The organism is Pseudodesulfovibrio thermohalotolerans, from assembly GCF_021353295.2.
GTDB classification, from domain to species: Bacteria; Desulfobacterota; Desulfovibrionia; order Desulfovibrionales; family Desulfovibrionaceae; genus Pseudodesulfovibrio; species Pseudodesulfovibrio thermohalotolerans.
In genome coordinates, this window is the sequence record NZ_CP120635.1 from 1,192,995 (window position 1) to 1,248,146 (window position 55,152).

The following is a 55,152-nucleotide window of genomic DNA, read 5'->3' on the forward strand; positions in this document are numbered from 1 at the left end:
TTCGCGAGGAGGTAATCATATGGATATCAATACGTTCACTCGTAAAACACAGGAAGCCGTCTCCGAGGCCCAGAATTTGGCCATTCGGAACGGGCACCAGCAGATAGACTGCGAACATCTCATGCACGCCCTGGTGGCGCAGGAGAACGGCCTTGCGGGCCAGATCCTGCGCAAGCTCGGCGTGGCCCCGGATGCCTATCTCGGGGCTATCGACGCCGAGATCTCCAGAATGCCGTCCGTGACGGGTTCGGGCGCGCGCCCGGATCAGATCGTGGTCACGCCGCGTATGCAGAAGACCCTTGTGGCCGCCGACGACATGCGCAAGCGCATGAAGGACGAGTATGTCTCCGTGGAGCACGTGTTCGTGGTCCTCATGGACGAGCCGTCCAGCACCGGCGTGGGCAAGGTCAACAAGCAGTTCGGCCTGGACAAGAACAAGGTCCTGACCGCTCTTGAGGAAGTGCGCGGCAAGCAGCGCGTGACCTCGGACAATCCCGAGGCCACCTATGAATCGCTCAAGAAGTACGGCCGTGATTTGGTGGAGGAGGCCCGTTCGGGCAAGCTCGACCCGGTCATCGGCCGCGACAGCGAGATTCGCCGCGTTATCCGCATTCTTTCCCGCCGGACCAAGAACAACCCGGTGCTCATCGGCGAGGCCGGCGTCGGCAAGACCGCCATCGCCGAGGGATTGGCCCAGCGCATCGTCAAGGGCGACGTGCCCGAGGGGCTGAAGGACAAGACCGTCTTTTCCCTCGACATGTCCGCCCTGATCGCCGGGGCCAAGTACCGTGGCGAGTTCGAGGAGCGACTCAAGGCCGTGCTCAAGGAAGTGGCCGAGTCCGCCGGGCAGATCATCATGTTCATCGATGAGCTGCACACCATCGTGGGCGCGGGCAAGACCGACGGAGCCATGGACGCGAGCAACATTCTGAAGCCCATGCTGGCGCGCGGCGAATTGCATTGTATCGGCGCGACCACGCTGGACGAGTACCGGAAGTACATCGAGAAGGACCCGGCGCTTGAACGTCGTTTCCAGACCGTGCTCGTGGAGGAGCCGTCCGTCGAGGACACCATCTCCATTCTGCGCGGACTGCGTGAGCGGTTCGAAGTGCACCACGGCGTACGCATTGCCGATGGGGCCATCGTGGAAGCGGCCGTCCTGTCCAGCCGGTACATCACCGACCGGCAGCTCCCGGACAAGGCCATCGACCTTATCGACGAGGCCGCGGCTCTGATTCGTACGGAGATCGATTCCCAGCCCTTCGAGCTGGATACGGTCAACCGGCAGGTCATGCAGCTTGAGATCGAGCGCGAGGCCCTGAAGCGGGAGTCCGACAAGGCGTCCCGTGAGCGGCTGGCCGATCTGGAGAAGAAGCTGGCCGAGCTCAAGGAGTCCCAGGCCGCCATGCTCGCCCAGTGGGAGAATGAGAAGTCCTCCATCGAGCGGCTCCGCGCCCTCAAGGGCGAGATCGAGGCCACCCGCCGCGAGATCGACGAGGCCAAGCGGATTCCCGACTACAACCGGGCCGCCGAGCTGGAATACGGCAAGCTGCCCCAGTTGGAGAAGGAGTTGGCGGATCGCAACGAGTCCCTGGCCACGGGCGATGCTCCGCGCATGGTCAAGGAAGAGGTCGGTCCGGACGATATCGCCCTGGTCATCTCCAAGTGGACCGGCATCCCGGTCACCCGGCTCATGGAAGGGGAGCGCGAGAAGCTGCTTCGGCTGGCCGACACCCTGCACGAGCGGGTCATAGGCCAGGATCAGGCCGTCCAGGCCGTGGCCGACGCCGTGCTCCGCGCCCGCGCGGGACTCAAGGACCCGACCAGGCCCATCGGCTCGTTTATCTTCCTCGGCCCCACGGGCGTGGGCAAGACCGAGCTGTGCAAGACCCTGGCCTCGGCCCTGTTCGACACCGAGGACAACATGATCCGCATCGACATGTCCGAGTACATGGAGAAGCATACCGTGGCGCGGCTCATCGGCGCGCCTCCGGGCTACGTGGGGTATGACGAGGGAGGCCAACTGACCGAGGCCGTGCGCCGCAAGCCGTACTCGGTCATTCTGTTCGACGAGATCGAGAAGGCGCACCATGACGTGTTCAACGTGCTCCTGCAGATTCTCGACGACGGGCGGCTGACGGATTCCCACGGCCGGACCGTGGACTTCAAGAACACCATCGTCATCATGACCTCCAATCTCGGGGCCGAGTTCATGCTCGACGGCATCAATGCGACGGGCGAGTTCAAGCCCGGGGTCGAGGACCAGGTGCGCGAGGTCCTGCGCCGCCACTTCAGGCCCGAGTTCCTGAACCGTGTGGACGAGACCGTGCTGTTCCGGCCACTGACCCAGGATCAGCTCATCGGCATCATCGAGCTGCTCGTGAGGGGCCTGCGCTCCCGGCTTGAGGACCGCAACATCGGGCTGACACTGACCGATCGGGCCAAGGCGTTTATCGCCCAGTCGGCCTACGACCCGTCCTTTGGCGCGCGGCCTCTGCACCGCTACCTGAAGCACAACCTGGAGACGCCTCTGGCCAAGCGGCTCATCGCGGGCGAGCTGTCCGATGGCGAAACCGTCACCGTGGACGAACGCGAAGGGGAGCTTGTCTTCGCGTAAGACGGGAAGAAACGACGCAACAGGCCGGTGTCCGGGAACGGACGCCGGCCTTTTTTGGGCTGCGCCGTCCGGGGGCGGCCCAAATGTCGCTTGACATCCCGGCCATGTTCTTGAAAAGTTGCGCCTTCAACTTTTTATTGGGGAGCCCATGCCGAACCTGATCCTGTTGTCTTTGCTGGCGGCCTTTCCGCCGCTTTCCACCGATATGTACCTGCCCGCCATTCCCACATTGCAGGCATTGTGGGGCATCACCTATGCCACGGCCAACCTTTCCCTGGTCCTGTTCATGGGCGTGTTCAGCGTCTTTTTGCTCATACACGGCCCTCTGTCCGACCGGTTCGGCCGCAAGCCCGTGCTTGTCGGCGGGCTGATTCTGTTCATAGTGGCCTCTTTCGGCTGCGCCCTGGCTCCCACAATCGGATTTTTGCTTGCCTTTCGCTGTTTGCAGGCCGCAGGCGCGGCGGCCGGGGCGTCGCTGGCCCTGGCCTTGTCCAAGGATCTTTATGCCGGAGCGGAAAGGCAGAAAATTCTGGCCTATATAGGGGTAATCATGGCCCTGGGGCCCATGCTGGCCCCGTCCATCGGCGGATTGATGCTCAAGTTCGCGTCCTGGCGCTGGATATTCATCGTCCAGGTGGGCATGGCCTTTATCGGGCTGTACGGGGTGCTGCGCCTCAAGGAGCCGCTCACCGAGTTCACGCAGGGCGGTTTCCTGGCCGTGGCCGGGCGCTACCGGTTGGTGCTTCGGAACCTGCCGTTCACGGTCCTGGCCACCGGGTTCGCCCTCATGTCCCTGCCCCATTTCGCCTTTATCGGCGGCTCGGCAGACATGTACATCAACGAACTGGGCCTGTCGGAACAGGCCTTCGGCATCTATTTCGGGGCCAACGCCGTTGGCTTTATGCTCGGGTCTTTCGTCTGCACCCGGTTGGTGGGCACGTACAAGCCGTTGAGTATGCTCTACGCAACCTTCGTCTTCCTTTTCGCATCCACCGTGCTCATGTTCGTTCTTGGCGGGCGTACCCCCCTGACCCTGGCCTTGCCCATGTTCTGCATGTCTCTCAGCGTGGGCTTTTCCCGGCCCATCTCGAACTCCATGATCCTCGACCAGGTGGATTCGGATGTGGGCGCGGCCGCGGGCATCCTTACTTTCGAGATATTTTTCATCGCGGCCATGGCGATGCAGCTTATCTCCATGGATTGGGATCACAAACCCTACATTTTGGGCGTTCTCGGCGTGTTTGGCACCCTGATTCCGCTGGCGGCCCTGCTGGCCGTCCGGAAGCGGTGCAGATTCAACTAGGCCGCGTTTCCTGAAACGGCAAAAGCCCGCGTGCAAATCTGTACGCGGGCTTTTTTAACTATGGCGGGGGATCAGGCCGCTATTTCCTTCAGGAACGCCTTGGCGCGCTGTTCCGACCAGTAGACGTTATCGTGGTCCTTGGCGATGAACCCCACATGACCGCCGTGAAGGGGCATTTCGAGGAACAGGTCCGGGTTGGACATGGCCTCGGTCACCGGGAAGCAGGTCGGGGTCAGGAACGGGTCGTTCTGGGCGTTGACCAGCAGGGTGGGCACGTGGACGGATCGCAGAAACTGGAGAGAGGACGCTTTGGCGTAGTAGTCGGCGGCATCCGCGAAGCCGCCGAGGGGAGCCGTGAACCTGTCGTCGAAGTCGCGCAGGGTGCGGATGCCCTTGAGTTTCGACGCGTCCACCAGTTCCGGAAACCGTTCGCCTTTTTCCCGCATCTTCCGGCGCAGGCCGCGCATGAAATATTCGAAATAGATACGGTGGGCCGAGATGACCCGCTCGGCTCCGCCAAGGTCGCAGGGGGTGGAGAAGGCCATGGCCCCGGCTATTTCCCGGGGTACGCGGCCGGGTTCCTCGCCCAGATATTTGAGGGTCTGGTTGCCGCCCATGGAGAAGCCTATGAGGACCACTTTGCCGTAACGGCCCGTGGACAGGCAGTGGAGAATGATCTCGTGCAGGTCGCCGGTTTCGCCCGAGTGGTAGGAGCGGGGCAGCCGGTTGGGCTCCTCGCCGCAGCCGCGCTGGGACCAGCAGGCCGCGTCCCATCCCGCCTGGTTGGCCATGACCGCCATGCCGAGGACGTACTTGCGCCGCGAATCTCCTTCAAGACCGTGGCTGATGATGACCAGCCGGTCGCTCTCGCCGGTGCGGGAGCGGTGCCAGTCCAGGTCCAGGAAGTCTGAGTCCGCCAGCTCCACGCGTTCGGTCACGGGCGCGGCCAGGGGCGCGAGCCGGAAGAGCGGCGGGTAGAGGGTGGCCAGGTGGCCCGAGGCGAACGGGAAGGGCGGCCGATAGTCGGGAATGGGCAGTACGGGCATGGGTCCGGTGTACGGCCACGTGGCCGCGAAGTAAAGCGGCGCGGGCGTATTCCCGGGGGAAAAACGGTTGCCCGGACCGCTCCTGATTGGCTATTCTTACCTACCGCCCGATTCGCGGCGCGAACCCGAGGAGCCTGTGTGCCGCTGTACGACCAGACCGATATGGAGAATTACGCCGAGGTCCTGACCTGGGCCCTGAACGAGTCCCGTGAACGCCCACTGCGCAACAGCGAGACGGTTCTCATCCGTTACGACATTCCGGGACTGGCCCTGGCCGAGGCGGTCTATTCCAGGCTCATGGACATGCATCTCATGCCGGTAGCCATGGCCCAGCCCACGCCGTACATGGAGATGGAGCGGTATCTCAATTCCAGCTACGGACAACTTCTTTTCCAGCAGCCCGGCCTGGCCGAGCTCTATTCCCAGATCGCCGGAGTCATCAACATCATCGCTCCCGAGGAGTTGACCTATCTACAGACGGTGGACCCGCGCACCATTGCGGAAGCGAGACGCGCCGACGCGCCCAACCGGCGCATCCTGCAACGGCGCAGGCAGTCCGGGGCCATGGGGTGGACCACCTGCCTCTATCCCACCGAGGCCCTGGCGGCGGGGGCGGGCATGACGCTCGACGAGTACGCCTACGCCCTGAAGCGCGCCTGTTGGCTGAACATGCCCGATCCTGTCGCCGAGTGGCGGCGGCTGAAGCGGGAGGCGGGCGAGGTCTGCGCCTGGCTCGACGCCATGGAAATCCGCAGCGTCAAGGTGGAGTCCGAGGATATCGACCTTACCGTGGGCATCGGCGACAACCGCCGTTTCGTGGGCGTGAACGGGGCCAACATTCCGGGGTATGAAATCTACGTGGCTCCGGACGCGCGCAAGGTGGACGGAACCTATTACGCTGACCAGCCGACCATCCGCTACGGACACCTTGTCGCGGGCATGGCCCTGGATTTTTCCGGTGGCATCGCCTCCCGCGTGGAGGCAGGGAGCGGCCAGATGTTTGTCCAGCAGCAGCTTTATTCGGACGCGGGCGCGCGCAGGGTGGGGGAGTTTTCCCTGACCGACCGACGGTTTTCCCGCGTGGACCGTTTCATGGCTCACACCCTGCCGGATGAGAATTATGGCGGAGAGCACGGCAACTGCCATATCGCCCTGGGCGGCTCGGTGCTGGAGAGTTTTTCCGGCCCGCCCGAGCTGCTCACTCCCGAGCTGGAGTACGAGCTCGGCTTCAATTCCTCGGACATGCATTGGGACCTGGTCAACACCCAGCCCAAGCGCGTCACCGCCTGGCTTGTGGACGGCAGCCCCAGGCTGATCTACGAGAACGGCGAGTTCCAAATGTAATATGTTAGGAAAAAATTAAGAGCACAAGGGCCACTATTGAAATTACAATTCCATTTCTCAAATCTATCTGAGCTGCGTAAACATAGTTTGATTTTATTGCAGTCGTAGAAACATTTAATCTTGTTGAAATGTAATATATTTTGGATTTTCTTTTTAGATCAATGCTGGTTATTGATTGAAATTTTCCAGTATCAATTTCTAAATCTTGTGTTGTGAATTTGTATGTTGCCGATATTTTCTGGGCTAGAATTGCATTGGTTACAGAAAGAGTCAGATACACAACAGAGATTGCTAGCAGTATATTCGCAATTATGATGCCAGTATTGCTTCCATTTTGGTTGTTTGTCGTGTTGTATGCTATAACCAATAGGGGTATAACTATCGAATTTATTGAAAACAAGGCACCCGCTTTAGATTCAATTGTTTCCCTCCTCCTGAGTTCGTCATAGTATAATTCTTTTAAATTTTCAGTTAGTAGATCAAGGTCTTCGATTTGTCGTATGTTGACAGTCTTTTCAGACAGTAATTTTCTATCCGATTGAATCTTGCGGTCTAATATTCTTCTGGCCTGGAGTGCTAGGCATGTAGGAAGAATTTGTTGTAACAGTCTATTGGACATTGGTCCCTGCCAATAGGCTAACTATTTTTTGGTCCAGTTTGATACCGGTGTTCCTCATAAGCCAACTCCATTCTCCGGTTGGATTTGCTTCAATAAAATAAAATTGATTATCGCGTTCAATTAAATCTATCCCGCAGTAGCTTAAGTTCAGTAATTCTACTAAACGAAGTAATTTTTCGACCAGAGAATCTGGTAGGGATGTGGGGATGTAACGTAGGTCGTTTTTTTGTAGTCGCCAATCGTTTTCGATTGGGCCTAAATCACTTTCAATTGAAAACGGAAAAATTTCATTGCCAATGACAGTGACTCTCAGATCATTCTTTGGTTGGAGTGCCTCTTGAAAAGACAATGGAGCTACTAACCGTGCTTGTTCCGAAAGAGTCTCATTGTCAATAAAGTTAGTATATAAAAATCCAACGCTGTCTTTTTTTTGTATATATAAAGTATCAATGCTTTTATAAGCAATTTTTGGGCTTGGTATGTGGCTACTAATCAAATGAGGAGCATTTGAAACTATCGTATATGGGATATTTAATCCCACTTCATAGGCTTTTTTAAGCTGCCATGATTTGATTTCTGCTTTGTATGTTGCGTCAGGTGAATTTACCCATAAGATATTCTCAAAAACAACTAGGCTTCTTAAAAAAGCTGCCCATTGTGTTGTTGAGATTTCATCACCTATAGATTCGTATCTCTTGTTTTCACGTAGAAAAGTTGGAGCTCTATAGAAAATAGAGTAGAGTGACTCTTCTTTAATGCAAACCGTAAAATCACCGTTCTGAATCGTTAGTTCTGGTTTGGCTGGTTCGAGAAGTATATTAACGCTATGAAATTGATCGCGGTTTAAACGAAAAAAAGGAATATTATTATCATTTAAAATTCTACAAATAAAATCGCATGAATAATCAAGTGAATGCGATAAAATCAATGTATGAGGTGTAATAGTAGTCACTATTCGCCCTTAACATCTTCACCAGTTTCTACATCACATTTCTTAGTCCCGGGATTGACCCCGTTTGCATCATCTATCAGCGGTACTCCCGAAGAGTTTTCCCAGAAACCTTTTAAAAAATTGTATGTATAACTGCCTTTTTTCTCGACGGTATTTGTAAAGAAACGCAATGAATCACAAATTAAATCAGTCATAATTGCCTCACATTTTTTACATATATTAAAATGAAATGAGCCCCATTGACAACCTTATCCCCATGCTTATTTTCCCATCAGGTCTCGCTCCCAGCGAGCCTTTTCATTACATAATCCGCTTCTCAAGGAATTGATTTCATGGCTAAAAACAAAAACGAAGTGCCCATCAATGGTCTGTATGACGAAGATGGCCGGATATTCGAGGAACAGGACCCCGAGGAGCAGGCTCCCAAAGGCCGGGCTGAGAACGAGCCCGCCGAGGAGCAGGCGGAGGTGTCTCTGAGCAAGGAAGAGCTGGCCGCTTTGTGCAAGGAGTCGGTCTGTCCCGAGTGTGACGTGTTCAAGGAGGCCGAAGCCACCCGGCTGCGCGCCCTGGCCGACTCCGAGAACGTCAAGAAGAGGCTGTTCCGGGAGGCCGAGGAACTCAGAAAGTACGCGGGCGAGTCCGTTTTGGCCGACCTGCTGCCTGTCCTCGACAACCTGGACCTGGCTCTGGCCCACACCGACAACCTTTCTCCCGAGTGCAAGAATTTCGTGGTCGGCGTGGACATGACCCGCAAGCTTTTTCTGGGCGCGGTCAAGACTCACGGTCTGGAAGCCGTGCAGGCCGAAGTCGGCATCGATTTCGACCCCGAGATCCACGAGGCCGTCGGCACAGTGGAAGAGCCTTCGCTGTCCGACAACCAGGTCGCCCAGGTGATCCAGAACGGCTATCGCCTGAAAGGACGCCTGCTTCGCCCGGCCAAGGTCATGGTCAACAAGGTGTAGGTTTTTTGACGCTCCGGCCTTTACAAGGGCTGACGCGTGATTATTGAAGAAAGTAACGGAAATTTACGTCGAATACGACTTTCATATTTAGGAGGACATAATATGGGTAAGATCATAGGGATCGACCTTGGAACCACCAACTCCTGTGTTTACGTCATGGAGGGCAAGGATCCGAAATGCGTCACCAACCCCGAAGGCGGCCGGACCACTCCGTCCGTTGTGGGTTTCACCGACAAGGAACGGCTTGTGGGCGACATCGCCAAGCGTCAGGCCGTGACCAACCCCGAAAAGACGGTCTTCGCCATCAAGCGGCTCATGGGTCGCTCCTCGGATTCTCCCGAGGTGAACAAGTGGCGGGAGCATTGCCCTTACAAGATCGTCGCGGGCAACGGTAAGGACGCCTGGGTCGAGATTGGCGGCAAGAAGTATTCTCCGCCCGAAGTCTCCGCCATGATTTTGCAGAAGCTGAAGAAGGACGCCGAAACCTACCTCGGCGAGCCTGTTACCGAGGCGGTCATCACCGTCCCCGCATACTTCAACGATTCGCAGCGCCAGGCCACCAAGGACGCGGGCAAGATCGCCGGTCTTGAGGTCAAGCGCATCATCAACGAGCCCACCGCCGCGTCGCTGGCCTACGGTTTCGACAAGAAGGCCAACGAGAAGATCGCGGTCTTCGACCTCGGCGGCGGAACGTTCGATATCTCCATCCTGGAAGTTGGCGACAATGTCGTCGAAGTGCGCGCCACCAACGGCGACACGTTCCTGGGCGGCGAGGATTTCGACCACCGCATCATCGAATACCTGGTGGACGAGTTCAAGAAGGAGAACGGCATCGACCTGTCCAAGGATCGCATGGCCCTGCAGCGGCTGAAGGAAGCCGCCGAGAAGGCCAAGCACGAGCTGTCCTCCTCCGTCGAGACCGAGGTGAACCTGCCGTTCATCACCGCCGACCAGAACGGTCCCAAGCACATGATGGTCAAGATCAGCCGAGGCAAGCTCGAAAAGCTCGTCGAGGACCTGGTCGACCGCACCGTCGGACCGTGCAAGAAGGCTCTCAAGGACGCCGGTCTGTCCGCCTCCGACATCGACGAGGTCATCCTCGTTGGCGGCATGACCCGTATGCCTCTGGTCCAGGAGAAGGTTAAGTCCTTCTTCGGCAAGGAGCCCAACCGCTCCGTGAACCCGGATGAGGTTGTCGCCATGGGCGCTGCCATTCAGGGCGGCATTCTGGCCGGTGACGTCAAGGACGTCCTGCTCCTCGATGTGACCCCGTTGTCGCTGGGCATCGAGACCATGGGCGGCGTGATGACGCACCTGATCGAGCGCAACACGACCATTCCGACCAAGAAGTCCCAGGTGTTCACCACCGCGGCCGACAACCAGCCGTCCGTGTCCATCAGGGTCTTCCAGGGCGAGCGGCCCATGTGCGCCGACAACAAGCTGCTCGGCAACTTCGAGCTGACCGGCATTCCGCCGGCGCCTCGCGGCGTGCCGCAGATCGAGGTCTCCTTCGACATCGACGCCAACGGCATCGTGCACGTCGGAGCCAAGGACCTTGGCACCGGCCATGAGCAGTCCATCCAGATCACGGCCAGCTCGGGTCTGTCCGAGGACGAGATCAACCAGATGGTCAAGGACGCCGAGGCCCATGCCGACGAGGACAAGAAGAAGCAGCAGCTCATCGAGGCCCGCAACCAGGCCGATACCCTGGTCTACACCTCCGAGAAGTCCCTGCGCGACCTCGGCGACAAGGTCGATCCGGCCCTGAAGGCCGACATCGAAGGCAAGATCGAGGCCGTCAAGAAGGCTCTCGAAGCCGAGGACGTCGATCAGATCAAGGCCAAGGCCGACGAACTGGCCCAGGCCTCGCACAAGCTGGCCGAACAGCTCTATGCCCAGCAGAACGCCGCCAACGCCGATGCCGGTGCGGCAGCGGGCGCGGCCGGAGCCGAAGCCGGTTCCGCGGCCAAGGATGACGACGACGTGGTGGATGCCGACTACACCGAAGTCAAGTAGTTCGGCTTGCCTTCACAGGCCAAGCGAAGTATAGCATTACCCGGTCCGCAGTATTGCGGGCCGGGTTTTTTTATCTGGCCCCGGCCGATGGCCGGGACCGAACCGCCAAGCCACCAAGCCGCCCCCATGAAACATACCGCATATACCGTCAAGATACTTGCCGCCCTGTTGCTGATCGCTTTCCTCGCCTGGGGCTGCGCGCCCATGACGCCGCCCGTCAAGAGCGCGGACATGCTGTCCACCCCCAACCTCCTGGTGGAGGCCGACGCCGCATGGCGGGCCGAACGATGGGAGGCCGTGGAGCTGTATTACGCCGCCGCGCTGGAGCGAAGCGATCTGGTCCGCAGCGAACTGCCCACCATCTATTCCCGGCTTGCCGAGGGAGCTTCGCAAAACGGCCATTATCATCAGGCCCGCATCGCCTTGGAGCAATGGGCCAACCTCGACACCTCGGCTCTGGAACGGGCCGATTGGGAGCGGCTCTACCTTGACGCCATGGCCGCTCTGGGCAAGACCGAGCGGCTGAACAACCACTTGCAGTGGGTGCTCGGCAGCGCCACCGTGCCGTGGGAGACCAGGCAGGTGGTGGCCCTGTGGTATGGCGAATATTATCGGACCCACGACGATCCCGAACAGGCCATGGAGGTGCTGGGCAAGTTCTATGAGCAGGCCCCGGACAACATCGCCAAGTCTCTGTTCGAGCAGGAATTTTCGCAGCGGCTGTCCGCCATGGACGATGTCGAATTGAGCCGTTTGGCCATGGCGGTCACTCCGGCCAACCAGTGGCGCTTCCCGTATGCCCTGGCGGCGTTCGAGCTGGGCGTGCGCAAGGCGACCGAGCCCGAAGCGTGGTCCGCGTCGTGGCGCACCCTGCGCGATCTGGCCGCTTCCGGCGAATTGGCCGACCTCATCCCGTTGCAGAACAAGCTGGCCGAGTTGGAGGCCCGTTTCGGCCTTCCGCGCATCGGGTTGGCTCTGGCTCTGCCCGTGACCGGGCCTTACGCCAAGGTGGGCGTCAAGATTCTGCGCGGCGCCGGACTGGCCCAGTGGCAACTGGCCCAGGAAGGCGTTGATGTGGAACTCAAGGTCATCAACACCGAGGCACCCGGCTGGGAGTCCCGGCTGGCCAACCTGCCCGCCCATTTCACCGTGGTTGGCGGTCCCTTGCGCGTCGACGCCTTCAAGCGGTTCTACGAGTCCGATTCCCCGGCCGCCGGGGTGCTCAAGAAGCGGGCCGTGTTCGCCTTCCTGTCCTCCCTGGGCGATCTGGCCGAGGGCCGGGACGCCTGGCGGTTCTTCACCAGCCATAACGACGAGGTGCGCAGCCTGGTTCGATTGACCGTGGAAAGGCTCGGCATCACCGATCTCGCCGTTTTTTATCCCGAGGAGAAATTCGGTCGGGCCATGGCCCAGACCTTCTACGAGGAAGCCGCGCCGCTTGGAGGGCAGATCAAGGGGATGCAGTCCTATCCTTCGCGCGCGCCCAAGCAGTGGACAGGTCGTGTGGGCAAGCTGCTCAACGTGCCTTCCGATTTCAGCAACAACAAGGATGTGCCCCTGCCCATGCCGGATTTCGGGGCCGTGTTCATCCCCGACGGCTGGCGGCAGGCCCAGACGCTGTTGCCCAACTTCTTTTTCTACGAGGGCGACCAGTTGGTCTTCCTCGGTCCCGGCCTGTGGAGCCGCGCGCTCAATGAAGCCAAGGACGTGGACGAACATTACTACCGTCTGGCGGTCTGTCCCGGCGCATGGTGGGACGCCTCCGAGGGCGGCAAGGCCCTTCAATCCGCTCTGACCGAGGAGGGACTGGGGCAGGCTGACTTCTGGGTCGCCTTGGGCTATGACTTCCTGCGTTTCGCCGGTCGTTTCGGCTCGTTGCCCGCTTCCTGGGACAGCGATTTGGTCAACGGCCGCATCGGCAAGGCCGCCGACATGGAGTTCAGCATGGCTCCCATGGCCTGGGACGAGAACGGAACGGCCAGCCAGGATTTGTATTTGTTCACTCCGGCCAGCAACGGCAAGCGGATCGTGGACCCCGACAAGCTCGCCGAACGTATCGCCAGAGCCCAGGCCCGGCGCGAGAAGCGCATGGAAAATTACGAAAAGCGGTTGGAGGAAGAGGGCAAGGCCGTCTCCCGTCCCAACCGGTAGCCGACACGATGGTCGGCATGACCAATAAAGGAGAATCCCATGAAGATCAGTCCCGAAGAAGTGGCCAAGGTCGCCCGCCTCTCCCGGCTCGACCTGCCCGAGGACAAGCTTGAACTGTTCGCCGGGCAACTCGGCGACATCCTCGCCTATATGGACAAATTGGGCGAACTCGACACCGATGCGGTGGAGCCCCTGTACAGCCCGGTCAAGCACACCACGGTGCTGCGCCGGGACGAGGTGCGCAAGGACTACAAGCGCGAGGAAATCCTGGCCAACGCTCCCAAGCAGGACGGCCAGTTCTTCATTGTCCCTCGTATTGTTTAATATATTGATATCACTCAGGATTGATTAATGTCTGAACTGTATATGAAGACTCTTTCCGAGATTGCGGCCCTGCTTCAGTCCGGGGAAGTGAAGGTTGTCGAGGTGGTCAAGCACTGCCTGGACCGTATCGAGGCGACCGAGCCCAAGGTCAAGGCGCTCATCACCGTCATGGGCGAGGAGGCGATGAAGGAGGCCGAGGCAATGGACGCCGCCGGTCCCGACGCGTCCAAACCGTTGTGGGGCGTGCCCATCGTACTTAAGGATCTGCTGGCCTCCAAGGGTGTGAAGACCACCTGCGGGTCCAGGATTCTCGAAAATTTCGTGCCTTTTTATGACGGCACGGCTGTCGCCAAGCTCAAGGAGGCGGGTGCGGTTTTTATCGGCAAGGCCAACATGGACGAGTTCGCCATGGGTTCCTCGACCGAGAACTCCGCCTTTTTCATGACCGCCAACCCGTGGGACATCGAACGGGTGCCCGGCGGCTCCTCGGGCGGTTCCGGGGCCACTGTGGCGGCGGGGCAGTGCTTCGGCGCGCTCGGCACGGACACCGGCGGCTCCATCCGCACCCCGTCGTCCTTTTGCGGCATCGTGGGGTTGAAGCCCACCTATGGCCGTATCTCCCGTTTCGGGCTCATTGCCTACGGTTCGTCCCTTGACCAGATCGGTCCCATGACCCGGTCGGTGGAGGACGCCGCCCGTTTGCTCCAGGTTATGGCCGGGCACGACCCCAAGGACTCCACTTCGGTGGATGTCGAGGTTCCCGACTACCTGGCCGCGTTGGGCCGCGACGACCTGAACGGCGTTCGGATCGGCCTGCCCGAGGAATACTGGGGCGAGGGGCTGGACGACGAGGTCAAGGAGGCGTGCGCGAACGCCGTGGCCGAGATGAAGAAGCTCGGAGCCGAGACCGTGCCGGTCAAGCTCGCCCTGACCGAGTACGCCATCGCCACCTATTACATCATTGCCATGGCCGAGGCCTCTTCCAACCTGTCTCGTTTCGACGGCGTGCGCTTCGGCTATCGCAACAAGAAGGCCGAGGAGCTTATCGACATGTACACCGCCAGCCGTACCGAAGGGTTCGGCGACGAGGTGCAGCGGCGCATCATCATGGGCACCTACGTGCTCTCCAGCGGCTATTACGATGCCTACTACAACAAGGCTGCCAAGGTTCGCCGGCTTCTGCGCGAAGACTTTGAAAAGGTGTTCACCCAGTGCGATTTCATCGCGGGCCCGGTCTGTCCGACCACGGCCTTCGTCAAGGGCGACAAGGCTGACCCGTTGCAGATGTATCTCATGGACATCTTCACCATTTCCGCCAACCTTGCGGGTATCCCCGGCATGTCCCTGCCCGTGGGGCTGGGCAAGGATTCCGCCATGCCGGTCGGGCTCCAGCTCATGGGACCGGCCTTCAGCGAGGCGGACATGCTCTCGGTGGCCGAACGGCTGGAGCGCGCACTGCCGCCCCTGTCCATGCCGGAGCTGTAGCCGGTAGACGATTGACGCGAAGCCGGTCGCGGGCGGTTGCCCGTGACCGGCTTTTTTCTGTATTGCTTCTGTGTTAAGGTAAAAAGTCGTGTCGTGTACAACCTGTATTTCATCCTGTTCCCCCGCGCTTGTTGCGCCCGATGAATTTCGGCGGGGAGAGGAAGCGCGGTCCCGGAGAAGGGGAGAGGGCGCATCCCGCGTCGGGAATTGCGACTTCCGTTTTCTCCGGGTGTTGGAGGCTGCCGTATGACCAGAGCCGTGGCCGTGTCGGGCGGCATGGACAGCCTGTTGGCGCTGGCCCTGCTCAAGGAGCGGGGCGAGGACCTCATGGCCGTGCATGGGCATTTTCTCCCCCCGAATCCGGGTTGGGAGCGGGTTGTCGCCGGTCTGACCGAGGCCTGCGCCGCGCTCGGCGTACCCTTTCACGCCCTTGATCTGCACGAGTCTTTCGACGATCGGGTCATCAAGCCCTTTGTCGCCGAGTACCGGGCCGGACTTACGCCCAACCCGTGCGCCATGTGCAACCCGCGCATGAAGTTCGGGGTGCTTTTCGACGCGGCCCGCAACCTTGGGGCGACGCGGCTGGCGACCGGGCATTACGTGCGCATGGAGGAGCGGGAGCAGGGGAGGATGCTGGTGCGCGGCGAGGACGTGACCAAGGACCAGAGCTATTTCCTGTCCATGGTTCCGGCGGAGAAACTGCGGCTGGCGGAATTCCCGTTGGCCCGGACCCTCAAGCGGGATGTCCCCGCCATTCTCGCGGCCCACGGCCTGACCCCGCCGCTGCCGTCCGAGAGTCAGGAGATCTGCTTCGTGCCGGACGACGACTATCAACATTTTCTGACCTCGCGCGGCGACATGCCCGGCCCTGGCCCGGCTGCGTTGCCGGACGGACGGATTATCGGCGAGCATCAGGGCTTGTGGCGGCATACCCAGGGCCAGCGGCGCGGATTGGGCATAGCCTGGTCGGAGCCGCTCTATGTGCTGGACAAGCACGTCGCCTCCAACACCCTGATCGTCGGGACCAGGGAGCATCTGTCCGCGGGCGGGTGCGTGGCCGGTCAGGTCAATCTCATGTGCCCTGTCGTGACCTGGCCCGAGACGGTATTGGTCCAGACCCGCTATCGCCAGAAGGCCAAGCCCGCTACGGCGAAGTTGACCGGCGGCAGGCTGTTCTTCGATTTTCTGGAGGCGCACACCCGGCCGACTCCCGGGCAGGTGGCGGCGGTTTATGACGAGGCCGGAACCGTCCTCGGCGGCGGAATTATCGAGGAGGCGCTGTAGCTACCAGGTGTCGCGATTTCGTTCCAGCCGTTCCCTGCGGTCCCAGTCGAATCCCTCGCGCCGTTCCTTGTTCATGGTCTTGTGAATTTTCTCGGCGGTCAGTTCCGGCTTCTTTTCCAGGTAGGCGGCCATGCGCTGCACCGCGCTGGTGGCCCTGTAATAGAGGGGTTCCCTGTAGGTTTTGAGTAGGCCGAAGCCTGCTTCGCGCTCCCCCTGGTAGATGAGGGTCAGGCCGAGATAATAGGTGGAGTCGGGCAAATCCGGGTATTTTTCGAGGGTGTCGGTGAAAATTTTTCGGGCGGCATCGAAATTTCCGTCGTTCAATTGCTTGATTCCCGCCTTGTTGTTGAGATAGGCCTCGTTCGGGCCGTTGTTCAGGAAGTCGCCGTAGGAATTCAGGGATACGCCGAATCCGCCCGCACCGACTCCCACGGAGGTCGTGCCCGCGCCCACGCCCACGCCCACGCGGGTCCCGCTGCCCCCTCCCATGCCCACGCCCACGCCGAAGGAGGAGCCCTGGCATCCCGCGAGGAGCAGGGCGGCCAGCAGAGCGGCGAAGGCTTTCAAGGCTCGAAATGTGGTGCCTGAACGGGAAATTGCGCTATGCATTTGCTTCATGGGTCCCACCTCGGCTAACGTGGACGAATATTTTTACAAACCGGACTATCGAATTCTAGCATGACAACCTTCCACACCGCCACCCTGGGGTGCAAGATCAACCAGTACGAAACCCGTTCCATCGCCGAGGCATGGGCCGGGCGGGAGGCCCGCGAGGTGGATGATCCTCGCGAGGCGGACCTTATTCTCGTCAACTCCTGCGCCGTGACCGCCAACGCCGTGGCCGATCTGCGCCAGACCGTGCGCCGTTTTCATCGGGACAACCCCGAAGCCGGAATCATCGTCACCGGGTGCGCGGCCCAGGTCATGCCCGCCGAGCTGGCCAAGCTCCCGGGCGTGATCCGGGTGGTGGGCCAGGCGGACAAGCCCCAGCTTCTGGAAGGACCGGAGGGAGAGGAGAGCGGTCAGGATAAGCCCCGGTTCGCGCCATTTTCCATCAAGGGCTATGACCGCGCAAGGGCCGTGGTCAAGGTTCAGGACGGTTGCTCTCATTTCTGCTCCTACTGCATTGTGCCCCTGACGCGTGGACGCTCCGTGAGCCGCCCGGCGGCCGAAGTGGAGGACGAGGTCGGCAGGCTGTTGGCGGCCGGGTTCCGCGAGCTGATCCTGAGTGGCATCAACCTGCGCCACTACGGGCGTGATCTGGACGGGAAACCGGATTTCTGGGATTTGGTGGCCCGTCTTGAAACGATCTTTGGCCTCGATTGGGCCGGACGGGCGCGACTGCGCATTTCGTCCGTAGAGCCGGGGCAACTTACCGACAAGGCGCTGGATGTGCTTGGCCGTTCGCGGCTGGTCTGTCCGCAGCTTCATCTTTCCCTTCAGAGCGGCGACCCCGACGTGCTCAAGGCCATGGGGCGCGGCCATTACTCGCCGCAGTCCGCTGTGGAGTTCCTGGAGCGGCTCAAGAGGTTTTGGCCCGTCATGGGATTGGGCGCGGACCTCATCACCGGATTCCCCGGCGAAACCGAGGCGCAGTTCGAGAACACCATGGAGCTTTGCCGCGCGCTGCCGCTGACCTACGGTCATATTTTCCCCTACTCCGAGCGGCCCGGTACCCGGGCGGCGGAGTTGCCCGACGCGGTGGACGTGCCGGTGCGCAAGGAGCGCGCGGCCCGTCTGCGCAAGCTCGTGAGCGCGAAGAAGTCCGCTTTCCTGAAGGGGCTACTGGAATTGGAACATTTGGACGTCCTGGTGCAGGACGGACGCGGACGCGGCGTTTCCGAGTATTATGCGGCCTGCCGTTTTGCGGAGCCGCCGGGCGCGGAGCCGCGCTCTCTGGTCCGCGCCAGGCCCGTGCGCGTGGACAGGGGCGTGATGATCGTCGAGAAGTTCTTTGAGGACGGTGACGCATGAGCACGCCCAGGATTCCCGATCCCGGCCTGCTGATGATTTCCGTGTTGAGCGCGGACTGGGGCGTCTTCTGGCCTTTGGTGAGCGTGGAGCTTGAAGGCCGGTTCGGTCCGTTCGAAGCCTCGGAGGAGTTCGCCTTCACCGAGACCGAATATTATGACGCCGAGCTGGGCGCGCCCATCACCCGGCGGCTGCTGGCGTTCGAAGAGCTGCGTCCCCTGGACGAGCTGGCGGACGTAAAGCTCTGGACCAACTCCGTGGAGCAGCGGTTCGCGAGCGAGGGCCGACGGCTGTTCAATCTGGACCCCGGCTTTATCACCCAGCAGAGCCTGGTGCTGGCCACGGGCAAGAATTTTTCCCATCGCGTCTACCTCAAGGACGGCATATGGGCCGACCTGACCCTCATGTGGCAGCGTAAACACTGGGTGGATTTTCCCTGGACCTTTCCGGACTACGCCGGCGAGGCCATGAAAACGCGGCTGACAAAGCTGCGCCTGTCGTATAAAAACAAGCTGAGCAAGCCGCAAAAGTGATAGATTCGCACAACTCGCGGCTTCCAACCATAAGGAAAAGCATATGCCTGTAAGCATGACCGGCTTCGGTCGGTTCGAGACAAATGAGCACGCCTGGACCCATGTCTGGGAGATCAAAAGCGTCAACGGCCGGTTTCTGGATGTGAAATGGAGAATGCCCGGCTCCCTGCGTTCCCTGGAGAACGGTTGGGAACGGGTGGTCCGCACCTACGCCTCGCGCGGCCGCGTGGACATATCCCTGAACCTGGAGGTCCTGGACGCCGAAGTGCTCGGCGTGTCCTTCAACGAAACCATGGCCGCCGCCATGTTCCGCCAGATGGAAAAGCTGGCCGCGAGCCGTGGCGAAACCTTTACGCCGGACTACAACCGCGTCTTGGCCATGCCGTCCCTTTGGCGCGATAACGGGAACGAGCCCGATCCGGGGCTGGCCGAGAGCCTGAACCGGGGACTGGAAGCGGCCCTGCGCGATTGGGTGAACGCCCGCGCCCGGGAGGGCGACGCACTGGTAGCCGATCTCACGGCCCGGTTCGCCACCCTGCGTGAACTGGCCGGAAAGGTGCGCGAGCGCGTGCCGGAAATCCTCGAAGCCAAGAAGGCGAGCCTGCGCCAGCGCATCACCGACATGCTGGAATCGGCCAACGCCGAGTTTTCCGAGGATCGGATGCTTCAGGAGGTGGCCTATCTCACCGACAAGCTCGATGTTTCCGAGGAGCTGACCCGGCTGGACGCCCATCTTGACCGCCTCGCCGAGGTGTTGGCCGAGAAGGACGACGTGGGCAAGAAGCTCGACTTCCTGGTCCAGGAGACCTTCCGCGAGATCAATACCTGTGGCAACAAGGCGCAGGATACCGAGGTCAGCCGGTTGGTGGTCGATTTCAAGGCGGAGCTGGAACGCTGCCGCGAACAGGTGCAAAACATCGAGTAGGTGGCCATGCAGAAACAGGGATTACTCAACGTCGGTTTCGGGAATTTCGTGGTGCTTGACCGGGTTATCTCCATCGTCAATCCGTCCAGCGCGCCCATGCGGCGGCTGCGCGAGGACGCCCGTGCCGAAGGGCGGCTCATTGACGCCACCCAGGGCCGCAAGACCAGGGCGATCATCGTCACCGATTCAAACCACGTTGTCCTCTCCGCCATCCAGGCCGAGACCATCGGGCAACGGTTCAGCGCGGACGAGGGGGAGTAGGTGGTTCTGGACGATCCCAAATTCAGGCTGGGGCAGGTCCTTGTCGTGTGCGCGCCCAGCGGCACCGGCAAGAGCACGCTCATTTCCATGCTCCGCGAGGAGTTCCCGGACTTCGGGTTTTCCGTCTCCTACACCACCCGCGCCCCGCGCGGCGATGAACAGGACGGCCGGGAATATCATTTCGTTTCTCGCGAAACCTTTGTCGCCATGCGCAGCCGCGGCGCGTTCTGCGAATGGGCCGAGGTGCACGGCAATTTCTACGGCACGGCCACCAAGCCTGTTGAGGAAATGTTGAACCGGGGGCGGGACGTACTCTTCGACATCGACGTGCAGGGCGCAAAACAGCTTCGGAAGACCTTTTACAAGGGCACTTTCGTCTTTCTGCTGCCCCCGTCCCGCGAGGAGCTGGTTCGTCGCTTGAAAGGACGCGGCACCGATTCCGAGGAGTCCATCGCCAAGCGTCTGGCCAATGCCGCGGGCGAGCTGGCCCAGGCCGAGTGGTTCGATTACTGGGTGGTCAACGAGACCCTTGAAGAAGCCTACAGCGAACTCAAGGCCGTTTATCTGGCCGGTAAATGCAAGCCGTCTCTTCGGCCCGGCATTCTCGACAACATCATGAAGACTTGGGAAAACAATGGCTGAACTTGTCGTCGCCCTGGATTTCAAGGATGCTGATTCGGCCTTGTCCATGGCTCGGACCCTGCGGGGGACCGCGCCGTGGATGAAGGTCGGACTGGAGCTGTTCACGGCCGAAGGCCCCAAGATGGTCTCCGGACTCAAGGAATTGGGGTTCAAGGTCTTCCTGGATTTGAAGTTTTTCGACATTCCCAACACCGTGCAGGGCGCGGTGCGTTCGGCCGTTCGGCTGGGCGCGGACATGGTCAACATCCATGCCCTGGGCGGAGAGCGCATGGCCCGGGCGGCCATGGAGGGTTGCGCCGAGGGCGTCGCCCCCGGACAGACGCCTCCTCTGGTTCTGGCCGTGACAATGCTGACCAGCATGGCGGCGGGCGATCTGCCCGTCGAGAGCGCCCCGGACCCTTCCGAGATGGCCCTTGACCTGGCTGTGAAAGCCAAGCAATATGGCTTGAATGGAGTGGTCTGTTCCGGTTTGGAAGTGGAGCGGATCAAGGCGGCTTGCGGGAGTTCGTTTGCCTGCCTCACCCCCGGCATTCGCCCGGCTTCGGCCGAGGCCGGGGATCAGCGGCGGGTGGTCACTCCGGAGCGGGCTGTGCGCAACGGGTCGGATTTCCTGGTGGTGGGCAGGCCCATCACCAAGGCGGAGCGGCCCGAAGAAGCGGCTCGGGCGATCATCGAGGAGATGAGCCGGGCGCGATAGGAGAGACGGATGGCCGATCGGGAGCAGGATGCCGGAACGAGGCATGAGATAGTGCGCGACGGCGCGGAGAGGATCAAGGGTGTCTTCTCCACGCAGACCGTCGCCAGGGTCGGCACGGGGACCACGCAGCGCAAGACGATTCAGAAGACCTACTGGGACGTCGAGGAGCTGGAGTCCGGCGAAATTTCCGTTCAGCCTTTGAACCGCAACTACGTGCCCTCCGGCCCGAAGCGGTCCGTGCCGCGCGAAGATTTTTTGACCAAGTTCAATCCCGAACCTGAGTTTTACGTCTCCACCGTCTATCCGGCCATGAAGGAGCTGGACGGGGCCATTGTGCGCGGTGAAAAGCACCGCGAGCGGGGCGCGGCCTATTCGGCCGAGTTCGAGTTCAAGCGGGCCATGGACATCGACGAGGAAAACGTCCGGGCCAACTTCGGCCTGGGGCTGACGTACCTCGACCGGGGCGATCAGGCCAAGGCCAACGACATCTTCGAGCGTCTGGTGGACCTTGATGCCGCCTTCGACGCCGAGCATAAACACCTGTTCAACGACTTCGGCATCAACATGCGGAAGAACAAGATGTACGACCAGGCCCTGAAGTATTATCTTCGGGCCGAGCAACTCGTCCAGAACGACGAGCACCTCTACCACAATATCGCCCGCTGTTACTTTGAGAAAGGAAACATAGAGGGGTGTCGGAAGTACCTGCTCAAGAGCCTGGAGTTGAATCCGGGGCTGGAAGCGAGCCTGAAATTCTGGGCTTTTCTCCAGGAAAAAGGGTACGTGGGCAAGGACGAGGGGCCGGACGTGTCGGCTGTGCGGCACGCTTCCCGGTCCGGGAACGATACCCATGCGGCTGGCGGGGAAAAACCGGCCCCTTCCACGCCTATCAAGCTGGATTAAGGGGTCCGGTGAGCCGAAGAAGGGCTCGGGGCAGGAGTGTTCATGAACCAGGACAAGATCCAGGGCTTCCTCCAGGAGCTTCCGCGTATGCGTGGCGACCTGCCGTTTTCGCCGGAAATCCTGCGCCAATTGTTCTTCCAGACCGGCGAGGGCTGCCTGGCTTCTCTTGAGGCCGTGGGCGAGACCCTGAGCAGGGATCAGGGGTTGACCGCCCGCATCCTTAGGCTGGCCAATTCCGCCTATTACGGTCTTCAAGCCGAAATTCAGACGGTATCGCGCGCCGCTGCGGTGCTGGGCATGTCCGAGATTCGCAATATTGTCCTTGCGCTGGGCATCGACGGGCTGACCAAGCGGTACAGCCTGCCCGAGGATTTCGACCTTGGGAGATACTGGGCCCATCAGTTCATGGTGGCCATGGTGGCCAAGGAGTTGTCCGACATGACCGATGTGGGCAAGCCGGACAGCCTTTTCACTTCCGGGCTGCTTCACGATTTCGGCAAGCTGATAACCGCCTTGAAACGGCCCGACGACTGGGCCGCCATCCGTGAGCTTGCCGAGAACGAGATGCTGTCCGACAGCGACGCCGAGGAGGAGTACTGGGGCCTGGACCATGCGGTCATCGGCGCGCTGGTGCTGCGTTCCTGGGATTTGCCCGCCGTGCTGGTGGAGCCGGTCAATTGGCATCACTCGCCTGATCTGTCCCCGGCGCATTCCAACGAGTCCAACGTGGTTTGTTTGGCCGATTGCGTGGTTCATGCCGTGGGCGAGCCCGAAGGGCCGTACGTGGAGCGTTTGGACGAACTCTGCCAGGCCGTGGAAGTGGACATGGACGATCTTCTGGAAGTCGCCGAGGAACTGGCTGACTCGGACGATGTCGAACAATTCGTTAACGTGTTTTTCTGAACATAGGGATCATCATATTGCCTTGCATTTGGAAGCCCCGAAATGAGGGGACCGCTCCGTCGTCAACGGCGGCCATGGCCGAGGAATTGAACGTTTCGCCGCTTATTGTGGAGATTCTCTGGAATCGGGGTTTGTCCGACGTGGACGAGATGGACCGCTTTTTGAGCCCGTTGCTTCGGCACATGGCCAACCCCGCCGAGGTGCCCGGCCTGACCGAGGCCGCCGAGACCCTGGCCCGTGGCCTTGACGAGGGCCGCAAGCTGGCCGTCTGGGGCGATTACGACGTGGACGGCATCACGGCCACGGCGGTAATCAAGGAGTTTTTCGCCATGCGCGGCATGGAGGTCATGCACCACCTGCCAAACCGCATGGAGGAAGGATACGGCATGAATGTTCCCGGCGTGGAGCATCTCCACGAGCAGGGCGCGACCATGTTGCTGACAGTGGACTGCGGCATCACGGACAGCGCGCCCGTGGCCCGGGCCAGGGAGCTGGGCATGACCGTGGTGGTCACGGACCATCACCTGCCCGGCGAGACCCTGCCCGAAGCCCATGCGGTGTGCGATCCGCGCCTCGCGGAAGGCGGGCCATGCGACGATCTGGCCGGGGTGGGCGTGGCCTTCATGCTCGTCGTGGCCCTGAACCGGCTCCTGCCGGGCGATCCCGTGGACGTGCGTCCGCTGCTCGACCTTGTGGCGTTGGGGACCATCGCCGACATCGTCAAGCTGACCGGCCAGAACCGTATTTTGGTCAAGAACGGGCTGCTGGTCATCAAGGAGGCCAAACGGCCCGGCATGGCCGCTCTCAAGGTGGTCAGCGATTACGACCGCCGCGCCGAGTTGGGGGCTGGGCAGATAGGGTTCCACCTTGCCCCGCGGATCAATGCCGCCGGACGCATGGGCGATCCCGAGAAGGCGTTGCGCCTGCTGCTCGCCAAGGATTTCGATTCGGCCATGCCCATCGCCGAGGAGCTCAACGCCATCAATATGGAACGCCGCCGCCAGGAGCAGGAGATTTCCGAGCAGGCCTTCGAGCAGGCCGAGTCCATGCGCCACATGGCCGGACTGGTCCTGCACGCGGACCATTGGCATCCGGGAATCATAGGCATCGTGGCTTCGCGGGTGGTCGAGAAATACTACCGGCCCACGCTGCTGCTCTGCACGCCCGAGTCCTCGGGAGGACTGCTCAAGGGGTCCGGCCGGAGCATCTCCGAGTTCAATCTTTACGACGGGCTGGCCGACGTGGCCGACGTGCTGGAAGGATTCGGAGGACACTCCCAGGCCGCGGGCGTCTCCCTCAAGCCGGAGAATCTCAAGGCCCTGCGCGAGCGGTTCAACGATCGGGTCATCGAGAAGCTCGGTCCCAAGCCGCTTACGCCCACGCTCAAGCTCGACCATGAGCTGGCCTTTTCCAACATCAACAACACCTTGCTTAAGGAACTGGAGATGCTTCAGCCCTACGGCATGGGCAATCCCGAGCCGGTCTTCGCCACCAAGCCGGTGCGTGTGGCCGAACACGCCCTGTTCGGCAGGGAGGGAGAGCACGTCAAGTTGGTCCTGGAGGACACCGAGACCGGTACCAAGTTGCCCGGTAAGGCATGGCGCATGGCCGATACCCTGACCCGCGCGGTTCACGGCCGGACCATGCGGTTTGCCTTCACCCCCAAGATCGACCGTTTTCGGGGCATCCCCACCATCGATCTGCGAATCCGGGACTGGGTGTTCTAGGCGTCACGGGACAGGAAAGGTGTCCGAGTGGCCATGGAGCCTGCCGGACGAAAACAACAGGGCCGGTGCGAATGATCTTCGCACCGGCCCCGTTGTTTTGGAAAGGGCGGGATGCCGCTACACGAAGTCGGCGGCGTTGTAGCTGGAGCGGACCAGCGGGGCGCTGAACATGTGGCGGATGCCGCGTTTCCGGCCCTCCTCGGCATACATGTCGAACACCTCGGGCTCCACGTACCGCTTGACCATGGGGTGGAAGCGGCTCGGCTGCATGTACTGGCCGATGGTCACGATGTCGCAGTCGATGGCCGCCAGGTCGTCCAGGGTGGTCATGATCTGCTCGTCGGTTTCGCCCAGGCCGACCATGATGCCGGATTTGGTGGGAATGGCCGGGGCCATGCGCTTGGCGTTGCGCAGCAGGTCCAGGGACTGGCGGTAGTCCGCCTGGGGCCGGATGTCGCTGTACAGGCCCGGCACGGTCTCAAGGTTGTGGTTGAGCACGTTGGGTCGGGCGTCGAGCACGGCGGCGAGGGCGGCCTCGTCTCCCTGAAAGTCCGGGATGAGCACCTCCACGGTGCAATCCGGCATGGCTCCGCGTATGGCTCGGATGGTCGCCGCGAAGTGGGCCGCGCCGCCGTCCGGAAGATCGTCGCGGGTGACCGAGGTGACGACGACGTGTTTCAGCGCGAGCCGACGGGCGGCCTCGGCCACGCGGCTCGGCTCGGTCGGGTCCAGCGGTTCCAGGTCGCCGGAGGTTATGTTGCAGAACGCGCAATTGCGCGTGCAAATGGCTCCCATGACCAGGAACGTGGCCACGTTCTTGGAGAAGCACTCCCACTTGTTGGGGCACTTGGCGGACTGGCAGACCGTGTTGAGCCGCAGGTCGCCGATGAGGTCCGAGGTGTTGGAGAAATTTTCGTTACTGGGCAGCTTGATCCGCAGCCACGGCGGAATCCGCAAAGGTTTTTGCGAAGGCGTTTTCAAAGACATGCTTGACCTCCTCCATGTCGAAGTCCCGCCCGGCTTCGGCGGACAGGGAGGTGGGCACCGCGCCTTGGATGCCGCACAGGGTTATGGCGTTAAAGAGATTTGTGTCGCGGGCCACGTTCAGGGCCAGACCGTGGTAGGTGACCCAGCGGCGCACGCCGATGCCCATGGAACATATTTTGCGCGTTTCGTCCACCCAGACGCCGGGGTGCTTGGGCCGCCGGATGGTCGCGACCCCGAAATGCGCGCAGGTGTCCATGACGGCCTGCTCCATGTCGTGAAAGAACTTCCGCATCCCGCCGGGCCGCTTTTCCACGCGCCAGATCGGGTAGGCAACCAACTGGCCGGGGAAGTGGCAGGTGATGTTCCCGCCGCGCGTGGTCTGGACCAGTTCGATGCCGTGCGCCGCGAGTTGCGCCGGGTCGAGGAGCAGGTTTTCGGCCCCGCCCTGGCGGCCCAGGGTGATGACCTTGGGGTGCTCCAGCAGAAACAGGGTGTTTTCCTGCTCACCGCTTGTCACCGCGTCCAGCGTCTTCAATTGCAGAGCCTCGGCCTCCTTGTAGCCGATGAGTCCGAGATCGACTATCCTCATTTGCCGCCCCGGGATTTGCAGGGGAGGATGAGCGCCTTGGACTTGAGGTCGGTCTTCGGGTTGGCGGGCCACTCGGGCGCGAATGCCTGGCCAGGGAAGAGGGGACGCGTGCCGGACGGGTAGTCGATGAGGGTCAGCCCCCGGTCGGAACAGGCGTACTGTCCTTTGCCGCCGTGGAGCTTGAACGGTTCGGATATGGCCCGGACCAGTCCCCGTTCGGGCGCGCCGCCGGGCGAAAGGTAGAGGAAGTTGAGGGACGCGTTGTCCTTGGTCAGGGAGGCTTCGGCGGAGATGGCGTTCAACCAATCGGGCGCGCCTTTGGTGGAGAAGTTGAAGTGGCACCACGGGGCTCCCTGCCCGAGGGCGGGCATGGGACAGTCCTGGGCATGGGGGCACGGCGCGATGGGCTTGTAGCCCTTTCCAAGCAGTTGGGCGCGCATTTCGCTGACGATCCGGCCGCTCAGCCGTACTCCGGTCTCGACAATGAGGATGCGTCCGGTGTCCTTGGTGGCGCCGACCAGGTGCGTGGCCAGCTTCTCTGCCTGGGGCCGGGTGGTGCGGCCGGACCAGTCAAGCTCGTTGAAGGCGTTGGCGGCCATGATGAGATCGGCCCTTTCGCGGATGTGGTCCAGGAATCCGGCCTTTACGGTCTTGATGCGCCAGGGCGAGTCTTTCCCGGCCAGCGCCTGGAAGAGCTTTACGCCCGTGTTCATGGTTTTGGGAGCAATGTCCAGGCAGGTGAAATCAAGCCGCCGGTCCCGCAGATGGGGGCGGGCCATCCACAGGGCCAGCACCGTGGTCAGGGGGCCGGAACCCAGGTCCGCCACGTGCCCGTTTTCCGGGACGTCCATTTCCAGGCCCGAGAACAGCCGGGAGAGGCGGAAGAGGTTCCAGGGCAGAAAATAGTAGAGATACGGCGACAGGAACTTGGCGTCGGTCATGTATTCCTTGCGCCGCGTGGACCGTTCATTGGTCAGGCTGCGCGACATGTCCCGGATGTCGTACTTCAAGTGCTCGCGGTGTTTGCCCTTGAGGGGCCACACGCGTTTGAGGATGTCTTCGAACCGGGCGAGATGCCCGGCGTTTTCCTCGGTCAGGTTGGGGAACAGGCCGTCAATCGACATAGCTGAAACGCATCCTTTGGATGAATTGGTTGCCGAATTCGGCGTCTCCGGTCAGGTCCACCCGGGTCAGTCCATGGGGCAGGGACTCGGCAAAGGTCCGCGCCGCAGGGTTGGTTAAAAACAGTTCCGTGCCGCGGAGCGACGTGTTGCCCGCCTTTACGGTTCGGGCCGCGCAGCCGGGGGGAAGGAAGCCGAGAGTCTCCAGGTCCGCCGGGGAAACGTGCTCGCCCAACGCGCCCGCCAGATGGATCTCGGCGAGGCCGCCGGGGCCGATGCCCGCAGCCTTGAGCAGGGCGGACACGGCCAGGTTGAAGGCCGCCTTGACCTTGAGGATTTCTTCGACGTCGGAGGCCGGAAAGCGGACGTCCGCGTTGACGGCGAAGATCGGCTCTTCCTCCTCTGTTGAGACGCTTTTGGCCAGTCTGGCCGCCAGGGGAGTCGCGCCTTCAGCGAATCGGCCGGTTTCGTCCAGCACGCCGTGGGCGCGCAGGATGGCGGCCAGGGCCAGGTAGCCCGTGCCGGTCATGCCGGTCCGTTCCGCGTTCGAGCTGTCGAAATAGTGGATGTCGAGCCCCTTCGGCGTCAGGGTGAAGCCGGTGATCGCCCCCGGTCCGGCCGTGCGTCCGAAGGACAGCCCCACGCCCTCCAGCGCCGGTCCCATGGGCACGCTGGCGCAGAGCCGTTTTTCGGGCGACAGGGCGAGGATGAATTCGCCGTTGGTGCCGAGGTCGGCCAGGAGGAAGGGGTACATGGGCGCGTTGCCAAACTCGATGGCGGTCAGTCCGGCGGACAGGTCCGCGCCTACGAAGGGCGCGAGCAATGGCGGGATGTAGGCTGGAGGCAGCCCGGGGCCGAGCCGCCGTTCGTCGCCGCCGAAATAGGTCAGTTCGTAGGGAGCGGATGCCAGGCCGTCCGGTTTCATGCCGAGCAGGATGTAGGTCATGGCCGGGTTGCCGGACACTGCCAGCCCGATACAGTTTCCGCCCAGGTTGCGGGAGGCTGTCTCGGCCAGCTCGGAAATGCGGTCGGCGACCAGGGCGCGGAGCACGAACCGTCCCTCGGCGGTGGCGGCAGCGGCCAGCCTGGACATGACCTCGGAGCCCATGCCCATCTGCGGGTTGAGTTCCCGGCCCGTTGCCACGGCCTTTCCGTCGACCAGGGCGGTCCAATGGATGGAGGTGGTGCCGAGGTCCACGGCCAGGGCGAAGTCTCCCGCCCCTTCCCCGAGGGAGCGCACGGCCCGTTGGCTGCGCACCGGCTCGGGCAGCTCGATTTCGCAGGGTTCGGACGGATGGAGGCAGGAGAGCCGCCATCCCTGCGCGAGCTTGTCCCGGCCGAGCTTCTTCAACTCGTCGCGGCCCGGTTCGGGCGCGTCCTTGACGAAGCGCACGCGGCAGAGGCCGCACTTGCCCAGGCCCGAACACAGCGGAACGCCGTGCCAGAGCCGGGAGAGAAAAATGGTGCGGGCCAGGGTGTCGCCCGGCTTGGGCTCCAGAGCGAACCGGCCGCCGTCATGGGTATGAATCAGTATGCTCACGTTGTCTCCATCGGTCCGCGCAGACTAGCCCAAGGGCCGAGTTGTGTAAACGGCGGGAATGCCGGGCTCCCGGCGGTTATGCGGTGGGAGGGCCGCCCGAACCCCGTCTTTCCGCTCCGGGGAACGGCGGCGGATGGTTCAAGGGAGAGATGGGCGGCGTGCAGGGGCGTCAGCAGCGGCTCATGCGCTTCATGGCGTCGTGAAGGTGGCCGAGCCAGATGTCGACGAGGATGTCGTATTCGCCCGCGCCCCTGAGCACGGCCTCGCATTCGATGCCCGCCCGTTCGAGGCGGGTCTTCCAACTGTTTTCCCCATCGCCGACCATGTCGCGGGCGGCGTGCCAGCCCGCGCCGAAAAGGAAGGGCAGGAGATGGGCCTTCCTGACTCCGTCCCGCTTGAACCGTTCGAGGATGTCGTCGATGCCGGGCTCGGCCTCCATGGCCCCGAGGTGTACGGACGGGTCGCGTTCCTGGAAGGCGCGGTGCAGGGCCTCGTAATAGACGTTGCCGTCGTGCTTGGTGCCGTGCCCCATGAACAGCACGGCGTCGTTTTCGCCCTTGCCCTGTTCGGCGATGGACAGAACCGCGTCGGCCACCTCCTCGATGCCCGCTTCCCCGGCCACCAGGGGGAAGCCGACCTCGACCCGTCGGAAGCCGTCCTCGCGGAGCATGAGCTCGTTGGCCAGCCCGAGGAGCTCGTGGAACTCCGTGCCGGGGATGAGGTGCAGGGACTGTACGGCCACGTGGGTCACGCCCTCGTCGAGGAGCCTGTCCAGGGCGGTGGGCACGGAGTCCACCGCCTCGCCAGCCCGTTTCATGTGTCCCCGAATGGTCTTGGAGGTGTAGGCCACGCGCACGGGCAGGTCGGGATAGGCGGCCTGCACGCGCTCCATGATGTGCGCGAGCGACGCCATGGCGTTCTTGTGGCGCGAGCCGAAGGCGGCCAGGACGATGGCGGCGCGGATCACGGCTTCTTCCTCTTGACCAGGGCCAGCGAGAAATAGTGCGGCTGTTTGGGGGCGTCGTTGATGTCCATGAGGATGGATTCCTCGTCCATGCCGAGACGGGAGACGAGCACCGTGGTGTCGCCCAGGCGGAGTCTGTTCAGCAGGTCCCGGATTTCCTCGAAATTTTTGTACGCCTTGAGAATGACGGCATTGTCGGCTGTGTTGAGCTGTTCTTCGAGACGGGCGGGATCGGCCACGCCCGAGGTGATGAGCAGGGACTCCTTGGATTCGCACAGGACCAGGCCGATGCGCGCGGCGGCGGCGTGGAAGGAGGTGATGCCCGGCACGGCGCGCAGCCGCAAATCCGGGTTCATTTCCAGCAGAGTGCGCTGGAGATAGCCGTAGGTGGAGTAGGTCAGGGGGTCGCCCAGAGTCAGAAAGGCGGCGTCCAGGCCCTTGTCCAGAACCTCGGCCACGACCTCGGCGTTCTTGCGCCAGGCGGCCTTGAGCGCGTCCTCGTCCTTGGTCATGGGGAAGCCGAGCTGGACGATGCGTACATGGTCCTTGAGATGGGGCTTGGCGATGGCGTAGGCCGTGGAATAGTCGTTTTTGGTGGAGGCGGCGGCAAAGATCACGTCCACCTCGCCGAGGATTCGCACGGCCTTGAGGGTGAGCAGTTCGGGATCGCCGGGGCCTACCCCGATGCCGTAGAGTGTGCCTTTCTTGGTCACGATGAATGTCCGTTATGTTTTTGTCGGTAGCCGACTTTGTCTGTTTTGCGTGGGAAGGTCAACTGGGGCCTAGGGATGGAGAATTTGGAAAACGGTGTCGATGCCTTTGAGCAGCCGCATGGTGGGCCGTGAGACCAGGTGTTCGTCCACCAGAAATACGTTGCGGGTCAGGACCGCTCTGATGCGTGACGCCGCCGGGCCGTTGACGATGTCCTGCACCGAGACGTCGTTCATGGTTCCGCGTTGGGCTAGGTAGACGTCGATTCGGCCGCCTTTGGCGAGGAGCCGTTCCAGGCCGTAGTTCGCGATGTTGGTGCCGTGGCGGGGTTTGGCGTCGGTCGCCACGTTGACTCCACCGGCTTTTTCCAGGACGAACAGCGGCATGGAACCGGGCGAGAAGGTGGCGATCTTGCGGTGAATGGACTCGAAGAACACTCCGGGCCGTTCGCCCATGGGAATGGTGGCCAGCCGGTTCTCGGCTCGGCGCACTCCCTCGCGGAAGTCCTCGATCATGTATTCCGCCTGCATCTCGCGGCCGGTGAGTTTGCCCAGAGCCCGCCAGTAGCCGTACACGGCGTCGATGGAGCCGGGTTGCAGTGAGACCACGGTGACGCCGTGGCGCGCCAGCGCGTTCCACAGTCCGCCATAGGCGCGCCAGTGCATGGGCCGGATCAGGATCAGGTCGGGCTTGGCGGCCAGAAATTTCTCCACGCCGTCGCGGGCGTTGAAGGTCGGTCGGGACAAGACCGCAGCGGGGTAGTTCTCGCCCGGGGATACGCCGATGACCTGCTTGTCCAACCCGAGGTGGAACAGGTTTTCGGTGTGCGCGCCGTACAGGGAGATGATTCGCGTAAACGGGGCGTCGAAGGAGATGGTCCGTCCCGAGTCGTCGGTGATGGTCCGGGCGCGGGCGGTGGAGCAGAGAAGCAGGACGAAAACAAGAGTGAAAAGAAGGCGTTTCAAGGTCTGTTTCCTTGGATGAAGGCGATATGCGGTCCGTTGTCGGTTTGCAGAATGGCCGCGCGGACGCCGAAGACCGCATGGATGTTTTCGGGGGTGAGTGTCCGGGCCACGTTGCCATAGGCATGAACGGTCCCTTTGTCCAGCATGAGGATGCTGTCGCAGTGGCGCGCGGCCAGGTTGAGATCGTGGAGTACGGCCACCACGGTGTGGCCGTTTTCGGCTAGGCGTTGCAGCGTCTCCATGGTCGACATGGCATGGCGGATGTCCATGGCCGAGGTGGGCTCGTCCAGGAGCAGGGCGGCCGTGTCTTGCGCGAGCCCCCGCGCCACGGCGGTTCGCTGGCGTTCGCCCCCTGACAGGTCTGCCACGGCCCGGTCGCGCAACCTCTGAAGGTCCATGGCTGTCAGCGCGTCCTCCACGCGTTCGATATCGCGGGCTGAGGGGCGGCTGAACCGGGGGATGTGCGGATGCCGCCCCATGAGTACGGTTTCGTACACGGTAAAGGGAAAACGGAGCGTTTGGTCCTGTGAAACCAGGGTGCAGAGCCGGGCCAGCCTGGACGGGGGAAAGTCTGAAATATTTTCGCCGTTGAGCCGCGCCGCGCCCGCTGTGGGTGACAGCAGACCGGCCAGGAGGCCGAGCAGGGTGGATTTGCCGCACCCGTTGGGGCCGACCACGCCGTGTAGGCCCGGCCCCAGATCGAAATCCAGGCCGTGGAGGACCTGGGCCGAATCGTAGGCGAAGCCGAGGTCCTGGCTGGCGAAGATCGCGCTATCCACGTGCGAGCCTCTTGGAGCGGCTGAATATCCAGCAGAAGACCGGGCCGCCGATGATGGCCGTGAGCACGCCGATGGGCACCTCGTGGGGCAGGGCCGCGCGGGTGACGGTGTCGGCCAGCAGAAGAAGTATGGCCCCGCCAAGGCCTGAGGCGGGCAGGAGCCAGCGGTTGTCCGGGCCCACGATCATGCGCATGAGGTGCGGTACGATGAGGCCTACAAAGCCGATGATTCCGCTCACGGCCACGCAGACCGCGCTGGCCAGCGAAGCGGCGACGAGCAGGATCAGCCGCACGCGTCCCGTGTTCACGCCCAGGCTCCGCGCCGAACGCGCTCCCAGGCTCATTATGTTCAGGTCGCGTCCGAAGTAGAGGCATATCGCGAAGACGAGCAGGGAGGCGGTCCCGGCCAGGGCCGCGTCGTTCCACGTCCGGCCCACGAAGCTGCCCATGAGCCAGAAGACGATGACCGAGACTCGTTCGTCGGCCAGATACTTGATGAAGCTGATGCCCGCCGAGAGGGTGGCCGAGACGATGACCCCCGCCAGGATGAGGGAGGTGGGCGCCAGCTCGCCGTCGCGCCCGGCGAGCGCGATAACCGCGGCCAGGGTGAGGGCTGCGCCCGCGAAGGCCAGCGTCATGAGCGTGGCCGGGCCGAAAAAGGACAATCCCAGGAGCAGGGCCAGGGCCGCGCCGAAGGCCGCGCCCGAGGAGACGCCGAGGGTGAACGGGTCGGCCAGCGGGTTGAGGAGGAGCCCCTGGAAGACCGCGCCCGCCACGGCCAGGCCGAAGCCCACCGCGGCGCAGGTCAGGATGCGCGGAAGCCGGACGTCGAAAAGGATGCCCGCCACCATGCCGTCCATGGAATCCGCCGCCCCCCGCACTCCGTCGAGCAATCCGCGCAGGACTTCGCCCGGCGGGATGCTGATGACTCCCATGGCGCAGGCGGCCAGCGCCAGCCCGGCCAGCAGAGCGGCGAGCAGGGCGACGGTCAACCCGTTGCGAAGGGAGGTGCGGGAGGCGGCGTTCAACATGCGTCTAGTTCACGCCCGGGCCCTTGGCCATGGCGTCGTTGAGGTGGTTCACGTAGATGTCGGCCCAGCCGTCGAGCATTCCCAGGCCGCGCAGGTCGGTGGCGACCTTGTAGCCAGCCTTGGTCAGCATGATCTTCCATGCGTCGTCCTCGTCGCCGGCCATGTCGTTGGAGGCATGGTCGCCGGCCACGATCATGAACGGCTTGAGAAGGACGTCCTTCTTGCCGGAGGCCGCGAGTTGCGCAGCCATGTCGTCAAAGGCGGGAAATCCCTCCACGCAGCCGATGAAGATGGGGTAGTCGTATTCGGCCTGCAACACCTTCTGGAATTCCGCGTAGATGCCCGTGGAGAAGAAGTCGTTGCCGTGGCCCATGTAAACCAGGGCGGCGTTCAGTTCGCGCGCATGGTCCACATCGGTCTTGAGGGTCTTGGCGGCCCGGGCCATGTCCTCGGTGTACGGATACTCCTCGCCGGGCAGGCCGAGGGCCGGGCGGCCGAGGGAGAGGTGCGCGAAGGGCATGTTCTTGGCCTTGAGGGTGCGGATGGATTTGAGTCCGCCCACCAGGGTAATCAGGTCGTGGAACTCTTCGCCCGCGAAGACATGCAGGGATTGCACGGTGATGTCGCGGCAGCCGTCGTTCTGAAGGTCCGCGATGGTGGCCAGGGGATGCTTGACGTAGAGGACTTCGGCTGGAATGTCCTTATGCGCCGCTTTCCAGGCCTCGTCGTTCTGGCGGCCCTGCCAGATCTTGCGGATGATGTTGGAGGTAAAGGCTAGGCGCACGGGGACGCCGGGGTGGGCCTTCTCCACCTTGGCCTTGATGTTCAGGATTGATTTGACCGCTTCAGGGTAGGAAGTGCCGAAGGCGGCCAGGACGATGGCCTGTTTGACGGGTTGTTCGTCGTGGTGCCCGGCCTGGGCCGGGACGGTCAGCAACAGGGCGAGCAGGCAGAAGACAATGTTTCTGACAACTGTCATCATGTTCTCCGAAAATGGGGCGGGGAGGGAAAGAAAAAGCCTCTTCCTCTTCGAATTCAGAGGAAGAGAACCCGTATTATCCCTTCAATACCTCGGCGGCAAGCCCACGTACCACCGTGGCAGGTCCTTGTGATCGTTCCAGGCAGGTCTTCCGGCTGGTCCCTCCCGTTTCCGCCTTCCCAGGTCGACCCCAGTGGCATGAATGGAAACGGTTCAGCGAGACGTCACGGCGGCGGGTCCGCTCCCGATTTTCACGGGATTCCCTATTGAGTCCGAGGACACCTGAACTTGAAGTGGAGTATGCTTTCCTCGGTATTCATGTCAAGGAGGTCCGGGCGGTTTCGGCAATGCGTTCCTGGAACTGGCGGATCATCTCTTCGGCGTCGATGACCAGGGCGTCGGATTCGCCCATCATGCCATAGCCGAGAATGGGGACGTTGAAGATTTCCTCCACCGGGACGGTGAACCCGGTGATGACCACCTGCTGCTGGCGCAGCACCTCGTCGACCAGGATGGCGCCCTTGTAATCGCCGACCCGGACCACGATGGCCTGGGCCATCTCGATGTTCTCGATCTCCGGCGTCAGTTCAAGGAGGTCCGCCAGTCGGAGCAGGGAGTGTATCTCGCCGCGCACGTCCACGGTCTCGCGGCCGTCGGGCAGTTCCACCACGTCGTTGCGCCGGGGCATGTAGATTTCCACCACATCGCGGCTGGGCATGATGAAAGTGTCGCCGCCGACCCGGCAGACCAGGGCGTCCACGATGCCTTCGTTGGCCGATCGGTCCAGGGGGATGGAGATGGTAAAGTTCGCGCCCTTGCCCAGCTCGCTCTCGATGGACACTTCGCCGTCCAGGGCGACCTTGATGGCGTTGACCACGGCGTCCATGCCCACGCCGCGCCCGGAGACATCGGTGATTTTTTCGGCGGTGGAGAAACCGCTCTGAAGCACGAACTGAAGGATTTCGTCCTTGGAGTATTCCTTGTCGGGATCGGCCAGCCCCTTTTCAAGCGCCTTGGACAGGATTCGGTCGGGATCGAGCCCGCGCCCGTCGTCGCCGACCTGGATGAAGGCGTTGTCGCCCTTGCGCCAGGCGGACAGGGACACGGTTCCGGTCTCGGGCTTGCCCGCCGCCTTGCGCCCCTCGGGGTCTTCCAGGCCGTGGTCCACGGCGTTGCGCAGGAGGTGGACCAGCGGCTCGTTGAGGCTTTCGACTATGGTTTTGTCGAGGGCCAGATCGTCGCCCCGGACCTCGAAGTCGAGCTTTTTGCCGATTTTTTGGGAGAGGCTTTTTACCAGCCTGTGCATGGGCATGAAAATCTGCTTGAGCGGCACCAGCCGAATGGCGTTGACCTCTTGCTGGAGCTTGGAAATGACGTTGTCGAGTTCCCGGAGGCTGGAGGCCATCTGCGTCACATTGGTGGCTCCGCCCTGTGCGATGACCGCGTAAGTGACCATGAGCTTGCCAACCAGTTCGATGACCCGGTCCAGGCGGTCCGTGGGAACGCGAATGGACGAGATGCCTTGCGGCGCGTGCTTGGCGTTCGATTTGGCGTCGGCTTCCGGGCTGGGTTTTTCTTCGGTTTCTTCGGCGCGAGCTTCAGGAACTCCGGCTTTGGCGGCGGGCGGCTCCTCGAAGGCCCGGGCCGCTTCCTCTTCGCTTTCCTCAAAAGCCGGGGCGGGCGGTGCGGTTTTGATCTTGGCCAGGGCATCGCCGCTGCCTTCGAGCAGGCCGCCCAGGGCGAAGAAAAATTTCTTTTGCGCTTCGCAGATGTTGAGCATGGCGGTGACGATGTCGCCGTTGACGGGCGTGATGCCGTCCTTGAGCATGTCCAGCAGGGCGATGACCCCAGCCGAGGAGAGCTGCATACACGAGAGGCCGAGAGCGTCCACCACGGCCTCCACCCCCTGGCCCGTGGCGTCCACTTCTAGAATCCGCCGTTCTATGTCCTCGATGCACTGAATGATGCTGTCCTGCATTGTCTCGCCTTATTGCGTCGTGAAATAGGTCTCGCGGTCGGGGTATACGGAGATGGTCTTGTCGAATCCCCAGCCTATGAGCGTCTGTCGGGCGTCCGGGGAAACGTTGCAGGCGGCGATTTTGAAGGTGACGCCCATGCTGGCCACGGCGGCCCATGCCCCGGACCCGAAGGTCAGCACTCCGCCCAGGTCGAGGAGCACGGGGTCGCCGGGTTCGATGGACAAGATCGCGGAGATGATGGGTTTGAACTGGGCGTCCAGATGGACGCGCGGGTCGTTGACCTTGATCACGGTCACCCCGTTTACGGTCTCCGTGTCCACGCCGGCTCCGGTTGCTTCGGCTTCGTTCTGTCCTACGGCGGACGCCGCCGCTATGAAGCCGAGGACCTCTTCGCGCTCTTCGGTGTCCGTATCGCCGACGCGCAGTTGTTCGAGTACCTGGAAGATCATGTTCACGCCGCGCGAGAGCAGGGTGACGTTGTCCGGAGAGGAATCCACTTCGCCGGACTGGACCTTCTTCAGAAAGTCCTCGATCTTGTGGGTGAAGTGGGAAGCCTCTTCAAATCCCGACATGAAGCCGGTGACGCCCTTGATGGTGTGCAGCGGACGGGCCAGTATCTCTATGCCCTGCCCGAGGTCGCCGTTCTCAAGCAGTTCAAGCCCCTCCATCACCTGCGGGTAATACTTGTCGTTGACCTCGGAGAAGAACTCCTCGACCATCGGGTCTTCGCTCATGCTTGATCCTCGGTCCTACTTGTGCAGAAGTCCCAGTTTTTCCAGTTCGGCATACAGCTTGTCCTTGGCGACCGGCTTGACGATGTAGGCCGACGCCTCGCCGTCATGGAAGGTTCGGATGACCGTCTGGGGATCGTCCAGGGCCGTGGTCATGATAACCTTGACCCTCGGGCGGTAGCCGTTTTCCGTTTCGAGATCCCGGATTCGCTGCAATGCCTCAATGCCGTCCACCTCGGGCATCATGATGTCCATGAGGATAAGGTCGTAGGGCCTTTTTTCGTCATGGCCCAATTTGAAGGCTTCGACCGCTTCCCGGCCGTTGACCACGATGTCCACATCGAACAGGGTCATCAGGAACGACCGCAGAACCTTTCGGCTCAGGAATTCGTCTTCGACAATAAGTGCACGCATTTTATTCTCCGCTTCTTGCCGGGGAAAGGGATTCAAGTTTTCTTTTCCTATGTATATCAAAAAAATGTCAATATAATGATAGGAATTAATTGTTCTCAACACATTATAATCTTGACGTTTGCCCGATTGGAAAGCGCGATGCGGGGTTGCCAAATGGCTGCATAATGGATACCAACGCCGCATGATCAGACAGATTACGGAAGACAGGAAGAAACGTATTGACGGGGTGTTGGCCAGGAGACAAAAGGACCTGACCTTGATCATGGACAACATCTGGGACCCTCATAACGTCTCGGCGGTTCTCAGAAGCTGCGATGCCTTTGGGGTGGCCGGGGTACATTTGTACTATACGGATTCCCAATGGCCGGACCTGGCCAAGAAGACTTCTGGATCGGCCAAGAAATGGATTGAGCTTACACGCCACGTGGACGCCGCCGATATGGTCGGTCACCTCAAGGCGCAGGGGACTCGAATCCTCAGGACGGGGTTCTCCGAATCGGCGCGGCCGGTCATGGACTTCGATTTCACCAAACCCACCGCGATCATATTGAGCAACGAGCACCGGGGCACATCCCCGGAGCTGGCCGAGCTCGCTCCCGACGAAATCTATATCCCCATGCAGGGCATGGTGCAGAGCTTCAACGTATCGGTGGCCGCGGCCATCATTCTCTATCAGGCGTTCGTCCAGCGCGACGCCGCAGGCATGTACGACAATCCCTCCTTTTCACGGGAGGAACTGGAATCGCTTAAAACAGAATGGTATTCGAGATAAGGAGGCTGTCATGCAAGAGTTGCTCAAGGTTCTGCGTTCAGACGGCATCGTGATCTATCCTACTGAAACTCTCTATGCGCTGGGTTGTGACGCCACCAGCGCAGCGGCCTGCGACCGCGTGGCCAGTGTGAAGGGGCGTTCCGAGGAACGGCCTCTTCCCCTGATAATCGGCGGCCTGGACATGTTGGCTTTGGTTACAGCCGAGAAACCCCGCTCCCTCCTGGACCTGGCGGCCGCGTTTTGGCCCGGTCCGTTGTCCATTCTGGTCAAGGCGCTGCCCGAACTCCCTTCCTGGCTTTCCGACGAAGAGGGGTACACTTCGGTCCGTTGGTCCGGCCATCCCTTTGCCTCCGAACTTTCCCGCCGGTTCCGCAAACCCATCGTGGCCACCAGCGCGAATCTGTCCGGCAAGCCCGCAGCGGCCCTGCCCGAGGATATCGATTCGAAGCTGCTGGATATGGTGGACGGGTCCTATTTCGACCCGCCGTGGCCGCGCGGACACAAGGCGTCCACCGTGGTCCGGATGCTCGGTTCGAGCAAGCTGGAGATTATCCGTGAGGGTGAAATTTCCATCAAGAAGCTTTGCGACAAGGGATTCTCCGTGGCCGTGCGCAACGCCTGATCGCGTCCGGCGGGTCAAAAAACTTGAACCCGCATACACGGTTAATGGACCTTTTTCGGGGCCGGGTAAAAAATCTTGTACCCTTTCAAGGGTGCGGGATTTTTTTATTGTCTTTTTGTGAGTTGATAATCGTATGAATTAATTGAGCTTATTTGCATTTAAAGGCCTTTGCGATCGGTTGGCACGGCAGTTGCTTTAATCAAGGCAAGTTCTTCCTTTTTTTGCACACGAGATAATTAAGGCTTCATCGGACGGTCCGATGAAGCCTTTCTCGTATGGTGTGGCGAGTGTATTAATATACAATAAATGTAGTATGTTATGAAAAGCAGCTTTGCTCGTCTCGCAACGACGTTGGCGGATTGGGGGCTGACCAGGGGGCGCAGGGCGTGCGGGGGCCGGGTAAAAAAAGTGGAATCCGGCCGATCCGGATTTGACTTGGCGGTCGAGTTTGTGAACAGTCCGGGGGTGAATCAGCCAATGGAGCATGTCATGGGCAAAGTTCGGGTCTGTCCCCACTGCGGGGGCGAAATCGAGGTGTATAGGAATCCAGCCCCTACGGTGGACGTGGTCATAGCCATGGACTTGCCGGAGGGCGGGGAGGGCGTGGTCCTCATCGAGCGGAGCAATCCGCCGCTTGGGTGGGCGTTGCCCGGCGGGTTCGTGGATTACGGCGAAACCTGTGAGCAGGCCGCGGTGCGCGAGATGAAGGAAGAGACCGGGCTGGACGTGCGCCTCACCGGGTTGCTCGGGGTCTACTCGGACCCGGACCGCGATCCGCGCAGACATACCATGAGCGTGGTCTACACTGGCGAGGCCGAGGACCCGTCCCGGCTCCAGGCGGGCGACGATGCGGCCGTGGCAAGGGTCTTTCCCCTGGGCGAATGGCCCGAGCTGGCTTTTGACCACGCGCGGATATTGGCGGATTTTCTGGCCCGCCGGGACCGCCGACCGGACGCGCATTGACTTGCCGTTGGGGCCAGAGTAGCTTCCCCGGACCGGGCTTGACCGGACAGACCGCTTTCAAGGTGATATCATAATGCGAACCCTGTGCATAACCCTCGGGGACCCCTGCGGCCTTGGCCCCGAGCTGACGACCCGCCATTTTCTGGACGGCGGGCGGACCTCCGACCGATTTTTGCTTCTCGGACCGGCTTCGGCTTTGGATCGTGAGCTGGCCCGACTGGACGCGCCCCGTTTCTTTTCCCTGCTTGATTCTCCGGAGCAGATCGCCGACAAGGGGCCCGGCGTCTACCTGTATCAGCCGTCCGAACTCGACGGCGTCGAATTCCCCCCGGCCTGCCCCTGCCGCGAGGGCGGACTTGCCGCAGGCGTCAGCCTGGACACGGCCATTCGCGTCCTCAAGGCCGGACTGGCGCAAGGGCTTTTGACCTGCCCCCTGAACAAGGCCATGCTCAACGCCGCCGGGTTCGACTTTCCCGGGCATACGGAGTTTCTCGCGGAGAAGCTCGGCGTGGGGCGCGACAACGTGTGTATGCATCTGTGCGGACACGACCCGGACGATCCTTCGCCCAAGCTGCGGGTCAGCCTTGTGACCACCCACCCCCGGCTTCGGGATGTGCCCGGCCTGGTTACCCGGGAGCGCATTCTGCACTGCCTGCGCCTGACCGCCGATTTTGTGCGCACCCTCGGTCTCGAAGGTCCCATCGGGGTCTGCGGCCTCAATCCCCATGCCGGGGAGTCCGGCCGCATCGGCGACGAGGAGATCACCACCATCATTCCCGCCCTCGAACAGGCTGCCGCTGAAGGTCTTCAGGTCGCTGGTCCCGTGCCGGGCGACACCATTTTTCATTTCGCGGCCCAGGGACGTTATCCGGCCGTGCTGGCCATGTATCACGACCAGGGGCTCGCTCCGCTCAAACTGCTTCATTTCAGCCGCGCCGTGAATGTTACCTTGGGGCTACCTTATCCGCGCACCTCTCCCGATCACGGCACCGGATACGATCTGGTGGGCACGGGCGAGGCGTCCATCGACAGCTTCCGGGCCGCGCTGGACATGCTCCGTAAACTCGTCGGCAAAACGAGGTGATGACCATGTTCAAACGGTACGTCCTTCTGGACCGTGACGGGACCATCATCGTGGACAAGCACTACCTTCACGAGCCCGACAGGGTGGAACTCCTGCCGCAGGCCGCCGAGGGCCTCAAGCGGATGCAGGGCATGGGCTTCGGCCTGGCCGTGCTGACCAACCAGAGCGGCATCGGGCGTGGGTATTACGACGAAGACTCGGTCCGGGCCTGCAATCAGCGCATGGTCGAACTGCTCGCGGCCCAGGGCGTGATTATCGACGGCGTGTTTTTCTGTCCGCACGAGCCCAAGGCGGGCTGCGACTGTCGCAAGCCCAAGCCCGGCCTCATGCAACGCGCCGCTATCGAACTCGACTTCGATCCCGCGCAGGCATTCATGATCGGCGACAAGTCCGCCGACATCGGACTCGGCCGGAAAACCGGCGCAACCACCATCCTCGTGCGAACCGGAAAAGGCGCGCAGCAGGAAGCCAAATGCGGCCATCGCGCGGACCACGTCTGCGACGATCTTTTCGCCGCCGCATTGTTCATCGAAAGCCGTCTGTAGAGGCTGAATGCCTCCGGCGGCCGGGGGAAGGGGAAGGAAAACCCTTTGAAAAGGGCTTCCTTCCCCTTCCCCCGGACCCCCAACCCCTTCCTTTCCTAAACTTTTTGGTTCCGCTTCGCGGGTGCGAGCGGCGCGTTGGGTATTCCCTTATTATGGCTTGCCGGGGTTAGCTTTCCTTTTGAAGGGAAGCTGATTTTTCTCGCGAACCTTCTGCTGCGCGGATGCGCCGCCAAAAAGTTTCGGAGGGAGAGAGGGGATAGGGGGTCCAGGGGTAAAGGGGAGAGAGGGAAGCCCTTTGCAAAGGGTGCCCTCTCTCCTCTTTCCCTCTGGCCGCCGGAGGCAAAAAAAGAAAGGGCTTTCAGCAGAAAGCCCTTTCTTTTTTCAATGCGGTGGAATTCGGCTGCCGTCAGCTCATTTTCTTTTGGGCGAACTTGAGCATTTTCACGGCTTCGGCGAAGTCGGGGTTGATTTGTACGGCTTTGTTGGCGGAGCTGGCCATTTTGGCCCATTTGCGCCAGTCGTAGTAGAGCCGACCCATGTTGTAGTGCAGGTATTCGTCGTCGGAGGTCAGGGTGAGCGCCTTGAGGTAGTACTTCTCGGCGGTTTCATAGTCCTGCATCTTGCGCAGGACCATGCCGATGCGATTGTAGAGGTGGATGGCGTTGGGGTCGTCCTTGAGGGCGTCGTCCAACATGGCGTAGGCTTCTTTGTACCGGCCCGCGTTGAGGTAGCGGTCGGCTATGTCCGCCTTGAGCTCCGAATCTCCGCTGAAGGTGCGGACGAGCTGGTCGAAGATGGCGTTGGCCTTTTCCCATTCCTGGGCGTCCAGATGTGTCTGGCCTTTTTCCAGCTCGGCCTTTTTCTGGGCGTTGAGTGCCTCCAGATCGCTTTGAACCTCTTCGTTGAGTGCCTTTTGCAGCTCCTGCAGAAGCTCGCGCATGGCGTCGAGCAGCGGACGTTCCTGTCCCGGTTCGTAGCTGATGACCAGGGGGTATATCTTGCGAAGCTCCTTGTCCGAATTGAGCACGTAGGTAACCCGTTTGAGGATGTCTTCGAACTCCTCGCGCTCGTTTTTCATGACCTGATTCTTGAGAAAGAGGATGAGCCCGTCGTGGACCGCCTGAACGGCGGGCATGTATTTGCCCTTTTTCAGGAGGGTGGAGACGGAGTTCAGCTTCTTTCGAGACTTGATCAGATCGGTGGACATGGCTCGTTCCTGGCTGAGGTTTTGGGCTATAGCCCGGTGCTTTCCCTGACCATATCACGGAATCTCGGGAAGAAATAGCGGCTGTCGTGGGGGCCCGGTCCCGCTTCCGGGTGGTGCTGGATGGCCAGGATGGGTTTTTCCTTGTGCCGGAATCCCTCAAGGGTGTTGTCGTTGAGGTTCACATGGGTCTTTTCCAGGAAGTCCAGGCCTTCCACGTCTACGCAGAACCCGTGGTTCTGGGAGGAGATTTCGATCTTCTCGGTCTGGAGGTCCATGACCGGATGGTTGCATCCGTGGTGGCCGAACTTGAGCTTGAAGGTGGTCCCGCCCATGGCGAGGCCGAGAATCTGGTGGCCGAGGCAGATGCCCGCCACGGGCAGGTCCTGGCAGAGGTCCTTGGCGGCTTCAACGGCGGTGGTGACGGCGGCCGGATCGCCGGGGCCGTTGGACAGGAACACGGCGTCCGGGCCGAGTTCGCGCACCTGGGCCGCTGTGTAGTGGGAGGGCAGGACGATCATGTCGAAGCCCTGTTCCTCCATGAGGCGCAGGATGTTCCATTTGATGCCGAAGTCGTACACGGCGAGCTTGGGACCGTTGCCCTTCCAGGCGAAGTCTTTCATGTCGTCGATGAAGACCGGCTTCTTGCCGTTCCAGGTATAGGGCTTTTCGCAGGACACGCGGTCGGCCAGGTTAAGGCCTTCCATATTTTCGATGGAGCGTGCCTTTTCGACCAGTTCCGCGGGATCGGCGTCACCGGTGGCGATGAAGCCGCGCTGGGCGCCGTTGATGCGCAGATGGCGGGTCAGCGAGCGGGTGTCGATGCCTTCGATGCCCATGACGCCGGCCTGGGTCAGATACTCGGGCAGGGACATGGCGGAACGCCAGTTGCTCGGCTTCTTGCAGCATTCCTTGACGATGAATCCGGCCGCCTGGACCTTGTGCGATTCCACGTCCTCGGGATTGACGCCGTAGTTGCCGATGAGCGGATAGGTCATGGTGACCATCTGTCCGGTGTAGGACGGGTCGGTCAGGATTTCCTGGTAGCCGGTCATGCCCGTGTTGAAGATGACCTCACCGGAGGCTTCGCCCTGCCCGGTGAAACTCGTTCCCTTGAAAATCGTGCCGTCTTCGAGGGCAAGGATCGCTTTCATCAATGATTCTCCAGAATGGTCTTTACCTTGACGAGGTCCTCGGGCCTGTCCACTCCGTGGCAGGTGTGCCGCGTCTCGGTTACGTAAATATCGATGCCGTCCTCAAGCAGACGGAGTTGCTCCAGTTTCTCCCGGAGCTCCAGCGGACTCGGGTCCAGCCTGCCGAACCGCTCCAACGCCTCCATGCGGAAGGCGTAAAGGCCGATGTGCAGCAGAAAGCCGTGCAGCTTTTCGTCGCGGTCGAAGGGCACCAGCGAGCGCGAAAAGTAAAGCGCGCGCCCGTCCATTGCGCGGACCACCTTGACGCGATCGGGCGAGGCCGCCTCGTCCGGGCCGATGGATGTGGCCAGCGTGGCCACCCGCACCCGACGGTTCGAGAAGGGCCGCACCAGCTCGGTGAGCATGTCCGGCTCCAGGCACGGTTCGTCGCCTTGGATGTTAACCACTACCGCGTCGGAGTCAATGGACAGGGTCCTGGCCGCTTCGAGCACGCGGTCCGTGCCGCTGGAATGGTCCGAGCGGGTCATGACGGCGGGCACGCCGAGTTCCCGCGCGGCTGCATGGATGCGTTCGTCATCCGTCGCCAGGGTGACGCTGGTCATCTGGGGACAGGCCGAAGCCCGCGAGTAGACGTGCCAGAACATGGGCTTGCCGTCGATCTCGACCAGCGGCTTGCCCGGGAACCGCGAGGACTCGAACCTTGCGGGGATGATGCCGTGACATTCGGGGAATTCGCTCATTGCTGCTGCGTTGCGTGTTTAATCGTTATTGAGAAAATCGGCAACCTGTTTGGCGACCGCTTCCGCGCCGCCCCTGCGGTCCCGGATATATTGTCCGGCCGCGGCGGCGATCTGTTTGCGCGGCGGCGTGTTGTCCAGAATCTTTGTTAGCGATTCCAGGGCGTCCCGCCAATCGGACGCTTCCACCGCCAGGCCGGATTCGATGATTTCGCGGCCCACCCAGGCGAAATTCTTCCAGTGAGGTCCGGTCACCGGGGTCACACCGCAGGTCAGGGGTTCCAGAAAATTCTGACCGCCGAGCGGGGCCAGGGAGCCGCCCACAAAGGCCGTCTTGGCCAGTCCGTAGGCTGGGACCAGTTCGCCGAAGGTGTCCCAGAGGATCACGGTGCCGGGCTTGGCCGTTTCGGTCAGGCGGGACCGCAGGACCCAGTTGAGCCCGGCTCCGTCGATGGCGGCGCGCCATAGGTCCAGGTGGTGCATGTGGCGAGGGAACAGGCCGAGCACTGTGGCCGGGCGCGCGGAAAGGAGTCCGGCGGCCAGCCGGGTGACGTCGTTGAGTTCTTCCCGGCGCACCGAGCCGAAAATGACGAAATCGTCCTTGGCCGAGATCAGGTCCTTGAGGGGATTGCCCGCGCGGGCCATGGGACCGGCGTCGCCCATGCGGTCGAACTTGATGTTGGGCATGACCTGGACTCGGTCGCGGCCGAACAGGGTTCCGAAGCGGCGGGCATCGGTCTCGGAGACGGCCATTATCCGCTCCGGCGCGAGTTCGCGGAACAGGGCGGGCCAGGTCATGTATCCGGCCAGTGATTTGGTGGTCATGCGTCCGTTGGCCAGAAGCACGGGAACGCCGCCGGTCTTGCAGGCGGATAGAAAGCCGGGCCATATCTCGGTTTCGAGGATGACGGCCAACTCCGGCCGCACCCGCTCAATCATGCGGCGCATGAGGCCTGGATCGTCGAAGGGAAAATACCACGGCTGCACGGCCAGCCCGGATTTGCGGCCGTTGATCTCGTCCGCCGCCCGGACCAGGGTTTGGTGCCCCTGGAGGGTGTTGGTGGTCACGAGCACGCGCAGGGGGCCGGATGCGGAGGGCCGCAGATGCCTGAGGATTTCCCAGGCCAGGTAGGCCTCGCCACCGCTGGCCGCCTGTATCCACAGGTGGGCCGGAGCGGGCAGGCCGCCGTCCAGGGTGCGCTGCTCCCAGCCGTCCTTGAGCCGTCCGTTGAACCTGAGCAGGGGCAGGACGGCCTTCCAGACCAGCCCGTAGGCCCGCAGGCCCATGTTCACGCCGGTTTTTCCCATCTAGCCCCTGCCTTGCAGGCCGAGCCGGATGAGCTCGCCGATCAGTTCGGTGAAGGAGTAGCCCACGTGGGCCGCGGCTCGGGGCAGCAGGCTGGTGGGGGTCATGCCGGGCAGGGTGTTGACTTCCAGCAGGTAGGTTTCGCCGTCGGCGGTGGCGATGAAGTCGCCCCGGCTGTAGCCGGTCAGGCCCAGCGCCGCGTGGGCGACGAGCATCTGCTCCTGGATGGATTTGGACAGCGCTTCGTCCACAGGAGCAGGGCAGATTTCCTTGGCTCCGTCGGCGGCGTATTTGTTGTCGTAATCGAAAAAGTCGGACCCGTCCCGAGGAGTAATCATGACGAGGGGCAGGGCCTCCTTGCCGAGAATGCCGCAGGTCAGTTCGACACCGTGGACATAGGTTTCCACCAGGGCGGACTGGCACATGGCGAAGACCTTGTCCAACGCCGCCGGGAATTCCTCGGCCGTGCGGACCAGGGACATGCCCAAGGAGGAGCCGCCCTTGTCCGGCTTGACGAATACGGGCAGGGGAAGTTCCAGCGGGGTCTCCCGTCCCTGCGTGGGGGTGATGAGCTGCCAGCCCGGGGTCTTGATGCCGTTGGCCTCGAAGACCTCCTTGGCGGCGGCCTTGTTCAGGGCCAGGTAGGAACCGGCGGGACCAGCCCCCTGATAGGGACAGTCCGCCTTGTCCAGAACGGCCTGGATGAGGCCGTCCTCGCCCGGTTCGCCGTGCAGGTTGATGAAGGCGAAATCCGCGCTTTTGGCTATGTTGAGCAGGTTCCGGAAGTCGTCGGCCGGGTCGAAAAATGTCACTTCATGGCCGAGTTCATCCAGGGCGGTCCGAATCTTCTTCGCTCCGACCAGGGAAACGTCGCGTTCGTCAGACCAGCCGCCCGCTATCAAAATCACATGCATTGAGGTCCACCTTGAGTGTGTCGCATATAAGTTGTTCCAGTTCCAGGGCCTGCCGCTTGGTTTCGTTGATGCGGTCCTGGAGGTTCATCGGGATGCCGTATCGGATGATGAGGTCCCGGAAGCGGTCCTCGATGGACACCAGCTCGTTGTGGTTCACCCGCTTGTCCGCGTAAAGCACGGCCAGGGGCGTGAAGTAGCGCGCAAGATCCATGTCGAAGGGCCAGTAGACGTGATGGCTCACCCCGCAGGCGATGACCGGGTTTCCGGTCAATTCGGCCACCCAGGCGCCGCCGAGTTGGCTGTGGTTGCCGCCGTGGCGGATGCAGTATGTCTTGGCCAGGTCGTGGAGCAGGGCCGAGGCGCGAACCGTCGGCACGTGTACATCCATGCCCGCATCAACGGCCCGTTCGGCGATACAGGTGGCGACGGACGCCACCATGCGGCTGTGCTCGGCCACGTTGTCGAGCATGGCGAATTGCTCCCAGTACCGGAAGCACTGCGCGTCGTCCGGGACGAATTGTCCGGGAACATGCGCGGCGGGCGGCGGTGGGGGGAGAGGCGATATGTACCGGCCGACGGGTCGGGAAGCGTTTTCTTTGACAGACATGGCGTGCGTGCGCGGAGCGCGTCTGGTTGGCCGGGATGCACCAGCGCATCCGATATCCTCAATCTATCAGCACGGCCGGAAAAAATAAAGCTGGCGGGCACGGGAAAAACCGGGCGGCATTATCACAGACCATTCTTTTTCCTGAATTCCGGGGGCCATGCGGGTGATGGGCCGGAGGCGGTCGACGGACGGCGGAATCCTCGGCTGTCGGCGATGCGGCGGTTCCCGTCGCGGACACGAGCGCGTTGCAATGCCGGAGGCAATTCGCTTTTATCGTAACTACCGGTCGAATCTGCCGGTTTTTCATTTGCTCATATCATTCAGAGAGTATATGACTGTCGCTAACCTAAAGAAATCGGTTCATCAATCAGCCTAAAGGATTATGCTTTGAGCTTCGAATTACTTGAAAAATTTCGTGATCCTGACCTGTGCCGGAAAATCCTCGACAAGATGGAATCCGAGCTGGACCGTGAGCTGCGCTTCATGGAGGTTTGCGGCACCCACACCGTGGCCATCTTCCAGAGCGGATTGCGTTCCCTTTTGCCTGAGAAGGTGGTGCACCTGAGCGGCCCGGGCTGCCCGGTCTGCGTCACCCACGAGTCGGAGGTCAACGCCTTCCTTGATCTGGCCGGACGCGACAAGGTCATCATGGCGACCTTCGGCGACCTCATGCGCGTGCCCGGCGACAAGGGCCGCAACCTCAAGAAGGCCATGGCCGACGGCGCGCGGGTAAAGGTGGTCTATTCGCCCTTCGACACCCTCAAGCTGGCCAAGGAAAATCCGGACGATCTGGTGGTCTTCATCGGCGTGGGCTTCGAGACCACGGCGCCGACCATCGCCGGGACCATGAAGATGGCCCGCCAGCAGGGCATCGAGAACCTGCGGATTCTCTGCTTCCACAAGACCGTGCCCACCGCCCTGGACGCGCTCCTTTCCGACGAGGCCATCAACATCGACGGCTTCATCCTCCCCGGCCACGTTTCGGCCATCATCGGCGTCGAACCCTATCGGTTCATCGCCCGCGATTACGCCAAGTCCGCCGTGGTCACCGGGTTCGAACCCCTGGATATCCTCCAGTCCCTGAACCAGATGATCGAATGGCGAAACAAGGGCGAGGCGCATGTGTCCAACAACTACACGCGTATCGTCGGCGAGAACGGCAATCCCAAGGCCCTGGAAATCATGTATGAGGTTTTCGAGCCCTGCGACGCCCTCTGGCGCGGCCTGGGGCTGATCCCCGGCTCCGGCCTCGAAATCCGCCCCGAATGGGAGCAGTTCGACGCCAAGAAGGAATTCGGCATCGAAATCAAGGAAAGTCCGTCCTTGCCCGGTTGCAAGTGCGGTGACATTCTCAAGGGCGTCAAGCAGCCCGATCAGTGTCCTCTTTTCGGCAAGGCCTGCACCCCGGCCGATCCGGTCGGCCCGTGCATGGTCTCCACCGAGGGCAGTTGTGCGGCATACTACAAATACAAATTGGATTAGACATGTCTGACAAGGTGTTACTCGATTACGGCAGCGGCGGGCGCGCTTCCCAGCGCCTTATCTCCGAACTCTTTCTCAAGCACCTGGGCAACGACGAACTCGACCGCCTCAACGACGCGGCCGTGCTTTCCCTGTCCGGCAAGGTGGCCATGTCCACCGACTCCTTCACGGTCGACCCGATCTTCTTTCCCGGCGGCGACATCGGTTCGCTCGCCGTGCACGGCACGGTCAACGACGTGGCCATGATGGGCGCCATTCCGCGTTACATCACCTGTGGCTACATCATCGAGGAAGGGCTTCCCATGGCCGATCTGGAGAAGATCGTGGCCTCCATGGGCGAGGCAGCCCGCAAGGCCGGGGTCAAGGTGGTCACCGGCGATACCAAGGTCGTGCCCAAGGGAGCCTGCGACAAGATATTCATCAACACCACCGGCATCGGCGATGTCATTGCCGACCCGGCTCCCAGCGGCGACGCCGCCCGCCCGGGCGATGCGGTGCTGGTCTCCGGGACCATCGGCGACCATGGCCTGACCGTGCTCGGCACCCGCGAGGGGCTCGATTTCGAGGCAAAGGTTCAGTCCGATTCCGCCGCGCTCAACCACCTGCTGGTCAAGCTTGTTAGCGAGCTGCCCGAGGTGCATGTCCTGCGCGATCCTACCCGCGGCGGCTTGGCCACCACTCTCAACGAGATCACCAAGAGTTCCAACGTCTGCTGCGAGCTGATTGAAAATGACATCCCGGTGCGGGCCGAGGTCAAGGGCGGCTGCTCCATTCTCGGTCTCGACCCTCTGTACCTTGCGAACGAAGGCAAGTTCCTCTGCGTTCTGCCTGGGGAATACGCCGACAAGGCATTGGAAATCATGCGCGCCGATCCCCTGGGCCAGGACGCCCGCCGTATCGGCACCATGACCGACGCCAACCCCGGCAAGGTCGTCCTCGTCACTCCGCTCGGCGGCAAGCGGCTCCTCGGCATGTTGGAGGGCGAACAGCTCCCCCGAATCTGCTAGGCGCTATGTCTGCAAGAAAAACAAAAGGCCCGGCATAAGCCGGGCCTTTTGTTTTGGCGGGCCGCCCCCTGTCCTTATTTTACTCCCCGAATCCTTTTGCGTGCGCATCCGCACGGGTAATGATCGTCGAAGGGATTAATCTCTTTTCAAATGATGGTCTGACTTTTGGCGATTGATGAAATGAAAAAAACAACACTAAATTCGAATTTCCGCGAAGCGGCGCCAAAAAGTTTGGAAGGGGGAGTCCAGAGGGGGAAACTTTTTCAAAAGTTTCCCCCTCTGGCCGCCGGAGGCTCTTCAAAAACAAGACAAAGGGGCTCGGCAAAGCCGAGCCCCTTTGTCTTGTGAGATTATGCCAAGCCGGTCCGTCTACCTGGCCTGCGCCTTGCGGTCTTCGATGAGTGCGGCGGCGCGGCGGGCGAGTTGGGTGATTTCCGGTTTCGAGATTTGGTCGTCCGCGCCCACGGTTTCGCCTCGATGACGGAGCTTGTCGGTGATGAGCGAGGAGAAGAGGATGACGGGCAGACTGCGCAGGACCGGGTCTTCCTTGACACGTCTGCACAGATGGTGGCCGTCCATCATGGGCATTTCGATGTCCGAGACAAGGACCTGGACGTAGTCGGTGATGGGGCGTTCCTCGTCCTGGGCGCGTTTCTTGATCTCCAGCAGCCGGTCCCAGCATTCGCGACCGTTGGTGGTCTTTTCCACCTGGAATCCAGCCTGGCCGAGCATGTCGCGGATCATTTCGCGGATGAGCGGGGAGTCGTCGGCAATGAGGGCCTTGTAGCCGGAGAAGCCGTCGAGGACGAAGTTGTCGTCGAACTGGAGACGCATGGCGGGATTGAGTTCCGAGACGATGCGCTCGAGATCGAGGATGAAGACGATGCGGTCCTCGAATTTGACCACGCCGGTGATGGAGTCCGAGGACAGGGCGGACACGTATTTGTTGGGAGCTTCCACGTCTTCCCAGGAGATTCGGTGGATGCGGGTCACGCCGGAGACCATGAAGGCCGAGGTAACCTGGTTGAATTCGGTGACGATGACCTTGGGCGGTTCGTTCTCCACCCGTTTTTTCTTGAGCCAGATGGACAGGTCGAGCAGGGGGATGATCCGGGAGCGGAGGTTGAAGGCTCCGAGCACGGACGGGTGGGAAACCTCGGGCATCTCCGTGACCTTGGGCATCCGGATGATCTCCAGCACCTTGGCCACGTTGACGCCGTAGTATCCCTTGCGGCTGGGTTTGTGCCCATTTCCGAGGGCCTGGTCTTCCTGGTTGGCTTCTACGTCGGCGGATTCCTTGGGTTCCTCTTCAAGGTAGAATTCGACGATTTCCAGTTCGTTGGTGCCCGCTTCGAGCAGAATGTCGGTGGACTGGGTGCCCATGGTGATATCGTTTCCTTGTCAAGGGTGTGGAATGATTAAGGCAACAGGGGTGTGTGTAAACGCTATCGGCAAATTTCGTCAACAGGGGGCCAGTCGGTTTCGGGATCGGCGGGTTGCAAATCGCGAATGACGGCCGCCGCCTGCTCCAGGTCCTCCCAGGTTTCGCATTGTAGCAGGGAGGCCCGCAGGGAGCGGATACCCCTGAGGCCTTTTGCGTAGCGGGGGATGATGGAGCGGATTTTGCGGAAGGAGCGCGCGTCTCCTTCGAAGAGCCTGGTCAGACGGATGTGTTCGCAGACTATGTCCGCCAGGAACGCGCCGTCGCGCACGGGCAGGGGAGAGCCGTTGCGCAGGGCCGCGTAGCGGGCGAATATGGGGGGATCGAAGAGGGCTCCCCGGGCGAACATGATGGCGTCGATGCCGGTTTCCTCGATGCAGCGTACGCCGTCTTCGGCGGAGAACAGGTCGCCGGAGCCGATGACCGGGATGGACACGGCCTTTTTTAGTTCGGCAAGTTTCGCCCAGTTGGCCTGTCCCGCGAACATTTGCCTGCCGTAACGCGGGTGGAGTGTGACCCAGTTCACGCCGACGTCTTCAAGTCTCCGGGCGAGGTCGAGGAAGACTTCCTCACCTTTGTTGAAGCCCAGGCGGAACTTGACGCCCACGCGGCCGCCCTCGGGGTGCTCGGCGGCCTTGGCCACCATGATGGAGGCCAGTTCGACCAGTTTGTCGAGATCCTCCATGAGTTGCACGCCGGAGCCGGACTTGAGGACCTTGCGCACCGGGCAACCGGCGTTGAGGTCGAAGTTGCGGTACCCCATGCCGACCAGTTTCTCCATGACCGGGTGAAAATACTGCGCCTCGGAGCCGAAGAGCTGGAGGACCATGGGGTCGTCCTCGGGGCAGGTGGCGATAAGTCGTCGAGTTCCGGAGTTCTTGAAGGCCATGCCTTTGACGGAGACCATCTCCGAGCAGGCCACGCCGCATCCGTACTTGCGCACGAGCATACGGAAGGGGAGGTCGGAGTAGCCCGCCAGAGGGGCCAGCCAGGGGGAATCGGGTGTGATGGAAAAACGGTTCATGACGGGATGCACATACGGGTTGGGCGTGTGTGAGTCAAAGAAAAAGAGATCGGGCCGGGATTAACTCAGTAATAGCGTTCGTAAAGTTCCTGGAATCGTCCGGAGCTGATGAGGGCGTTCAGGGCGGCCTGCCACTTGCGAACCACGGCGTCGTCCACTTCCGGGGAAAAGGCGATATAGCCCGCGGACTGGAGCAATGGTTCGGACACGCGGCGTATGTCGGAGGCCGGGAGTTCCGTCTGGCGGAGTTTGCGCAGCAGGGTTTCTTCGGAGGAGACGGCCAGGGTGACCGAACCTTCTTTGAGCATGGCGAAGCATTGGAGATAGGTGCGTACGGGCACGATGTTCTTGAAACCGAGTTCGAGCAGGGTGGCGTGATGCTGGCTGCCGTCCACGGCGCAGATGGCCGGGACCTGTCTGGCTTCCGCGAGTCCGCCGATGGGGCCGTTTCGCCGGAGGCCGTAGAGATAGTCGATCTCCCGCTGGAGCGGCCCGACCCATTTGAACCGCTCCTCGCGTTGCGGGGTACGGTATACGTTGAAGAATACCGTATCGGGCCGGGAGGTGAGGGCTTGCATCCCCTGCGCGAACGACACTTCCCGGATGCGCCCCTTGTTGCCGATGGCGAGCATGATTTCCCGGACGACCTCCAGATTGAAGGCGCGTTTGCCCGTGTGCTCGATGCCGCGCAGTTCCCAGTTGTCCTGATCCACGTATGCTTGGCCGGCCAAGTCGTGGGTCATCACGACGAGACCGCCTGCGATGACGGGGCAGGGGGCGAGCAAAGCGAATGCGGCAAGGAGAAGGGCCGTTAGTTTCATGGGCTTGTTATTGGTTGTGAGTTGTCGACAAGATTCTATAATAGATTATACGCGTCCGTAGGGCTATTATTATAAACAGATATGAGCACGAGGGGAAAGGGGAAGGCCGTGGAAATGGCCAAGGTTGAAAAGAATTTTAAAAAAAAGCCGCCTCAGGGTTGACAAACTGTCGCTTTTCTAATTAAACCGGCCCGTCTTCGAGCGGAAGACGACACTTCCCGGGATGCGGGAAAAAAGGTCGTTGAAAACTCTTGATTTTTGACATCGCGGCGTATATAGACTTCGTTCCCGGTTGGCTGGCGTAGCTCAATTGGTAGAGCAGCTGATTTGTAATCAGCCGGTTGCGGGTTCAAGTCCCATCGCCAGCTCCAGTAAGATAAAATGGTGGGGTTCCCGAGTGGCCAAAGGGAACAGACTGTAAATCTGTCGGCATACGCCTTCGGAGGTTCAAATCCTCCCCCCACCACCACTTTTTTTTCGAGTCACACTGTAGGAGGCGGCATCAGGGTCGCTGATGGACTACAGAGAGTGAGCGGGAATAGCTCAATTGGCTAGAGCATCAGCCTTCCAAGCTGAGGGTTGCGGGTTCGAGTCCCGTTTCCCGCTCCACTAAGCCGTCTCTCTTCTTCCATCATAATACACAGTGAGTGGCTTTGCTCACGTAGCTCAGTCGGTAGAGCACATCCTTGGTAAGGATGAGGTCACCGGTTCAAATCCGGTCGTGAGCTCCAGAACGGTTTTTTTGTTTGTTTTTGCGCTGTCCACAAGTATTTAGAAATAGAAACCTACACAACTTTATTGATCCAGGGGGTTACTGAAATGGGTAAAGCTAAATTTGAACGTAGCAAGCCTCATGTCAACATCGGCACCATCGGTCACATTGACCATGGTAAGACCACGCTGACCGCTGCTATCACCAAGCTGGCCGCCATGGCCGGTCAGGGTGAATTTGTTGCCTTCGACGAGATCGACAAGGCTCCCGAAGAAAAGGAACGCGGCATCACCATCGCCACCGCCCACGTCGAGTATGAGACCGAAAAGCGTCACTATGCTCACGTGGACTGCCCCGGTCACGCCGACTACATTAAGAATATGATCACTGGTGCCGCCCAGATGGATGGCGCCATCCTGGTTTGCGCCGCCACCGACGGTCCCATGCCGCAGACCCGTGAGCACATCCTGCTCGCTCGTCAGGTCGGCGTGCCCGCCATGGTCGTCTTCATGAACAAGTGCGACATGGTCGACGACGAAGAGCTGCTGGAACTGGTCGAGCTCGAAATCCGCGAGCTGCTGTCCAAGTACGACTTCCCCGGCGACGACATTCCGGTCATTCAGGGTTCCGCTCTGAAGGCCCTGGAGTGCGACTCCGTCGACGATCCCGCCGCCAAGCCCATCTTCGACCTGCTGGCCGCCTGCGACGAGTACATCCCCGAGCCGGAGCGCGACATCGACATGCCGTTCCTGATGCCCGTTGAGGACGTCTTCTCCATCTCCGGCCGTGGTACCGTTATCACCGGTCGTGTCGAGCGCGGTGTTGTCAAGGTCGGCGACGAAATCGAAATCATCGGCATCAAGCCCACCATCAAGACCACCTGCACCGGTGTCGAGATGTTCCGCAAGCTGCTCGATCAGGGTCAGGCCGGTGACAACGTCGGTCTGCTGATCCGCGGCGTGAAGCGTGAGGATGTTGAGCGCGGCCAGGTTGCTGCCAAGCCCGGCTCCATCACTCCGCACACCAAGTTCAAGGCCGAGGTCTACGTCCTGTCCAAGGATGAGGGCGGCCGTCACACCCCGTTCTTCTCCGGCTACCGTCCGCAGTTCTACTTCCGTACGACCGACGTCACCGGCGTCGTCACCCTGGAAGACGGTGTCGAGATGGTCATGCCCGGCGATAACGCCACCTTCAATGTTGAGATGATCGCCCCCATCGCCATGGAAGTCGGTCTGCGCTTCGCTATCCGCGAGGGCGGCCGCACCGTCGGTGCCGGTGTCGTCACCGAGATCATGGAGTAATC

Annotated in this window: 53 protein-coding genes, 4 tRNA genes and 1 riboswitch; of the genes, 30 read left to right on the plus strand and 27 right to left on the minus strand. The window is 61.5% G+C overall.

What is annotated here, in order from left to right; genetic code table 11:
* Positions 1-19 precede the first annotated feature (19 nt).
* Together clpB and LF599_RS05440 are read left to right on the plus strand one after the other, a co-directional pair.
* The gene (gene clpB, locus LF599_RS05435; protein WP_279522579.1) at positions 20-2,617 is read left to right on the plus strand and encodes an ATP-dependent chaperone ClpB; all 2,598 of its coding nucleotides are present in this window, start codon (positions 20-22) and stop codon (positions 2,615-2,617) included.
* Between the two features lie 148 nt (positions 2,618-2,765).
* On the plus strand, positions 2,766-3,920 hold the full coding sequence (locus tag LF599_RS05440; protein WP_279522580.1) for a multidrug effflux MFS transporter: 1,155 nt from the start codon (positions 2,766-2,768) through the stop codon (positions 3,918-3,920).
* Between the two features lie 71 nt (positions 3,921-3,991).
* Here LF599_RS05440 and LF599_RS05445 read toward each other — a convergent pair whose 3' ends face one another.
* A complete protein-coding gene (locus LF599_RS05445) occupies positions 3,992-4,966 on the minus strand; it encodes a YheT family hydrolase (protein WP_279522581.1) in 975 nt (324 codons plus the stop codon).
* 138 nt (positions 4,967-5,104) lie between these two features.
* On the opposite strand from LF599_RS05445, the gene LF599_RS05450 reads away from it, so the two are divergent.
* Positions 5,105-6,310: an aminopeptidase gene (locus LF599_RS05450; protein WP_279522582.1), complete on the plus strand. Its 1,206-nt coding sequence runs from the start codon at positions 5,105-5,107 to the stop codon at positions 6,308-6,310.
* Between the two features lie 4 nt (positions 6,311-6,314).
* Here LF599_RS05450 and LF599_RS05455 read toward each other — a convergent pair whose 3' ends face one another.
* The 3 genes from LF599_RS05455 to LF599_RS05465 are packed head-to-tail and all read right to left on the minus strand — an operon-like array spanning position 6,315 to position 8,075.
* Positions 6,315-6,929, minus strand: a complete 615-nt coding sequence (locus tag LF599_RS05455) for a hypothetical protein (RefSeq protein WP_279522583.1) — start codon at positions 6,927-6,929, stop codon at positions 6,315-6,317.
* Entirely contained in the window at positions 6,919-7,881 is a 963-nt protein-coding gene (locus tag LF599_RS05460; protein ID WP_279522584.1) for a hypothetical protein, read from the minus strand. Before LF599_RS05460 ends, LF599_RS05455 begins: the two co-directional genes overlap by 11 nt.
* Entirely contained in the window at positions 7,881-8,075 is a 195-nt protein-coding gene (locus LF599_RS05465) for a hypothetical protein (protein WP_279522585.1), read from the minus strand. The genes LF599_RS05460 and LF599_RS05465 overlap by 1 nt, the downstream gene beginning before the upstream one ends.
* Before the next feature lie 138 nt (positions 8,076-8,213).
* Between LF599_RS05465 and LF599_RS05470 the strand changes: the two genes are divergently transcribed.
* The 6 genes from LF599_RS05470 to mnmA all read left to right on the plus strand — a co-directional run bounded on the left by LF599_RS05470 (position 8,214) and on the right by mnmA (position 16,103).
* Entirely contained in the window at positions 8,214-8,843 is a 630-nt protein-coding gene (locus LF599_RS05470) for a nucleotide exchange factor GrpE (RefSeq protein ID WP_279522586.1), read from the plus strand.
* Positions 8,844-8,945: 102 nt separating this feature from the next.
* Entirely contained in the window at positions 8,946-10,859 is a 1,914-nt protein-coding gene (dnaK, locus tag LF599_RS05475) for a molecular chaperone DnaK (protein ID WP_269941428.1), read from the plus strand.
* A gap of 126 nt (positions 10,860-10,985) precedes the next feature.
* Positions 10,986-13,010: a type 1 periplasmic-binding domain-containing protein gene (locus tag LF599_RS05480; protein WP_279522587.1), complete on the plus strand. Its 2,025-nt coding sequence runs from the start codon at positions 10,986-10,988 to the stop codon at positions 13,008-13,010.
* 39 nt (positions 13,011-13,049) lie between these two features.
* Positions 13,050-13,334, plus strand: a complete 285-nt coding sequence (gene gatC / locus LF599_RS05485; RefSeq protein WP_279522588.1) for an Asp-tRNA(Asn)/Glu-tRNA(Gln) amidotransferase subunit GatC — start codon at positions 13,050-13,052, stop codon at positions 13,332-13,334.
* A gap of 27 nt (positions 13,335-13,361) precedes the next feature.
* Positions 13,362-14,819: an Asp-tRNA(Asn)/Glu-tRNA(Gln) amidotransferase subunit GatA gene (gatA, locus tag LF599_RS05490; protein ID WP_279522589.1), complete on the plus strand. Its 1,458-nt coding sequence runs from the start codon at positions 13,362-13,364 to the stop codon at positions 14,817-14,819.
* A 246-nt stretch (positions 14,820-15,065) separates the two neighbouring features.
* Positions 15,066-16,103, plus strand: coding sequence for a tRNA 2-thiouridine(34) synthase MnmA (gene mnmA / locus LF599_RS05495; protein WP_279522590.1), 1,038 nt, complete (start codon positions 15,066-15,068; stop codon positions 16,101-16,103).
* Here the strand turns inward: mnmA and LF599_RS05500 are convergent, their stop codons facing one another.
* Positions 16,104-16,721: a tetratricopeptide repeat protein gene (locus LF599_RS05500; protein WP_279522591.1), complete on the minus strand. Its 618-nt coding sequence runs from the start codon at positions 16,719-16,721 to the stop codon at positions 16,104-16,106.
* A 60-nt stretch (positions 16,722-16,781) separates the two neighbouring features.
* On the opposite strand from LF599_RS05500, the gene mtaB reads away from it, so the two are divergent.
* From mtaB to recJ, 9 genes are all read left to right on the plus strand, one after another.
* Positions 16,782-18,077 (plus strand): tRNA (N(6)-L-threonylcarbamoyladenosine(37)-C(2))-methylthiotransferase MtaB, encoded by a 1,296-nt coding sequence (gene mtaB, locus LF599_RS05505; RefSeq protein WP_279522592.1) that lies wholly within the window; start codon positions 16,782-16,784, stop codon positions 18,075-18,077.
* The gene (locus LF599_RS05510) at positions 18,074-18,607 is read left to right on the plus strand and encodes a DUF4416 family protein (protein ID WP_279522593.1); all 534 of its coding nucleotides are present in this window, start codon (positions 18,074-18,076) and stop codon (positions 18,605-18,607) included. The genes mtaB and LF599_RS05510 overlap by 4 nt, the downstream gene beginning before the upstream one ends.
* Positions 18,608-18,650: 43 nt before the next feature.
* Positions 18,651-19,532 (plus strand): YicC/YloC family endoribonuclease, encoded by an 882-nt coding sequence (locus tag LF599_RS05515; RefSeq protein ID WP_269941423.1) that lies wholly within the window; start codon positions 18,651-18,653, stop codon positions 19,530-19,532.
* A gap of 6 nt (positions 19,533-19,538) precedes the next feature.
* Positions 19,539-19,793: a DUF370 domain-containing protein gene (locus tag LF599_RS05520; RefSeq protein ID WP_071546552.1), complete on the plus strand. Its 255-nt coding sequence runs from the start codon at positions 19,539-19,541 to the stop codon at positions 19,791-19,793.
* Positions 19,794-19,799: 6 nt separating this feature from the next.
* Positions 19,800-20,435 carry a guanylate kinase gene (gene gmk / locus LF599_RS05525; protein ID WP_404823751.1) on the plus strand — a complete coding sequence of 212 codons (636 nt, stop codon included), beginning with the start codon at positions 19,800-19,802 and terminating at the stop codon, positions 20,433-20,435.
* On the plus strand, positions 20,428-21,132 hold the full coding sequence (pyrF, locus tag LF599_RS05530) for an orotidine-5'-phosphate decarboxylase (RefSeq protein WP_279522595.1): 705 nt from the start codon (positions 20,428-20,430) through the stop codon (positions 21,130-21,132). The genes gmk and pyrF overlap by 8 nt, the downstream gene beginning before the upstream one ends.
* Before the next feature lie 9 nt (positions 21,133-21,141).
* Complete coding sequence (locus LF599_RS05535; RefSeq protein ID WP_279522596.1) at positions 21,142-22,035, plus strand: tetratricopeptide repeat protein; 894 nt, start codon at positions 21,142-21,144, stop codon at positions 22,033-22,035.
* 42 nt (positions 22,036-22,077) lie between these two features.
* Entirely contained in the window at positions 22,078-22,938 is an 861-nt protein-coding gene (locus LF599_RS05540; RefSeq protein WP_279522597.1) for an HDOD domain-containing protein, read from the plus strand.
* 74 nt (positions 22,939-23,012) lie between these two features.
* Positions 23,013-24,665: a single-stranded-DNA-specific exonuclease RecJ gene (gene recJ / locus LF599_RS05545; protein ID WP_279522598.1), complete on the plus strand. Its 1,653-nt coding sequence runs from the start codon at positions 23,013-23,015 to the stop codon at positions 24,663-24,665.
* Positions 24,666-24,782: 117 nt separating this feature from the next.
* On the opposite strand, the gene lipA is transcribed toward recJ, so the two are convergent.
* The 13 genes from lipA to LF599_RS05610 form a co-directional block, all read right to left on the minus strand.
* On the minus strand, positions 24,783-25,652 hold the full coding sequence (gene lipA / locus LF599_RS05550; RefSeq protein ID WP_269941419.1) for a lipoyl synthase: 870 nt from the start codon (positions 25,650-25,652) through the stop codon (positions 24,783-24,785).
* Entirely contained in the window at positions 25,582-26,241 is a 660-nt protein-coding gene (gene lipB / locus LF599_RS05555; RefSeq protein ID WP_269941418.1) for a lipoyl(octanoyl) transferase LipB, read from the minus strand. Before lipB ends, lipA begins: the two co-directional genes overlap by 71 nt.
* Positions 26,238-27,365 (minus strand): small ribosomal subunit Rsm22 family protein, encoded by a 1,128-nt coding sequence (locus LF599_RS05560; RefSeq protein WP_279522599.1) that lies wholly within the window; start codon positions 27,363-27,365, stop codon positions 26,238-26,240. Before LF599_RS05560 ends, lipB begins: the two co-directional genes overlap by 4 nt.
* Positions 27,355-28,902, minus strand: a complete 1,548-nt coding sequence (locus LF599_RS05565) for an ASKHA domain-containing protein (protein WP_279522600.1) — start codon at positions 28,900-28,902, stop codon at positions 27,355-27,357. Before LF599_RS05565 ends, LF599_RS05560 begins: the two co-directional genes overlap by 11 nt.
* A gap of 169 nt (positions 28,903-29,071) precedes the next feature.
* On the minus strand, positions 29,072-29,869 hold the full coding sequence (locus LF599_RS05570) for a sirohydrochlorin cobaltochelatase (RefSeq protein ID WP_279522601.1): 798 nt from the start codon (positions 29,867-29,869) through the stop codon (positions 29,072-29,074).
* Positions 29,866-30,579 carry a precorrin-2 C(20)-methyltransferase gene (cobI, locus tag LF599_RS05575; protein ID WP_279522602.1) on the minus strand — a complete coding sequence of 238 codons (714 nt, stop codon included), beginning with the start codon at positions 30,577-30,579 and terminating at the stop codon, positions 29,866-29,868. The genes LF599_RS05570 and cobI overlap by 4 nt, the downstream gene beginning before the upstream one ends.
* A 69-nt stretch (positions 30,580-30,648) precedes the next feature.
* On the minus strand, positions 30,649-31,542 hold the full coding sequence (locus LF599_RS05580; RefSeq protein ID WP_269941410.1) for an ABC transporter substrate-binding protein: 894 nt from the start codon (positions 31,540-31,542) through the stop codon (positions 30,649-30,651).
* The gene (locus LF599_RS05585; protein ID WP_279522603.1) at positions 31,539-32,321 is read right to left on the minus strand and encodes an ABC transporter ATP-binding protein; all 783 of its coding nucleotides are present in this window, start codon (positions 32,319-32,321) and stop codon (positions 31,539-31,541) included. The genes LF599_RS05580 and LF599_RS05585 overlap by 4 nt, the downstream gene beginning before the upstream one ends.
* Positions 32,314-33,351, minus strand: a complete 1,038-nt coding sequence (locus LF599_RS05590) for a FecCD family ABC transporter permease (protein WP_279522604.1) — start codon at positions 33,349-33,351, stop codon at positions 32,314-32,316. The genes LF599_RS05585 and LF599_RS05590 overlap by 8 nt, the downstream gene beginning before the upstream one ends.
* 4 nt (positions 33,352-33,355) lie before the next feature.
* Positions 33,356-34,330 (minus strand): sirohydrochlorin cobaltochelatase, encoded by a 975-nt coding sequence (locus LF599_RS05595; protein ID WP_279522605.1) that lies wholly within the window; start codon positions 34,328-34,330, stop codon positions 33,356-33,358.
* Between the two features lie 124 nt (positions 34,331-34,454).
* Positions 34,455-34,631: riboswitch (cobalamin riboswitch) on the minus strand.
* Between the two features lie 15 nt (positions 34,632-34,646).
* Positions 34,647-36,308 (minus strand): chemotaxis protein CheA, encoded by a 1,662-nt coding sequence (locus LF599_RS05600; RefSeq protein WP_279522606.1) that lies wholly within the window; start codon positions 36,306-36,308, stop codon positions 34,647-34,649.
* 9 nt (positions 36,309-36,317) lie between these two features.
* Positions 36,318-37,043 carry an Hpt domain-containing protein gene (locus LF599_RS05605; RefSeq protein ID WP_269941403.1) on the minus strand — a complete coding sequence of 242 codons (726 nt, stop codon included), beginning with the start codon at positions 37,041-37,043 and terminating at the stop codon, positions 36,318-36,320.
* 15 nt (positions 37,044-37,058) lie between these two features.
* Positions 37,059-37,454, minus strand: a complete 396-nt coding sequence (locus LF599_RS05610; RefSeq protein WP_279522607.1) for a response regulator — start codon at positions 37,452-37,454, stop codon at positions 37,059-37,061.
* A gap of 181 nt (positions 37,455-37,635) precedes the next feature.
* On the opposite strand from LF599_RS05610, the gene LF599_RS05615 reads away from it, so the two are divergent.
* From LF599_RS05615 to gmhB, 5 genes are all read left to right on the plus strand, one after another.
* Positions 37,636-38,226: a TrmH family RNA methyltransferase gene (locus tag LF599_RS05615; protein ID WP_269941402.1), complete on the plus strand. Its 591-nt coding sequence runs from the start codon at positions 37,636-37,638 to the stop codon at positions 38,224-38,226.
* 10 nt (positions 38,227-38,236) lie between these two features.
* Positions 38,237-38,848, plus strand: a complete 612-nt coding sequence (locus tag LF599_RS05620; RefSeq protein WP_269941401.1) for an L-threonylcarbamoyladenylate synthase — start codon at positions 38,237-38,239, stop codon at positions 38,846-38,848.
* Positions 38,849-39,337: 489 nt separating this feature from the next.
* Positions 39,338-39,811: an NUDIX hydrolase gene (locus LF599_RS05625; RefSeq protein WP_269941400.1), complete on the plus strand. Its 474-nt coding sequence runs from the start codon at positions 39,338-39,340 to the stop codon at positions 39,809-39,811.
* Positions 39,812-39,884: 73 nt separating this feature from the next.
* Positions 39,885-40,895: a 4-hydroxythreonine-4-phosphate dehydrogenase PdxA gene (gene pdxA / locus LF599_RS05630; protein WP_279522608.1), complete on the plus strand. Its 1,011-nt coding sequence runs from the start codon at positions 39,885-39,887 to the stop codon at positions 40,893-40,895.
* 5 nt (positions 40,896-40,900) lie between these two features.
* On the plus strand, positions 40,901-41,440 hold the full coding sequence (gene gmhB / locus LF599_RS05635) for a D-glycero-beta-D-manno-heptose 1,7-bisphosphate 7-phosphatase (RefSeq protein ID WP_269941824.1): 540 nt from the start codon (positions 40,901-40,903) through the stop codon (positions 41,438-41,440).
* A 406-nt stretch (positions 41,441-41,846) separates the two neighbouring features.
* Here the strand turns inward: gmhB and LF599_RS05640 are convergent, their stop codons facing one another.
* The 6 genes from LF599_RS05640 to LF599_RS05665 are packed head-to-tail and all read right to left on the minus strand — an operon-like array spanning position 41,847 to position 47,224.
* Entirely contained in the window at positions 41,847-42,647 is an 801-nt protein-coding gene (locus tag LF599_RS05640; RefSeq protein WP_279522609.1) for a tetratricopeptide repeat protein, read from the minus strand.
* A gap of 26 nt (positions 42,648-42,673) precedes the next feature.
* Positions 42,674-43,798, minus strand: a complete 1,125-nt coding sequence (carA, locus tag LF599_RS05645) for a glutamine-hydrolyzing carbamoyl-phosphate synthase small subunit (RefSeq protein ID WP_279522610.1) — start codon at positions 43,796-43,798, stop codon at positions 42,674-42,676.
* A complete protein-coding gene (gene kdsB / locus LF599_RS05650; protein WP_269941397.1) occupies positions 43,798-44,538 on the minus strand; it encodes a 3-deoxy-manno-octulosonate cytidylyltransferase in 741 nt (246 codons plus the stop codon). The genes carA and kdsB overlap by 1 nt, the downstream gene beginning before the upstream one ends.
* A gap of 18 nt (positions 44,539-44,556) precedes the next feature.
* Positions 44,557-45,843: a 3-deoxy-D-manno-octulosonic acid transferase gene (locus LF599_RS05655; protein ID WP_279522611.1), complete on the minus strand. Its 1,287-nt coding sequence runs from the start codon at positions 45,841-45,843 to the stop codon at positions 44,557-44,559.
* On the minus strand, positions 45,844-46,755 hold the full coding sequence (locus LF599_RS05660) for a D-alanine--D-alanine ligase family protein (protein ID WP_279522612.1): 912 nt from the start codon (positions 46,753-46,755) through the stop codon (positions 45,844-45,846).
* Positions 46,721-47,224: an HD domain-containing protein gene (locus LF599_RS05665; RefSeq protein ID WP_269941396.1), complete on the minus strand. Its 504-nt coding sequence runs from the start codon at positions 47,222-47,224 to the stop codon at positions 46,721-46,723. Before LF599_RS05665 ends, LF599_RS05660 begins: the two co-directional genes overlap by 35 nt.
* 525 nt (positions 47,225-47,749) lie before the next feature.
* Here LF599_RS05665 and hypD point away from each other — a divergent pair.
* Together hypD and hypE are read left to right on the plus strand one after the other, a co-directional pair.
* A complete protein-coding gene (hypD, locus tag LF599_RS05670) occupies positions 47,750-48,844 on the plus strand; it encodes a hydrogenase formation protein HypD (RefSeq protein ID WP_269941395.1) in 1,095 nt (364 codons plus the stop codon).
* A gap of 2 nt (positions 48,845-48,846) precedes the next feature.
* The gene (gene hypE / locus LF599_RS05675; protein WP_279522613.1) at positions 48,847-49,851 is read left to right on the plus strand and encodes a hydrogenase expression/formation protein HypE; all 1,005 of its coding nucleotides are present in this window, start codon (positions 48,847-48,849) and stop codon (positions 49,849-49,851) included.
* Between the two features lie 369 nt (positions 49,852-50,220).
* Here the strand turns inward: hypE and LF599_RS05680 are convergent, their stop codons facing one another.
* The 3 genes from LF599_RS05680 to LF599_RS05690 form a co-directional block, all read right to left on the minus strand.
* Positions 50,221-51,234, minus strand: a complete 1,014-nt coding sequence (locus LF599_RS05680) for a chemotaxis protein (protein WP_269941394.1) — start codon at positions 51,232-51,234, stop codon at positions 50,221-50,223.
* 62 nt (positions 51,235-51,296) lie between these two features.
* Complete coding sequence (locus LF599_RS05685; RefSeq protein WP_279522614.1) at positions 51,297-52,316, minus strand: tRNA dihydrouridine synthase; 1,020 nt, start codon at positions 52,314-52,316, stop codon at positions 51,297-51,299.
* 65 nt (positions 52,317-52,381) lie between these two features.
* On the minus strand, positions 52,382-53,059 hold the full coding sequence (locus LF599_RS05690; RefSeq protein WP_279523080.1) for a substrate-binding periplasmic protein: 678 nt from the start codon (positions 53,057-53,059) through the stop codon (positions 52,382-52,384).
* Positions 53,060-53,432: 373 nt separating this feature from the next.
* Between LF599_RS05690 and LF599_RS05695 the strand changes: the two genes are divergently transcribed.
* The 5 genes from LF599_RS05695 (at position 53,433) to tuf (ending at position 55,150) form a co-directional block, all read left to right on the plus strand.
* A tRNA-Thr gene (locus tag LF599_RS05695) sits at positions 53,433-53,508 on the plus strand.
* 12 nt (positions 53,509-53,520) lie between these two features.
* Positions 53,521-53,606: transfer RNA gene (locus LF599_RS05700), tRNA-Tyr, on the plus strand.
* A 63-nt stretch (positions 53,607-53,669) separates the two neighbouring features.
* A tRNA-Gly gene (locus LF599_RS05705) sits at positions 53,670-53,746 on the plus strand.
* Positions 53,747-53,792: 46 nt separating this feature from the next.
* Positions 53,793-53,868, plus strand: a tRNA-Thr gene (locus LF599_RS05710).
* Between the two features lie 88 nt (positions 53,869-53,956).
* Positions 53,957-55,150: an elongation factor Tu gene (tuf, locus tag LF599_RS05715; protein WP_269941392.1), complete on the plus strand. Its 1,194-nt coding sequence runs from the start codon at positions 53,957-53,959 to the stop codon at positions 55,148-55,150.
* The last annotated feature ends 2 nt before the right edge of the window (positions 55,151-55,152 follow it).

Excerpts from the sequence above, each read along its gene's own strand:
- clpB (WP_279522579.1), top strand. The coding sequence starts at position 20 with ATGGATATCAATACGTTCACTCGTAAAACACAGGAAGCCGTCTCCGAG.
- LF599_RS05440 (WP_279522580.1), top strand. The coding sequence starts at position 2,766 with ATGCCGAACCTGATCCTGTTGTCTTTGCTGGCGGCCTTTCCGCCGCTT.
- LF599_RS05445 (WP_279522581.1), bottom strand. The coding sequence starts at position 4,966 with ATGCCCGTACTGCCCATTCCCGACTATCGGCCGCCCTTCCCGTTCGCC.
- LF599_RS05455 (WP_279522583.1), bottom strand. The coding sequence starts at position 6,929 with ATGTCCAATAGACTGTTACAACAAATTCTTCCTACATGCCTAGCACTC.
- LF599_RS05465 (WP_279522585.1), bottom strand. The coding sequence starts at position 8,075 with ATGACTGATTTAATTTGTGATTCATTGCGTTTCTTTACAAATACCGTC.
- LF599_RS05470 (WP_279522586.1), top strand. The coding sequence starts at position 8,214 with ATGGCTAAAAACAAAAACGAAGTGCCCATCAATGGTCTGTATGACGAA.
- dnaK (WP_269941428.1), top strand. The coding sequence starts at position 8,946 with ATGGGTAAGATCATAGGGATCGACCTTGGAACCACCAACTCCTGTGTT.
- LF599_RS05480 (WP_279522587.1), top strand. The coding sequence starts at position 10,986 with ATGAAACATACCGCATATACCGTCAAGATACTTGCCGCCCTGTTGCTG.
- gatC (WP_279522588.1), top strand. The coding sequence starts at position 13,050 with ATGAAGATCAGTCCCGAAGAAGTGGCCAAGGTCGCCCGCCTCTCCCGG.
- gatA (WP_279522589.1), top strand. The coding sequence starts at position 13,362 with ATGTCTGAACTGTATATGAAGACTCTTTCCGAGATTGCGGCCCTGCTT.
- mnmA (WP_279522590.1), top strand. The coding sequence starts at position 15,066 with ATGACCAGAGCCGTGGCCGTGTCGGGCGGCATGGACAGCCTGTTGGCG.
- LF599_RS05500 (WP_279522591.1), bottom strand. The coding sequence starts at position 16,721 with ATGAAGCAAATGCATAGCGCAATTTCCCGTTCAGGCACCACATTTCGA.
- mtaB (WP_279522592.1), top strand. The coding sequence starts at position 16,782 with ATGACAACCTTCCACACCGCCACCCTGGGGTGCAAGATCAACCAGTAC.
- LF599_RS05510 (WP_279522593.1), top strand. The coding sequence starts at position 18,074 with ATGAGCACGCCCAGGATTCCCGATCCCGGCCTGCTGATGATTTCCGTG.
- LF599_RS05515 (WP_269941423.1), top strand. The coding sequence starts at position 18,651 with ATGCCTGTAAGCATGACCGGCTTCGGTCGGTTCGAGACAAATGAGCAC.
- LF599_RS05520 (WP_071546552.1), top strand. The coding sequence starts at position 19,539 with ATGCAGAAACAGGGATTACTCAACGTCGGTTTCGGGAATTTCGTGGTG.
- pyrF (WP_279522595.1), top strand. The coding sequence starts at position 20,428 with ATGGCTGAACTTGTCGTCGCCCTGGATTTCAAGGATGCTGATTCGGCC.
- LF599_RS05535 (WP_279522596.1), top strand. The coding sequence starts at position 21,142 with ATGGCCGATCGGGAGCAGGATGCCGGAACGAGGCATGAGATAGTGCGC.
- LF599_RS05540 (WP_279522597.1), top strand. The coding sequence starts at position 22,078 with ATGAACCAGGACAAGATCCAGGGCTTCCTCCAGGAGCTTCCGCGTATG.
- recJ (WP_279522598.1), top strand. The coding sequence starts at position 23,013 with ATGGCCGAGGAATTGAACGTTTCGCCGCTTATTGTGGAGATTCTCTGG.
- lipA (WP_269941419.1), bottom strand. The coding sequence starts at position 25,652 with ATGTCTTTGAAAACGCCTTCGCAAAAACCTTTGCGGATTCCGCCGTGG.
- lipB (WP_269941418.1), bottom strand. The coding sequence starts at position 26,241 with ATGAGGATAGTCGATCTCGGACTCATCGGCTACAAGGAGGCCGAGGCT.
- LF599_RS05560 (WP_279522599.1), bottom strand. The coding sequence starts at position 27,365 with ATGTCGATTGACGGCCTGTTCCCCAACCTGACCGAGGAAAACGCCGGG.
- LF599_RS05590 (WP_279522604.1), bottom strand. The coding sequence starts at position 33,351 with ATGTTGAACGCCGCCTCCCGCACCTCCCTTCGCAACGGGTTGACCGTC.
- LF599_RS05595 (WP_279522605.1), bottom strand. The coding sequence starts at position 34,330 with ATGACAGTTGTCAGAAACATTGTCTTCTGCCTGCTCGCCCTGTTGCTG.
- LF599_RS05600 (WP_279522606.1), bottom strand. The coding sequence starts at position 36,308 with ATGCAGGACAGCATCATTCAGTGCATCGAGGACATAGAACGGCGGATT.
- LF599_RS05605 (WP_269941403.1), bottom strand. The coding sequence starts at position 37,043 with ATGAGCGAAGACCCGATGGTCGAGGAGTTCTTCTCCGAGGTCAACGAC.
- LF599_RS05610 (WP_279522607.1), bottom strand. The coding sequence starts at position 37,454 with ATGCGTGCACTTATTGTCGAAGACGAATTCCTGAGCCGAAAGGTTCTG.
- LF599_RS05615 (WP_269941402.1), top strand. The coding sequence starts at position 37,636 with ATGATCAGACAGATTACGGAAGACAGGAAGAAACGTATTGACGGGGTG.
- LF599_RS05620 (WP_269941401.1), top strand. The coding sequence starts at position 38,237 with ATGCAAGAGTTGCTCAAGGTTCTGCGTTCAGACGGCATCGTGATCTAT.
- LF599_RS05625 (WP_269941400.1), top strand. The coding sequence starts at position 39,338 with ATGGGCAAAGTTCGGGTCTGTCCCCACTGCGGGGGCGAAATCGAGGTG.
- pdxA (WP_279522608.1), top strand. The coding sequence starts at position 39,885 with ATGCGAACCCTGTGCATAACCCTCGGGGACCCCTGCGGCCTTGGCCCC.
- gmhB (WP_269941824.1), top strand. The coding sequence starts at position 40,901 with ATGTTCAAACGGTACGTCCTTCTGGACCGTGACGGGACCATCATCGTG.
- LF599_RS05640 (WP_279522609.1), bottom strand. The coding sequence starts at position 42,647 with ATGTCCACCGATCTGATCAAGTCTCGAAAGAAGCTGAACTCCGTCTCC.
- carA (WP_279522610.1), bottom strand. The coding sequence starts at position 43,798 with ATGAAAGCGATCCTTGCCCTCGAAGACGGCACGATTTTCAAGGGAACG.
- kdsB (WP_269941397.1), bottom strand. The coding sequence starts at position 44,538 with ATGAGCGAATTCCCCGAATGTCACGGCATCATCCCCGCAAGGTTCGAG.
- LF599_RS05655 (WP_279522611.1), bottom strand. The coding sequence starts at position 45,843 with ATGGGAAAAACCGGCGTGAACATGGGCCTGCGGGCCTACGGGCTGGTC.
- LF599_RS05660 (WP_279522612.1), bottom strand. The coding sequence starts at position 46,755 with ATGCATGTGATTTTGATAGCGGGCGGCTGGTCTGACGAACGCGACGTT.
- LF599_RS05665 (WP_269941396.1), bottom strand. The coding sequence starts at position 47,224 with ATGCTCGACAACGTGGCCGAGCACAGCCGCATGGTGGCGTCCGTCGCC.
- hypE (WP_279522613.1), top strand. The coding sequence starts at position 48,847 with ATGTCTGACAAGGTGTTACTCGATTACGGCAGCGGCGGGCGCGCTTCC.
- LF599_RS05680 (WP_269941394.1), bottom strand. The coding sequence starts at position 51,234 with ATGGGCACCCAGTCCACCGACATTCTGCTCGAAGCGGGCACCAACGAA.
- LF599_RS05685 (WP_279522614.1), bottom strand. The coding sequence starts at position 52,316 with ATGAACCGTTTTTCCATCACACCCGATTCCCCCTGGCTGGCCCCTCTG.
- LF599_RS05690 (WP_279523080.1), bottom strand. The coding sequence starts at position 53,059 with ATGACCCACGACTTGGCCGGCCAAGCATACGTGGATCAGGACAACTGG.
- tuf (WP_269941392.1), top strand. The coding sequence starts at position 53,957 with ATGGGTAAAGCTAAATTTGAACGTAGCAAGCCTCATGTCAACATCGGC.